The sequence below is a fragment of the Bacillus sp. SA1-12 genome, from assembly GCF_000981385.1.
Lineage (GTDB): Bacteria > Bacillota > Bacilli > Bacillales > Bacillaceae > Metabacillus.
Map to the genome: position 1 here is coordinate 230687 of NZ_LATZ01000002.1, position 57671 is coordinate 288357.

The 57671-nt window shown below is 35.7% G+C and carries 56 protein-coding genes, 1 pseudogene and 2 riboswitches (2 of these 59 running past the window's edge); of the genes and pseudogenes, 20 read left to right on the forward strand and 37 right to left on the reverse strand.

What is annotated here, in order from left to right; all coding sequences use genetic code 11:
- Positions 1-516: the 5' portion of a glucose PTS transporter transcription antiterminator GlcT gene (glcT, locus tag WQ54_RS02290; protein ID WP_046511494.1), read on the reverse strand. The gene continues 324 nt to the left of window position 1, outside the view; only the first 516 of its 840 coding nucleotides appear in the window; it begins with the start codon at positions 514-516; its stop codon lies off the left edge, out of view.
- A 226-nt stretch (positions 517-742) separates the two neighbouring features.
- Between glcT and WQ54_RS02295 the strand changes: the two genes are divergently transcribed.
- Positions 743-1168, forward strand: coding sequence for a hypothetical protein (locus WQ54_RS02295; protein ID WP_046511495.1), 426 nt, complete (start codon positions 743-745; stop codon positions 1166-1168).
- A gap of 374 nt (positions 1169-1542) precedes the next feature.
- Here WQ54_RS02295 and WQ54_RS35555 read toward each other — a convergent pair whose 3' ends face one another.
- The 4 genes from WQ54_RS35555 to WQ54_RS02310 all read right to left on the reverse strand — a co-directional run bounded on the left by WQ54_RS35555 (position 1543) and on the right by WQ54_RS02310 (position 4732).
- The gene (locus WQ54_RS35555) at positions 1543-1626 is read right to left on the reverse strand and encodes a putative holin-like toxin (protein ID WP_366945230.1); all 84 of its coding nucleotides are present in this window, start codon (positions 1624-1626) and stop codon (positions 1543-1545) included.
- A 156-nt stretch (positions 1627-1782) separates the two neighbouring features.
- The gene (locus WQ54_RS02300) at positions 1783-2061 is read right to left on the reverse strand and encodes a hypothetical protein (protein ID WP_046511496.1); all 279 of its coding nucleotides are present in this window, start codon (positions 2059-2061) and stop codon (positions 1783-1785) included.
- A gap of 809 nt (positions 2062-2870) precedes the next feature.
- A complete protein-coding gene (locus tag WQ54_RS02305) occupies positions 2871-3560 on the reverse strand; it encodes a thermonuclease family protein (RefSeq protein ID WP_231597432.1) in 690 nt (229 codons plus the stop codon).
- Positions 3561-3631: 71 nt separating this feature from the next.
- Positions 3632-4732 carry a Xaa-Pro peptidase family protein gene (locus WQ54_RS02310; protein WP_046511498.1) on the reverse strand — a complete coding sequence of 367 codons (1101 nt, stop codon included), beginning with the start codon at positions 4730-4732 and terminating at the stop codon, positions 3632-3634.
- Between the two features lie 269 nt (positions 4733-5001).
- Between WQ54_RS02310 and WQ54_RS02315 the strand changes: the two genes are divergently transcribed.
- Positions 5002-5217 (forward strand): hypothetical protein, encoded by a 216-nt coding sequence (locus WQ54_RS02315; RefSeq protein ID WP_046511501.1) that lies wholly within the window; start codon positions 5002-5004, stop codon positions 5215-5217.
- Positions 5218-5457: 240 nt separating this feature from the next.
- Here WQ54_RS02315 and WQ54_RS02320 read toward each other — a convergent pair whose 3' ends face one another.
- From WQ54_RS02320 to WQ54_RS02360, 9 genes are all read right to left on the reverse strand, one after another.
- Positions 5458-7347 (reverse strand): heavy metal translocating P-type ATPase, encoded by a 1890-nt coding sequence (locus tag WQ54_RS02320; protein ID WP_231597435.1) that lies wholly within the window; start codon positions 7345-7347, stop codon positions 5458-5460.
- A 362-nt stretch (positions 7348-7709) separates the two neighbouring features.
- Complete coding sequence (locus WQ54_RS02325) at positions 7710-8234, reverse strand: TlpA disulfide reductase family protein (protein WP_052737621.1); 525 nt, start codon at positions 8232-8234, stop codon at positions 7710-7712.
- Between the two features lie 126 nt (positions 8235-8360).
- Positions 8361-9686 (reverse strand): polysaccharide biosynthesis protein, encoded by a 1326-nt coding sequence (locus WQ54_RS02330; RefSeq protein ID WP_046511506.1) that lies wholly within the window; start codon positions 9684-9686, stop codon positions 8361-8363.
- Between the two features lie 101 nt (positions 9687-9787).
- Positions 9788-10855: a Ger(x)C family spore germination protein gene (locus WQ54_RS02335; protein WP_046511509.1), complete on the reverse strand. Its 1068-nt coding sequence runs from the start codon at positions 10853-10855 to the stop codon at positions 9788-9790.
- A 2-nt stretch (positions 10856-10857) separates the two neighbouring features.
- Positions 10858-11952: a GerAB/ArcD/ProY family transporter gene (locus WQ54_RS02340; protein ID WP_046511512.1), complete on the reverse strand. Its 1095-nt coding sequence runs from the start codon at positions 11950-11952 to the stop codon at positions 10858-10860.
- Positions 11953-11968: 16 nt separating this feature from the next.
- Positions 11969-13444: a spore germination protein gene (locus tag WQ54_RS02345; protein ID WP_046511718.1), complete on the reverse strand. Its 1476-nt coding sequence runs from the start codon at positions 13442-13444 to the stop codon at positions 11969-11971.
- Between the two features lie 234 nt (positions 13445-13678).
- Entirely contained in the window at positions 13679-14221 is a 543-nt protein-coding gene (locus WQ54_RS02350) for a cell wall hydrolase (RefSeq protein ID WP_046511721.1), read from the reverse strand.
- A gap of 286 nt (positions 14222-14507) precedes the next feature.
- Positions 14508-14702, reverse strand: a complete 195-nt coding sequence (locus WQ54_RS02355; RefSeq protein ID WP_046511516.1) for a hypothetical protein — start codon at positions 14700-14702, stop codon at positions 14508-14510.
- A gap of 108 nt (positions 14703-14810) precedes the next feature.
- Positions 14811-15662: a patatin family protein gene (locus WQ54_RS02360; RefSeq protein ID WP_046511519.1), complete on the reverse strand. Its 852-nt coding sequence runs from the start codon at positions 15660-15662 to the stop codon at positions 14811-14813.
- A gap of 299 nt (positions 15663-15961) precedes the next feature.
- Here WQ54_RS02360 and WQ54_RS02365 point away from each other — a divergent pair, with 299 nt between their 5' ends.
- Positions 15962-16150 (forward strand): DUF2187 family protein, encoded by a 189-nt coding sequence (locus WQ54_RS02365; protein WP_046511522.1) that lies wholly within the window; start codon positions 15962-15964, stop codon positions 16148-16150.
- Between the two features lie 115 nt (positions 16151-16265).
- Here the strand turns inward: WQ54_RS02365 and queF are convergent, their stop codons facing one another.
- From queF to WQ54_RS02400, 8 genes are all read right to left on the reverse strand, one after another.
- A complete protein-coding gene (gene queF / locus WQ54_RS02370) occupies positions 16266-16763 on the reverse strand; it encodes a preQ(1) synthase (protein ID WP_046511525.1) in 498 nt (165 codons plus the stop codon).
- Between the two features lie 21 nt (positions 16764-16784).
- Positions 16785-17513 carry a 7-carboxy-7-deazaguanine synthase QueE gene (gene queE, locus WQ54_RS02375; protein ID WP_046511528.1) on the reverse strand — a complete coding sequence of 243 codons (729 nt, stop codon included), beginning with the start codon at positions 17511-17513 and terminating at the stop codon, positions 16785-16787.
- Positions 17510-17953 (reverse strand): 6-carboxytetrahydropterin synthase QueD, encoded by a 444-nt coding sequence (gene queD / locus WQ54_RS02380; RefSeq protein ID WP_046511530.1) that lies wholly within the window; start codon positions 17951-17953, stop codon positions 17510-17512. The genes queE and queD overlap by 4 nt, the downstream gene beginning before the upstream one ends.
- Entirely contained in the window at positions 17950-18612 is a 663-nt protein-coding gene (gene queC, locus WQ54_RS02385; protein ID WP_046511533.1) for a 7-cyano-7-deazaguanine synthase QueC, read from the reverse strand. The genes queD and queC overlap by 4 nt, the downstream gene beginning before the upstream one ends.
- Before the next feature lie 574 nt (positions 18613-19186).
- Positions 19187-19312 carry a DUF6254 family protein gene (locus tag WQ54_RS34535; protein ID WP_231597433.1) on the reverse strand — a complete coding sequence of 42 codons (126 nt, stop codon included), beginning with the start codon at positions 19310-19312 and terminating at the stop codon, positions 19187-19189.
- Between the two features lie 202 nt (positions 19313-19514).
- A complete protein-coding gene (locus WQ54_RS02390; protein ID WP_046511536.1) occupies positions 19515-20861 on the reverse strand; it encodes a hemolysin family protein in 1347 nt (448 codons plus the stop codon).
- Positions 20862-21352: 491 nt separating this feature from the next.
- Complete coding sequence (locus WQ54_RS02395) at positions 21353-21922, reverse strand: HAD-IA family hydrolase (RefSeq protein WP_046511538.1); 570 nt, start codon at positions 21920-21922, stop codon at positions 21353-21355.
- Between the two features lie 78 nt (positions 21923-22000).
- Positions 22001-23035 (reverse strand): membrane protein, encoded by a 1035-nt coding sequence (locus WQ54_RS02400; RefSeq protein ID WP_046511541.1) that lies wholly within the window; start codon positions 23033-23035, stop codon positions 22001-22003.
- 273 nt (positions 23036-23308) lie between these two features.
- On the opposite strand from WQ54_RS02400, the gene WQ54_RS02410 reads away from it, so the two are divergent.
- The 6 genes and pseudogenes from WQ54_RS02410 (at position 23309) to motB (ending at position 29134) form a co-directional block, all read left to right on the forward strand.
- A complete protein-coding gene (locus WQ54_RS02410) occupies positions 23309-25435 on the forward strand; it encodes an ATP-dependent Clp protease ATP-binding subunit (protein WP_046511546.1) in 2127 nt (708 codons plus the stop codon).
- 127 nt (positions 25436-25562) lie between these two features.
- Entirely contained in the window at positions 25563-26585 is a 1023-nt protein-coding gene (locus WQ54_RS02415) for a potassium channel family protein (protein WP_046511549.1), read from the forward strand.
- An 82-nt stretch (positions 26586-26667) separates the two neighbouring features.
- Positions 26668-26943 (forward strand): hypothetical protein, encoded by a 276-nt coding sequence (locus WQ54_RS02420; RefSeq protein WP_046511553.1) that lies wholly within the window; start codon positions 26668-26670, stop codon positions 26941-26943.
- Positions 26944-27067: 124 nt separating this feature from the next.
- Positions 27068-27226: a hypothetical protein gene (locus WQ54_RS33325; protein WP_156177634.1), complete on the forward strand. Its 159-nt coding sequence runs from the start codon at positions 27068-27070 to the stop codon at positions 27224-27226.
- A gap of 352 nt (positions 27227-27578) precedes the next feature.
- Positions 27579-28380 (forward strand): annotated as a pseudogene (gene motA, locus WQ54_RS02425) (flagellar motor stator protein MotA).
- On the forward strand, positions 28373-29134 hold the full coding sequence (motB, locus tag WQ54_RS02430; protein ID WP_046511556.1) for a flagellar motor protein MotB: 762 nt from the start codon (positions 28373-28375) through the stop codon (positions 29132-29134). Before motA ends, motB begins: the two are co-directional and overlap by 8 nt.
- 109 nt (positions 29135-29243) lie before the next feature.
- On the opposite strand, the gene WQ54_RS02435 is transcribed toward motB, so the two are convergent.
- Positions 29244-29696, reverse strand: a complete 453-nt coding sequence (locus WQ54_RS02435; protein ID WP_046511561.1) for a MarR family winged helix-turn-helix transcriptional regulator — start codon at positions 29694-29696, stop codon at positions 29244-29246.
- Between the two features lie 413 nt (positions 29697-30109).
- Between WQ54_RS02435 and WQ54_RS02440 the strand changes: the two genes are divergently transcribed.
- Complete coding sequence (locus tag WQ54_RS02440) at positions 30110-30841, forward strand: ZIP family metal transporter (protein WP_046511563.1); 732 nt, start codon at positions 30110-30112, stop codon at positions 30839-30841.
- 477 nt (positions 30842-31318) lie between these two features.
- Here WQ54_RS02440 and WQ54_RS02445 read toward each other — a convergent pair whose 3' ends face one another.
- A complete protein-coding gene (locus tag WQ54_RS02445; RefSeq protein ID WP_046511566.1) occupies positions 31319-31582 on the reverse strand; it encodes an aspartyl-phosphate phosphatase Spo0E family protein in 264 nt (87 codons plus the stop codon).
- Positions 31583-31902: 320 nt separating this feature from the next.
- Between WQ54_RS02445 and WQ54_RS02450 the strand changes: the two genes are divergently transcribed.
- On the forward strand, positions 31903-32688 hold the full coding sequence (locus WQ54_RS02450) for a divergent polysaccharide deacetylase family protein (RefSeq protein WP_046511569.1): 786 nt from the start codon (positions 31903-31905) through the stop codon (positions 32686-32688).
- A 298-nt stretch (positions 32689-32986) separates the two neighbouring features.
- Entirely contained in the window at positions 32987-34690 is a 1704-nt protein-coding gene (gene abc-f, locus WQ54_RS02455; RefSeq protein ID WP_046511572.1) for a ribosomal protection-like ABC-F family protein, read from the forward strand.
- Between the two features lie 109 nt (positions 34691-34799).
- Here abc-f and WQ54_RS02460 read toward each other — a convergent pair whose 3' ends face one another.
- The 5 genes from WQ54_RS02460 to WQ54_RS02480 form a co-directional block, all read right to left on the reverse strand.
- Positions 34800-35339 (reverse strand): acireductone dioxygenase, encoded by a 540-nt coding sequence (locus WQ54_RS02460; RefSeq protein ID WP_046511576.1) that lies wholly within the window; start codon positions 35337-35339, stop codon positions 34800-34802.
- 59 nt (positions 35340-35398) lie between these two features.
- Positions 35399-36022: a methylthioribulose 1-phosphate dehydratase gene (locus WQ54_RS02465; protein ID WP_046511579.1), complete on the reverse strand. Its 624-nt coding sequence runs from the start codon at positions 36020-36022 to the stop codon at positions 35399-35401.
- Complete coding sequence (locus WQ54_RS02470) at positions 36019-36681, reverse strand: 2-hydroxy-3-keto-5-methylthiopentenyl-1-phosphate phosphatase (RefSeq protein WP_046511581.1); 663 nt, start codon at positions 36679-36681, stop codon at positions 36019-36021. Before WQ54_RS02470 ends, WQ54_RS02465 begins: the two co-directional genes overlap by 4 nt.
- Complete coding sequence (gene mtnW / locus WQ54_RS02475) at positions 36678-37919, reverse strand: 2,3-diketo-5-methylthiopentyl-1-phosphate enolase (RefSeq protein ID WP_046511584.1); 1242 nt, start codon at positions 37917-37919, stop codon at positions 36678-36680. Before mtnW ends, WQ54_RS02470 begins: the two co-directional genes overlap by 4 nt.
- Before the next feature lie 197 nt (positions 37920-38116).
- Positions 38117-38227, reverse strand: a riboswitch (SAM riboswitch).
- 83 nt (positions 38228-38310) lie between these two features.
- Positions 38311-39486: a pyridoxal phosphate-dependent aminotransferase gene (locus WQ54_RS02480; protein WP_046511587.1), complete on the reverse strand. Its 1176-nt coding sequence runs from the start codon at positions 39484-39486 to the stop codon at positions 38311-38313.
- A gap of 101 nt (positions 39487-39587) precedes the next feature.
- Here WQ54_RS02480 and WQ54_RS02485 point away from each other — a divergent pair, with 101 nt between their 5' ends.
- The 3 genes from WQ54_RS02485 to mtnA all read left to right on the forward strand — a co-directional run bounded on the left by WQ54_RS02485 (position 39588) and on the right by mtnA (position 43528).
- Positions 39588-40376 carry a carbon-nitrogen family hydrolase gene (locus WQ54_RS02485; RefSeq protein ID WP_046511589.1) on the forward strand — a complete coding sequence of 263 codons (789 nt, stop codon included), beginning with the start codon at positions 39588-39590 and terminating at the stop codon, positions 40374-40376.
- Positions 40377-40514: 138 nt separating this feature from the next.
- Positions 40515-40673, forward strand: a riboswitch (SAM riboswitch).
- Positions 40674-40771: 98 nt separating this feature from the next.
- Entirely contained in the window at positions 40772-41965 is a 1194-nt protein-coding gene (gene mtnK / locus WQ54_RS02490; protein WP_046511592.1) for an S-methyl-5-thioribose kinase, read from the forward strand.
- Positions 41966-42475: 510 nt separating this feature from the next.
- Positions 42476-43528, forward strand: coding sequence for an S-methyl-5-thioribose-1-phosphate isomerase (gene mtnA, locus WQ54_RS02495; RefSeq protein WP_046511594.1), 1053 nt, complete (start codon positions 42476-42478; stop codon positions 43526-43528).
- Between the two features lie 437 nt (positions 43529-43965).
- On the opposite strand, the gene WQ54_RS02500 is transcribed toward mtnA, so the two are convergent.
- Complete coding sequence (locus tag WQ54_RS02500) at positions 43966-46146, reverse strand: PAS domain S-box protein (RefSeq protein WP_156177643.1); 2181 nt, start codon at positions 46144-46146, stop codon at positions 43966-43968.
- A 593-nt stretch (positions 46147-46739) separates the two neighbouring features.
- Between WQ54_RS02500 and WQ54_RS02505 the strand changes: the two genes are divergently transcribed.
- The gene (locus WQ54_RS02505) at positions 46740-47765 is read left to right on the forward strand and encodes an acyltransferase family protein (protein ID WP_046511599.1); all 1026 of its coding nucleotides are present in this window, start codon (positions 46740-46742) and stop codon (positions 47763-47765) included.
- Positions 47766-47980: 215 nt separating this feature from the next.
- The gene (locus WQ54_RS02510; protein WP_046511602.1) at positions 47981-49747 is read left to right on the forward strand and encodes a B12-binding domain-containing radical SAM protein; all 1767 of its coding nucleotides are present in this window, start codon (positions 47981-47983) and stop codon (positions 49745-49747) included.
- 91 nt (positions 49748-49838) lie between these two features.
- On the opposite strand, the gene WQ54_RS02515 is transcribed toward WQ54_RS02510, so the two are convergent.
- The 3 genes from WQ54_RS02515 to WQ54_RS34180 form a co-directional block, all read right to left on the reverse strand.
- Complete coding sequence (locus WQ54_RS02515) at positions 49839-50018, reverse strand: hypothetical protein (protein ID WP_046511604.1); 180 nt, start codon at positions 50016-50018, stop codon at positions 49839-49841.
- A 3-nt stretch (positions 50019-50021) separates the two neighbouring features.
- A complete protein-coding gene (locus WQ54_RS34175; RefSeq protein ID WP_046511607.1) occupies positions 50022-50174 on the reverse strand; it encodes a hypothetical protein in 153 nt (50 codons plus the stop codon).
- Between the two features lie 91 nt (positions 50175-50265).
- Positions 50266-50403 carry a hypothetical protein gene (locus WQ54_RS34180; protein ID WP_197089522.1) on the reverse strand — a complete coding sequence of 46 codons (138 nt, stop codon included), beginning with the start codon at positions 50401-50403 and terminating at the stop codon, positions 50266-50268.
- 85 nt (positions 50404-50488) lie between these two features.
- Here WQ54_RS34180 and WQ54_RS02525 point away from each other — a divergent pair, with 85 nt between their 5' ends.
- A complete protein-coding gene (locus tag WQ54_RS02525) occupies positions 50489-50824 on the forward strand; it encodes a DUF3905 domain-containing protein (protein ID WP_046511611.1) in 336 nt (111 codons plus the stop codon).
- Between the two features lie 229 nt (positions 50825-51053).
- On the opposite strand, the gene WQ54_RS02530 is transcribed toward WQ54_RS02525, so the two are convergent.
- From WQ54_RS02530 to htpX, 3 genes are all read right to left on the reverse strand, one after another.
- Entirely contained in the window at positions 51054-53069 is a 2016-nt protein-coding gene (locus WQ54_RS02530) for a penicillin-binding transpeptidase domain-containing protein (RefSeq protein WP_046511614.1), read from the reverse strand.
- A gap of 121 nt (positions 53070-53190) precedes the next feature.
- Positions 53191-54540: a TrkH family potassium uptake protein gene (locus WQ54_RS02535; protein WP_046511616.1), complete on the reverse strand. Its 1350-nt coding sequence runs from the start codon at positions 54538-54540 to the stop codon at positions 53191-53193.
- 261 nt (positions 54541-54801) lie between these two features.
- A complete protein-coding gene (gene htpX / locus WQ54_RS02540; RefSeq protein WP_046511621.1) occupies positions 54802-55680 on the reverse strand; it encodes a protease HtpX in 879 nt (292 codons plus the stop codon).
- A 151-nt stretch (positions 55681-55831) separates the two neighbouring features.
- On the opposite strand from htpX, the gene WQ54_RS02545 reads away from it, so the two are divergent.
- Together WQ54_RS02545 and WQ54_RS02550 are read left to right on the forward strand one after the other, a co-directional pair.
- Positions 55832-56530, forward strand: coding sequence for a DUF1836 domain-containing protein (locus WQ54_RS02545; protein WP_156177638.1), 699 nt, complete (start codon positions 55832-55834; stop codon positions 56528-56530).
- A gap of 119 nt (positions 56531-56649) precedes the next feature.
- Positions 56650-56850: an alpha/beta-type small acid-soluble spore protein gene (locus WQ54_RS02550; RefSeq protein WP_046511627.1), complete on the forward strand. Its 201-nt coding sequence runs from the start codon at positions 56650-56652 to the stop codon at positions 56848-56850.
- Between the two features lie 71 nt (positions 56851-56921).
- On the opposite strand, the gene WQ54_RS31725 is transcribed toward WQ54_RS02550, so the two are convergent.
- Positions 56922-57671: the 3' portion of an anti-sigma factor domain-containing protein gene (locus tag WQ54_RS31725; protein ID WP_052737623.1), read on the reverse strand. It continues 426 nt past the right edge of the window; only the last 750 of its 1176 coding nucleotides appear in the window; the start codon falls outside the window, past its right edge — the gene reads right to left on this strand; the stop codon is at positions 56922-56924.

Sequence of the window (57671 nt, forward strand, 5' to 3'; positions counted from 1 at the left end):
AGGTTTATTTGTAACGGAACTATGAATGTGTAAAGCAATAAAACCAATTTCCCCCTCAGGCAACTTGACATTGAGCTTTTTATTTAGGCGATCAATGACATCTGTTGCTAGCTGAAATTCAAAGGGATAAAGAGATTTCGTTTCAATTAAAAATGGATTTTTCAAATCCATCCCTTGCTGTAAACGCTTTAATGCAAAAGTGATATGATCTGTTAAGGCAATATGAATATGTTCATTTAGCGGATGCTCAACACGATCAGATATATATTGGATCACATCCTGTACGACATCAAGCATCTCTTCATCAATATCAGTTAATAGCTTTTTGTATTGTTCCTGCTCCTTTTGATTAGTTAGCACAAACATTTTTTCAAACCGATCTTCCTCAATGATATCATCTTTCTTTTTTCCAAAGCCGATTCCTTTTCCAATTAAAACAACCTCACCAAATGAATGATGATTGGCAATTAATACATTATTATTTAATGCTTTTTTTATTTGAAAGGACTCCTTCACGAAATCCACAGCTCCTTTTCATTCAATCTTTCTCATCGTACAAGAGTTGACGAAGATCGTCAACGTAATTGTCGCTTTATGTAGAAAAAAATAACAAAAAAATATCTTGACATACATGTTTGTATACTCATTTGAATCACTTACCTTTTAGCTTTTTTTCTATAATAAAAAATGATACTCGTAAGGATGGAATAATTGGGAAAGATAAACCCGAGGTGAAAAATTCATGAAAAGGATAATAAAGATATTTCTGTTCCTTCTTTGCTTATTTGTTTTTCATACACAGCAAATATCTGCAGAAAACGGGACGGTAAAGGTTTTAGATATTGAAACAAGTAATATCATAAAGGAGATTAACAGCTCAGAGGCAATAGATGAAGATGTTCAAAAGGCAATAAAATCGATTAAAAGAGTGACCGTTCAAGCAAATCCAATTCCAAAAAAAGGATATTTAATTAAAATTCCTTTAACCAAATCGATTAAAATTAAAAACAAGTGGTTTGAAGATATTGTCAGCGAAGTTTTGCTTTTATATATCCCTGCAACGAAGAATGAGGGTAAAATCATTCTATATAATGATGAAAATACACCAATGTTCTTTGATATTGAGTATGATTTTTCTCCATTATTAAAAAAGTTAAGTGTTGAATAAGAAGTAAAACCTTAAGCCTAGGGGAATAGAAAGAATTTAAAAAGAATGCTTTTTAGCCGTTAAATCCTAATTTTTAAAATATCGATGATCAGGCGCTGACGGCAACCGGTAACCCAGCGTACTGTCGATGTTGGAAAAAACTTACCCTTTCTGTACTTTAGAGCTGAAAACGGAACACTTATAAACAAGTATAAGGAATTTTAAGTTTCTATCCATAAAAAACAAAAAACTACTTTCCTTCTGCCACAGAAGTTTACTGTATCATATTTGTCTTTATGCTATAATATATTTAGTAACGACCGTGGATGTTGCCGCATCCACAGTCTTCAGTCAAAATTGGATCGAACGATAAGTTTTATAGACCTGTTCAAGGTCTATTTTTTTTGTGAAAAAGCTAAAATAGCTACAATCAAAGAAGCAAAACTAAACATAGCGACTAAGCTTTCATATATGGTCAACAGGCATCACCCCCCTTCAAAAGGGGCTTGTTTGATCCATTTGACTGTAACCTTATTGTATCATAAACCGAAACAACTTTGGAACATATGTTCGTTTTTAGTTATATCATCCTATCCTTATGAACAATTCAGCCATTATTTCCAGTTACAATTTTTTTAATTTTGATTTACTCTTGTAAATTGAATCTTTGTTGCTTTGATACGCTCAAGAGTATTGTAAGAAATTTTTACTTTAGCAAGTGTCCCTTTAAGTGCTTCTTCATGGTTTGACTGTGGTGATAGGTACATAACCGAGAAATCGTATAAAGCCCTTGCCAATAATTCAACTGCTTTTTCCTGTTCACTTCTTCTTTTCTCTTTATGATCTTTAACAGAAAGGCGGATGATGTCCTCTGTAATTTGTTGAATTAATTTCACTTTTTCCTGCTCAGTCATTACCTTCTCTCCTTTCAAAATTGTCATTGAATAAAGGATTGCTCAAAAAGTCCATTTATATCATCATACGTTTATAATAAAGGAAATATGGCAATATTTAGTGAGGAAAGCAGAAAATATTTCTACCTTTATCGCCTTACAAAACGAACATATATTCGATTATTCATGTATAATAAATAAAAAATGTACATTTATTTCGTCCTTGAAGGTATGTCATTTTGAGGCAATATCTTGGATTAGCCTGGAAAAGCAACTCCCAATCGATATTATTCACATTTTAATTAGAAGGGGAGTTTTCACATCAAAAAATTTATGAAGATCACAGCTTTTCATTTAGAGAGTAAAAATTGCAAAGGTTTCATTAATACCACTCACTTTTAACCTCATTATTTCGAGCCTTTTTCGAATTCAATCAACCGTCATTCCTGTATATAACAAGCTGATATTTGTTAAGTGCCGCCAGTTCAACCGATCTTATAAACAGATTATTTTTAAAATCTAAAGGTTTTGCCATGTAAAAAAGGGGTATTAAAAAAGTAGCGCGCTTCTTGGTTGAATGGTAAACACAACATGACGCTTTTCATTTGGCGCGGCCTAGGAGCCGTATTGATATAAGAGAGGCAGGGCTTATATCGTTTTGCGTCAATTTGTTTTGTTCTCTTTATCTGCAGCTAAAGAAAACTCACAAAAAAATATACAAATTTTACATAGGTGTACAAATGATGGGATTGTCATATCAAGTATTTGTCGATTTCATCCCCATTAAGAAAAAAGAGCTGCTAATAAGGCAGCTCTTTGTCAATTTTCCACTATCTTTTCACAGCTCGAAACCCGTCGGCTATTGCTTCAGCTTCTGTACAAAACATTTTTTCAGGTTTTGTTACCTTATAGGAAGGTGAATCTACTGTATGATAAATCTTCTCTCCCTTTGAATTAATATTACCTTTGATCGTACAATCCTCTGTCCTATTTTCTTCTTGAACAACTGAAGATTCTTCTTTAAATCCTTGATCTGTGGCATAATTTTCAATACTCCAAATCCCGATCCCTTTTTGCTGAGCCCGTTTTTGAATCTCATAAAAATCATCCACATATTTTGTATTAGGCTCGAACACATAGGCTACTCTTGCTAATCCTTTTTCGAGAAGCAATTGATTGACCATTTCTCCATTAACATAAAGATAAACTAATAGCCTGCCATATTTGTCACGCTCACCTATATCCATCTCTAATTCTACATTCGCATCATGTAATAACTCTTTTACAAAACTGCTAGCCTCTGGACCGAATGGCTGGATTTGTTTAGTAGGATGAACTGTTTCTGGTGTATCTACTAATAATAGCCTGGCAGTTTCCTCTTTTCCATTAACCGTTACATGAACGGTGTCGCCATCAACAACCCTTGTGACATGAGCAGAAATTCGATCAGAACCATTTTCTTGTAATACACAGCCACTAGTTAAAAATAAAGCGATGATAGCTATCATCCAAATTCTCAAGCTTTCTTTTCTCCTTATCCTTTTGAATAAAATCAATTGTATATCAGAACGTTCGGATAAAACTTGACTTTTTAGTTGATCACAGTAAACTTTTTCGTAAACTTTGTTAAAACCTCAAAACCATCTTTAGTGATCATCACATCGTCTTCGATTCTGACGCCGCCAACACTTGGTACATAAATACCCGGTTCAATTGTAAAAACCATGCCTTCTTTCAATACTGCGTCATTCGTATGGCTCATAGAAGGATATTCATGAACGTTTATTCCTAAACCATGACCAAGACGATGCGGGAAGTTGTCACCATAACCTGCATTTGTAATGATTTCTCTTGCAATTAAATCCAGATCACCGATTCGTTTTCCTGGTTTACTGGCTTGTAAAGCTGCTACTTGTGCTTGCAAAACAGTATCATAAATTTGCTTTTGCTTTTCTTCATAAGATTTATACACAAAGGTTCTCGTAATATCTGAACAATAGCCATCTAGAACCACACCAAGATCAAATAATACAAAGTCACCCTCGCTTAAAGTTTTTAATCCTGGGTTCCCATGAGGCTGACCTGATTTCTCTCCGAACAATACCATTGTAGAAAAGGACATTTCACGAATACCCTTTTTCTTTAATTCATATTCGATCGTAGCGAGAACTTCCATTTCGGATATTCCTTGTTTCAGTGCATTAATACCAACTTGGACTCCATAATCCGCTAAATCTGCTGCTTGACGTAAAATTGCTGCTTCTTTTTCGTCTTTTATGACACGATGCTCGTTTAATATCTGTTCAACAGAAACGATTTTTTCCGGATTGATAATTTGCTGCAGATGTTCCACTCTGCTGAATGAAATTTCCTCTTTTTCAACCGCTAATTTTTGAATTGATTTAAGATCACGTTTATCAAGAGTCGCTCGTATTCGTTCCCAAGGACATTCATGATCTCCATAACCGACAACCTCGTAACTCCACCCAGCTTCCTTTACTTGCCCTGCTTCCATCTGCGGGCAAATAAAAAATGGTTCCTTTTCTTTAAAAAGAAATAAACCCATTAATCGTTCATGCGGATCTGTATAAAAGTTTGTTAAATAAAAAACATTTTCCTTTGAGTGGATAAAACACATCTCAATATCCTGCTCTTGCAGTGAATTCATTAGTTTCATTAAACGTTTTTCCATATATCTTTCACTCCTATGCTATATCACTATAATAACATCATAACAAACCTTAATGATTCTGTGGTACATCACCCATGATATTTGTAACATGTTTTTAATAATTATCGTGTACTCCAAATTATTATTTTCTTGTATAATAACTACATACAAATACAGGAACAATATTGAATAACAAACTTATTTGATAGTTAACGCTTTTACTCTGGTTCTAATTTTTTGTCATTCTTTTATTACTTCCTATTTTTCTTCCTGCTAAGGAGTTGTTTTTCGTGCTTCAATGGGTAAAACGTCACCTAGTTTCGATTCTTTGCATAATTGGCGTTCTCGCACCAATTATTGGTATGTTATTAATTGATATTTATTATTATAGTACAGTGTTCGGTTGGATTATAGGTTTTTGTTGCTTTGTTACTTCCTATTTTATAGTAAGCAAGAGACCTGATGATGATGAAAAAACATCTTCTCCTTCAGCTAGTGAAACTTGACTCAAAATAAAAGGGACCTTCTCAAATGAGAAGGTCCCTTTTCAATAGATGGAGAAAGTATAAATTTTGAACTTAGATTCAATTTCAACTCAAGACGCAGTCGACGAACAACGCGAAGTCAAGTGGAGTTATGGCGGTTGACTTCGCGTTAGTAACTTCCTCCAGTTATAATCAAATAGGAACAGCAGGTAAAGAACACCTGCTATTCCTATTTACTTAATGCCTAGTATCTTGTGCTTTTTATCCTTTTAATAAACGCAGACCATTCAAAATAACAAGAATTGTACTTCCTTCATGGCCGATTACACCTAAAGGGAGATCGAGTACTTGAATAAAATTCGAGCAGATTAATAGCGTTATAACAGACATCGAAAATACAATATTTTGTTTAACAATTTGATTCATTTTTTTCGATAACGAAACAGCCTTCATAAGCTTAGATAATTCATTCTTCATGAGAACAATATCTGCCGTTTCCAAAGCAACATCCGTTCCTTCGCCCATTGCAATTCCTACATTAGAAACAGCCAGCGCTGGAGCGTCGTTAATTCCATCTCCAATCATAGTTACAGTGCCATATTTTTCTTTTAAAGACTTAATTTCATTCACTTTATCTTCAGGAAGGCACTCTCCAATAAAATGATCGATTTGTAATTCTTTTGCAATAGCCTTTGCTGTAGATCGGCTGTCACCTGTAAGCATAACGGTTTTTATTCCATTTTTCTGCAAAGTTTGAATAGCTGTCTTCGCATCTTCTCTAACAGTATCTTTTAACGCTAAAAGACCGATAATTTGTTCCTCTCGAACTACATAAACAATTGTTTTACCTTCCCTAGCCAGTTTCAGACCTACCCCATCTTCAAAACTGTCCGCTTGATCTCTGCCAACAAAGTCAGCTTTTCCAATTTTCCATTTAACATCATGTAAAACTGCAGTAATTCCAAAGCCAGATCTTTCATCAACCGATGTCATTTTAGCGATTCGCATCGGAAATTCCTTTTGAATTTTCGCAACGATTGCACGAGCTAATGGATGATTTGATTGATTTTCGATTGATAAAACTGCTTCATAAAATGAATCCGGATCAAGGACATTTGAGATGATGATATCTGTTACAGTTGGTTCACCTCTAGTTAATGTACCTGTTTTATCAAATACTACAACATTTGTTTTACTTAATTGTTCTAAATGTACGCCTCCTTTAAATAACAGGCCACTTCTTGCTCCATTTGAAATAGCTGATAAAGTAGCTGGCATAATGGAAGCAACCAAAGCACAAGGGGAAGCAACCACCATCAACACAAGTGCACGGTAGATTGTTTCATTCCAACTCCAACCAAGAGCAAAATGCGGAAGTACCATCATGATTGCTACTAGGACTAACACTGCTTTTACATAGGTTCCTTCAAATTTTTCAATGAATTGCTGTGATGGGGATTTTTCAGATTGAGCTGATTGGACAAGATCCAGTATTTTCTGAAACATGGTTTCCGTGCTCTTTTTTGTTACCTTAATAGTAATGGAGCCGTTCCCATTGACAGTTCCAGCAAATACTTCGTCGTTTATCTCTCGTTCAACAGGCATTGATTCACCAGTAATTGCAGATTGATCAATATTTGTTTTACCAGTTAAAATAAGCCCATCAGTAGGAACTCGTTCACCAGGCTTTACGAGGATCGTATCACCAATTTGCAAAGAGGAAACGTGAACTCTACTTTCATTACCTTGTTGATCAACAAACCAAGCCTCTTCAGGCTGAAGACTCATCAAGGCCGATATCTCTCTTTGGCTTTTATTCATCGTGTAAGTCTCAAGTGCCCCGCTTAAGGCAAAAATAAAGATTAAAATGGCTCCTTCTGTCCAATAACCAATAATTGCAGAACCAACGGCCGCAAAAATCATTAACAGTTCAACATTAAGTGTTCTTTCTGAGATTGTTTCTTCAATACCTTCCTTCGCCTTCGCATAGCCGCCAATGACAAACGCTAAAATAAATAAAGAAACGGCAATGGATTGATTTTCATTGCTCTCAAAAAACCAACCAAAACCAATAAGTACACCAGCAATAAGGGCATTAATAAGTTCGATATGTTCAGTCCATTTTGGAAAAGTATTATGTTCGGATTGAATAGGACTTGCTAATTTACTTGCTGAATTTAGTTCCAATTCTCTCACTCCCTCTAGCCAAGATATTCAGTTAAATAAGGCTTAAGTATTCTATCTATTAAATTATGTCCGACACTCAAGCTATAACAACATTACTATATTAATTATTATAACTAATTAATTAATATTTTCAAGTAATAATTATTATAATTATTATTTAATAATTATTATTGATAACGATAACCTTTCTCATTCTCTTTTTCTTATGGCATTTATAGATGATTTTCTTTTCTTTTACCCTTTAGTATAACGTTTAAAGCTTGTAAAGGTTCAAACGCAAAAAGCCGGAGGTTTTAACACTTTGCACCTCCAGCTCATAAATGCCTCTAATTTTTCCTATGTAAAATGGCTTCTTTCAGAAGATTAGATGTTACTGGCCCTAAAATTTTTTTTCGAACAATTCCTTTTTCATCAATAATAAAAGTTGTTGGGATTCCAATAATATTGTACGATTTCGATACTTCACCGTTTACATCCATTCCGACTCTATACGGTATGTCCGCATGGTTTACAAATTGGATAACGGCTCTTTCATTCTCCTCTGATGAGGTTACATTGACACCTAAAAGCTCAACGTTCACTGACTGCATCTCTTCACTGAATTTATTTAGTTCTTCCATTTCTTCTTGGCAATAGGTACACCAAGTTGTCCAAAAATTCATAACCACTATTTTCCCTTTATATTCAGATAACGATACTGTTTTCCCTTCAACTGTTTTTAATGTGAAATCATTGGCTTGCTGTCCTTCTTGCACGACCTTTCTCTCTGCTGCATAGACACCGTTAGCTTCAGTAAAAACCAGGCAAATGATCAGACTTAATAGGAAACGGATGATTTTATTGTTATTCATGGCTATCACCTTTTTAATTCTTTTTTTCAAAACTGTATTAGCTTTAGCTTTTGCAAAATAAAGAGGTGAAATACAAAAAAATAAAAAGACGGTTTGCCCTTAAGCTAACCGTCTCACCGTCCTAATTTAATAAGTAAATTTTCTTTTCATAAAATAAACACTCAATCCTAATTTATTACAAATCGTAACATAATGCATGAGCATAAGCAGCACAGCCCCCATGTTCATACCTAGAATAATTCCTTTCATATGAAGAAAATCCAATGAACCTAAGACATACATCATCCCAAATGAAATGACATGTGACCAAATCGTATGAAACAAAGCATCCTTGACAAGACCTAATCCAATTAAATAGGCCTGCATCGGGATGATAAAGAAATGAAATAAAAAATATGGCCATAATATTTTTAGATAGAACGAGGCTGAGGTTGATTCGAAAAATAAGTGTGTTAAGGGCTCAGCAAATATATAGATGGCAATTACTGAAACCGTACCATATAAAATAGTGATCATCATTGACTGTTTAAGCAAGCGAATAAGCCTTGTCATATCATTATTTGCAAATGCTTCGGATACATTAGGAATTAGCATGATCATTAAGGAATGTCCGATAAATGCGGGGAAAAAGCCGATTGACATGGCCACTCCAGCTAGCATTCCATAATGCTCAGTTGCCATGACACTAGAAAACCCGGCACTCATCAGCGCCGCTTTTACTAAAAAGGGCTGAATAGCATGTGTAAAAGAATGAAAAAGCCTTAACCCGGTTGTTGGCAAAGAGACTGAAAACAGCGCCCTTCTTACATTCCTTCCATTTATATACTTATTTGATTCTTTTCGTAATAGTTGATATTGAATAAAGTATGCTGCCACTAAATATGTACATACAAAAAGTTCACTAGCAATTAGAGTCCCTAAAGCAATGAGCAGAGCCACCTCAAGGTCGAAATTAAAGGATTGATAGACCCAAAATAAGAAGACAAGTTGAACCGCTTTTTTCAAAAAATTCGAAAATGCAATCTTTCCCATATGTTGTACACCCATAAAGTACCCTCTTGCAAATGAGGAGAATGAAACAATAGGAATGATTAGAATGACCAACCATTTAACATGTGGGTGGTATTCCTGAAATACAGAAATTGCAGGCAAAATCAATGCTGTTGCCAACATAAAAACTATGGTTAAAATAAGTGTTAAGTGAAAGGAATGCCGGAGCATATGGTAATGTGTTTCACGATGCTTTTCTGCAATATACTTTGAAATTGAAATCGGCAGCTCTAAACTGGCAATAATCACAACGAAAAAAATAACCGGAAGGATTGTCATATACAATCCCATACCCTCTTCTCCAAGCTCTTTAGCTAAAATCATATTGACAAAAAATTCAAGACACTCTCCAAAAAACGCTGCTATGACAAGCAATAATGTTCCTTTAACAAATGTATTCATGATGTCGTCCCTTCGTTTTTTAACTAGTCCATTACTAAAGAATATGAGACAAGACATCAAATTATTATTGAATTAAGCAAGCAAGCAGAAGGCTTTTCAAGCTAATCGATGACACCTGTTTCGGAAATAAGAACATCTGCTTTGACTTCTACGTTTAAATCTTTAATTTTTTCTCTCCATTTTGAAATATCGAAATCCCTTGATTTTGATCTGATATCATCACCAATCCCAAGCGGGTCAATATCTAGCTCCTTAAATTTGCCTATAAGGGCCAATGATTCTTTTTCAATTTCATCCTTAAATGCTTTTTCAGATTTTCTTATTACATTTGGGGTAATTTTTTTCCCTGTGTACTCATTTATATATCCCTCAACATGAGCTGAAATTTCCACTTTAAGTGGATTAAGTGAGACTAATTTTAATTTTCTTGAAGATGATATACTTTTTATCCCTGCTTTCTCTTTCGAATCGGGGATATTTAATGTATACGATCCTTGTGAATATTGGTCTGCAAGAATTTTAAAGAAAAGCAATTTTTCATTGGGTATTTCTCCAACCAACTTAACATCATCAAATAATGCTAGCCCATCTATTAAAACATCCTTTTCTTCTTTTTTAAGAATCGGTAAATATGGGTCCTGTCCCTTTGAATAATATTGAAATAAAAACAAATGCAGATTAGACCTTGGCAAATCACGGTGCAGTTTATTATGAAGGATTAAACTTGATAAAAATCTGGAGGCTCCTTGTGTACCAAAATCCGCCTCCAGAACCTTTTTCGCTTCATCCCTTGTCACAGCCAACAAAAGCCGCTCACTGATCGTAGCATCACGTTGCAGGGTATCAACCAAATCGGTGATTCCAGATCTTGACAATTCCTCACCAAATAAAACAACTTGCAGCTTTCCCAGGACTAGAGGATCTGGTGATTTCTTTTGCATATCTGATAGTATATCCCTGCTTAATTCTGAAATTTCATCAAGTTGGTAATCCTGTACTGGCTGGTCCTTCAAATACGTATTAGCAATCGCAGTTCCCCTAATTCTATCTTCTTCAACCTTATCAAAGCCTGTTACGGTAACAAGGTTTACATCATCAATAATTTCCTGTTCGACACAACCTATTAAAAACAACTGAAGGAGAATGACGATCGGGAACATTTTTTTCATTTTTATTTCTCCTTTGCTTTACGAATTTTACGAATAATGAACGTTAGAAAGAAGATGATTGGAATATAAACAAAGATGATATAAAAACCAACCTGACCAACTATGTCGTTGACAAGACTTATTTCTCCACGAGTTTTTGATAAATTCACAAAGATATAAGCAATGATTAATACAAAGATAAGCGAGAATTTTTGCTTAATCGCAAAGGCATCTTTTAAACATCTGCTTGCACACCATATGGTTAAACAGACATTAGGCAATATTACAAGACTCCAATTCGCGATACCGATATATTCAAAACGCTCAACAAAAGGCAATTCGATAATTTTCCAAATGGTTAAGGTTGCCCAGACATTTTTCTCCAGCTGTTCCTCACTAAAATAGATAATGGTGACAATAGAGATAAATGTGTATATAAATGTACTAAAAGCAACAGCAATATGAGCCCACTTTTTTGAGGTATCTTTATTTTTTATAAAAGGATAATAAACTAGCAAAGCCTCAAAGCCGATAATTGTCAGCGACATTTTCTTTGTTGACATGGCAATGTCCTTAATTGAATGATCCATTATAGGAAATAGATTTTTTATCTCCGAAAACTGAAGAGGAAATAAAAATGTAAACAATAAATAGAGCGGAAGCACCACTCCAAAAAAACTTATCCCGGCTACAACACGAAACCCCCCGCTAATTACATAGAAAACCAAGAATAAAAAAACAAATGAAAACACCCATACATTTAAATCCGGAAACATCCATACTTCTACGATCTCGACATATGTTCTTAAAACGGTGATCGCCATTAAAATAAAGTATAAAGATAAAAAAAAACTTAGAGAACTGCCGATCCATTTTCCAAAAAGCTCCCTATGGACTGTAACAATATTGCCATTTGACTCCTGCAAGATACGATAAATCATCCATAATGAAATATGAACAAGGATTCCTGATATAATGACTGCAATCCAGGCATCCCGGCCAGAATCTTCCCCAATAATTCTCTGGTATCCTAATACACCTACTCCATATTGAACGGAGTGGATTAAATAAAACACTAAAAAGTGGGATACCTGGAATCGCTCTGCTATTTTTATCATGGAATCATCACCTCAGTTATTCATCGATGTCTCGGTTCTTTGTCGCATTTAATTTTGAGAAGCGATTTGGTTTATTGGTTCGCAATTGTTGTGGACGCTTAGACATCAATGAAAACGGAAGCCGTATTAGGGCATCCTTCATATCAATTGTTCTTGGTGGATAAATTGGTTCTAAAAAAGGCCTTCCTAACGAAGTCAGCCTCAAAAGATGTGCCGTCATAAAACTAAAACAGATAACAATTCCTACTAAACCAAACCATTGTGCAAAAATTAAGTATGGAAACCTAAGCATCCGGATTGTATTACCCATCGCATAAATCGGTGTAGTAAATGAAGCCAGTGCAGATAAAGCTACGATAATAAGCAAAATATTACTTGTTAAACCAGCTTCAACTGAGGCTGTTCCGATAACAATCCCTCCAACGATACCGATTGTCTGACCAACCTTAGTTGGCAATCTTGCTCCAGCCTCTCTTAATAATTCAATGGTTAATTCCAAAAATAACGCTTCTAAGATTGGCGGTAATGGAACATCCCTCCGAGAGGAAATCAATGTATTCAATAAATCACTTGGTATTAACTCATAATGATAAGTAAGTGCTGCTACATATACTGGTGTCACCAAAATAGAGAATGCTACGGCAAAAAGCCTGATCAACCTGAAAAAAGAGGCGGCAAGCCAATTATAAAAATAGTCATCAAAAGCTGAAAAAAACTCCACAAGAGTTGTCGGCCCAATTAATACGTGCGGCGACCCATCTACAATGATTCCTACTTTCCCCTCAGCTAAGATTGAAGCGACCCGGTCCGGCCGTTCAGTATCAAGCAGCTGAGGAAAAGGAGAATTATGATTATCTGAAATCATTTGGGTTATGAATGAGCTATCACTGATTTGGTCAAATTGAATATCTTTTATTCGCTGTAAAACTGTATGGACGTTCTCTTCATTACAAACACCTTCAACATATAATATAGCAAGCTTTGTATTTGATAGATCTCCAATTTTCATTTCAAAAATTCGAAGTTTATCATTTGTTACTCTTTTACGAATGAGATTTATATTTGACTCAATCGATTCTACGAATGCTTCTTTAGGACCGACAACACTAAATTCTACTTCTGGCAGAGAGACATCACGAGCCTTGTTAAGGGTCGCCTTCACAAGCGCGCTTGGAAGTCCATATTCGGATAGGCTAATCAATACATACCCATCGAGAAGCTTTTCTTTAATAACATCGGTATCAATCGTTATGACAATATTTTCAATCGGGATGCCTTTTTTTAATTCATCTAACGAATTCCAATTATCACTCTTTAACACGGGCATGATTGTTTGTTGAAGAGTTTGCATGTCTACCAATGTTCTTATATAAGAGACCCAGTATACGACCTGATTTGTTCGTTCTTCAAATTGAATAAAATCAGATGAAGTTCGAAACCGGGCAATCACTTTAGCTAAAGAAGGTTTGTTTTTCCCACTTTCATACTTCATTTTGTTCATGACGTCCACCACACGCTTTTCGTTTTCTCTGGAAATAGATCATAATTTTTCTTTCCAAGATTGGTTGTTTTTTATATAATGCCACCTATGGATGGAATTATGCACCATTAGAGGAAAAGCTAAATCATAATAACTAGAGCTAAAGGAAAAGAAGGATAAAGAAAAAAATAAGCCCAATGAACACAATATTAATAGTGTTCATAAGGCTTATTTAGATTCTGTCTATTATTTTGCAAAACGATGCTTTCCAATTGTAATCGTCATTTCACGTGAAGTGATCCACGTACTGGTTGATGTTTTAGGATTATAAAAATACAAAGAACCATTTCCCATCCCACGGAAGGCTAAAGCTTCCTGAACAGCCGCTTTTGCTTCCGCTCCAGCCGGTTGGTTAATTGTGCCATTTTGTACAGGACTAAATGCATAATGGCCTTGCTCTATTTGATAAATGACACTTTTAATATCATTTGGGAACAATGGGCTATCTACACGATTTAAAACAACAGATGCAACAGCAACCTTACCTGCATATGGCTCACCTTTTGCTTCAGCATGTACAAGACGTGCTAATAAATCTTTCTCCGCTGCAGTAATCGTATCAGGAATCGTTAATTTTTCACCTGCATATAATAGATCTGAAGATTTCTGGTTAACAGACTTTAACGATTTTACAGATACTCCATACTTCTTTCCAATTAACCACAACGTATCACCTGTTTGGACTTGATGTGTTGTTGCAGCATTAGCTTTTGATTCTGGCGCTGTCATCGCAGTAAGCGATAAAGCTAATGTTGAAACAGCAACAAGTTTTAAAATTGCCTTTTTCATAATTTCGTATCCTCCTACTAGTCTCTTCAAATTTGACATTTGGAATTTGCCACATGATTTAGACTAACAGGTTTTAAGATCTAAAACATCCCTCAATATCTGGAAACGATTCCAATAGTTTATATTACTTGCTACGGTCATAAAATGCACCTTCGATTAGCAGAATTTTATTATGCGATAGTTGGATTATAGAAAATAGAAAAAGAGCTTAAGAGGTTAGGAATGCCTAACTTCTTGGCTCTTGTAGATATTGGTAAATAACACTTCCTCCTTGTTGGGCAATTCCCCGAAAATGTTTAAAATCTTCACGATTAACAATAACATTTCGAAAAGACAAAAACTGCTCCTTTGTTACAAGGTATTCATGTAATTCACCTTCTTTAAGCTTATCTAATAGTTCGTGAATTGTTTGTTCATCCATAGAAATACCTCCACCTGTCTTACAAAAATTCCTCCTATAGTTTACTAAAAGATAGATCAATCTGTCTAATTCTTCGAATATTTATTAAGTTTGGCAGATTTCTATTCCCTAATCCTGAAGCCAGCTTTTCAAATGGGAAAAGTTTCGTTTTGCATCCTGGTATCCAAGTGAATATAATTGTTCTAGCTTCTTTTGATTCCGTTCAATTCTGCTAACTTGTATCTTTGTGGTTGGTCTTAAGACAAAGATACGGCCATTTTTCTCCTGCTCTTCAATATAGGAAAGTGTTTCATTATACATTTCATGGCGCTTCAATACCGTTTCTATAAGCTTTGGATAGTCACGATAAAAACGATTTAACAGCCAGCTAATATTTGACTTTTTCTTTATGTAAGAGCCCTCCTTTGTTAGGATCACTACATTCTTTTTGTTACCATCGCTCTCAGCTTTTTTAATAGGAATGGAATCTGCTATACCCCCATCTAATAAAAACTTCCCGCCATACTCCACAATGGGGGCAATAAAAGGTAAGGAACTGGATGCCCTAATAATCGTTAAAAGATCCTTACCATAGTCAGCCTTGCTAAAATATTGCGGCAAACCTGAATGACAGTCAGTTGTTGTTACAACAAATTCCTCTGGCCCCTTATAAAAAGAAGCAAAGTCAAAAGGAACAATTTTATTCGGAATCTCGTCAAAAAGAAAATCCATCCCAAATAATTGACGATGTTTTATGAAATTTTGCAAGGATAAATAATTAGGATGTGTCACATAATCAATGTTGACCTTGCGATTTCTGCCTTTTTGTCTTGACAGATAAGAGGCGCCAAAACATGCACCGGCTGATACTCCTATTACATATGGAAAATATAAGCCTTTATCCATAAAATACTCTAATACACCTGCCGTATAAATCCCCCTCATACCGCCGCCTTCAAGCACTAGCCCTGCTTCGGTCATGGAAACACCTCATTTTTCATATTCATTATTTAAATATAACATAACGACACCTTACTAAGTGTCAGATTAGCTCAACTAGTATCGATTCTTAAGATAACTTCCATGATATGTAAAGTTTTTTCAGTTAATTAGAGTGAAAGGCTTTACTTACAAGAAGAAATAGTGTTAAATAATGCTAATAGAAGTTTTCTAGCAATAGTAAGTGCCTATGGCTCAAGGCGCAGCAAATACTTAGATTGATTAGTGTAGGACTTATAGAGAGATTCTGATCGTCGAAGAATATGTAAAGGAGCGAGGCAATGAAGATCGCTAAAGTAGGAAGTATTATTGAATTTAAAGAAGGCTTAACAGGTGTTGTTGAAAAGGTAAATGAAAATTCCGTAATTGTTGACTTAACTTATATGGAAAATTTCAGAGAATTAGATCTTGATAGACGCACTGTTGTCAATCACAAAAACTATAAGATTATTAAAGATTCTTTCTCTTAATATAAGACTAAAAAGGGTCAGTCCCACACACAAACATCACTGATAAGGAAATACATTATTTAAGTTCCTTATCAGTGATGTTTGCGGGGGTCTGACCCTTTGATTTTAATGTCACTTAACGATTATCAATTTTTTCAGGATACAAATCATGGTTCATTAAGCGATATGCCGCCATTTCCTCGTATTTTGTTCCTGGTTTACCATAGTTAGTGTAAGGATCAATTGAAATTCCGCCGCGTGGAGTAAATTTCCCCCATACTTCAATATAGCGGGGTTCCATTAGCTCTATGAGATCATTCATAATGATGTTCATACAATCCTCATGAAAGTCTCCGTGATTTCGAAAGCTGAATAAATATAATTTTAATGATTTGCTTTCAACCATTTTGATATCTGGAATATAGCTGATATAAATTGTTGCAAAGTCTGGTTGATTTGTAATCGGGCACAAAGATGTAAATTCTGGACAATTAAATTTTACAAAATAATCACGATTAGGGTGTTTATTTTCAAAGGTTTCTAAAATCTGTGGTGAATATTCAAATAGGTAATTTACTCCTTGATTCCCGAGCAATGTTACATCCTTCATTTCTTCTTGTTTTCTTCCAGCCATGTCTTTCCCTCTTTTCATCAATTATACGCCGCGCTTATTGCCCCACACTAATGTATGCAATTGAGGCAGCACACGAACATCATTTAAATCAGAATCAGCAATCACTTGATCAATTAGCCATTCATATTTTTCTAATAACGACTGAACTAAACGATTTGTATCAAATGCATAAACATCTTCATTTCCCACTTGTAAATAAAATGAGATCTCTGGATAACGTATGTGAACGCTCTTTGCAAATCTTAAATCCTCTTGATCAAATACAACAACCTTGAGACTGATAGTTTGCTTTTTATTCGCATTTTTTAATGTATAAATGATTTCATCCAGCTTATGGAAATCAGTTCTCATACCAGAGCTTGGCGGCTTAGGAGAAATCGTTAAATCATCGATTTCCTTCAGCCACTCCTGATATTTACTGCCTTGTGTTTCAATCGCAACCTTTTTTCCATTTTCTTTAAGCAGAGTAATTAGCTCATGTAAATTTGTTAAAAGTGCAGGATTTCCACCAGAAATTGTGACATGTGAGAAACGCCCCCCTCCTAACATCTTTAACTCTGACCAAATTTCCTCCGCTGTCATCTGCCTAATTTCATCCTTCGCAGAACCATCCCAGGTAAAGGCAGAATCACACCAGCTGCATGAATAATCACAGCCTGCTGTGCGAACAAACATCGTTTTTTGCCCTATTACCATCCCCTCACCTTGAATGGTCGGACCGAATACTTCTAATACAGGGATTTTTTTCACTGCTGTTCCTCCTTCAGCTTAGGACGAAATACGACATAGCTTGTAGGTGTCTCCCTGACAAAAACTTGAACACATTTCGGTTTATTTGGTTTTGAATCCAACTCCTTTTGGATCTCTTCCCAAATCGCACGTGCTACCCCTTCGGTTGTCGGGAAATAATCCGGATTCTCTTCCGAGAATAAATCCGTATGATCATTTAATATAGAATGATCAAAGCGGTTATGAATCAACTTTTTGATGCTGGCAAAGTTCACTAAAAAACCAGATTCGTCAAGGTTATCACCAGCTATCGTTATATTTACAAAATAGGTATGACCGTGTACCTTTTGGCATTTTCCAGCATCTACATGCGGAATAAAATGAGCAGCAGCAATATGCATATCTTTATTTAATTCAAATTGATAAGGATGCTGTACTTGAGGATAAATTTGTTGAATCATCGGACATCCACACCTTTTTCAAGTAAATAATCATCCAGACCTTTTTTTCTTAATTGGCATGCCGGACATTCACCACAGCCATCAGCTATCACGCCGTTATAACAGGTCAATGTTTTCTCTCGAACAAAATCAAGTGCACCAAGTTCATCTGCTAACTTCCATGTTTCCGCCTTATTAATCCACATTAAAGGAGTATGAATAACAAAAGGCTTATCTAGTGCTAGATTCAAGGTTACATTACAAGATTTAACAAATGCGTCTCTGCAATCCGGATACCCGCTAAAATCTGTTTCACATACACCTGTTACAATATGTCTCGCACCAATTTGATCGGCCAAAATAGTCGCAAATGATAAAAATAAGAGGTTTCTTCCCGGTACGAAAGTGGATGGCAGCTCCCCATCCTTGTGTTCGATCTCAATATCTGCCCTTGTTAGTGCATTTGGCGCCAGCTGATTTAATAATGACATATCTAAAATATGATGCTTAACATTAAGTTCTTCTGCAATCGATTTGGCCACTTCAATTTCTAGGCTGTGACGCTGATTATAATTAAAGGTTACTGCGATAACCTCTTTAAATTCCTTTAAGGCCCAAAATAGACATGTTGTACTATCTTGTCCACCGCTAAATACAACAACTGCCTTTTCATTTTTCATGTAAAACGTTCCCTTCTGTGGAAAAATGTAGAAAGATGTATAGTTTTCATTTAATAACAGAAAATAAAAAAACACCTGCGAAATAAATTCGAGGTGTCTAGCACTTTTTTCTATAACAAAACTACAATAAGGATCTATTAGTTTTTTATAGAGGGTTTTGCTAGAACCTCTCCCGATTTTTTAAACAGACTAAATCGGATTTGCTCTTTAATTTTCAACTAAAAAAATATATCACGAAAGTAACATTTTTGCAATCTTATTATGAATGAGATCTGTTTGTTGACGTGTAATATGTTTAGGATGACTGGCGTTACACTTTTTTTATACCATTATTTTATTATTGTTTGTTGAAAAAAATGATTGGAGTATTTTGTGTTTTTTCTGACTTGTTCGCAATCTGTTTGTCCCTCATTTTTTGTATAGAGGTGTTTGTGTACTTCATTCACTTTATGTTATGAAATTAATTAGCCTGGCAGGTTTAACTATGCTGTAAAAAAAGAAAAGCATTCATACAAGAAGCTGTCTCAATACCTAAGGATAAGACCCTTCATGAGACAGCTCTTTCTATTTCACGTTATTTTTCTCCCTTTTTCCCAGCTTCATTTGCAAGCTCTTCAAAAGATTTGACTTTACCGTGAGGATTTTGCGATTGTTTCCGGACAGCCCATTGACGTTCTTGCTGTGATTTTGATTGTGTCATGTAAAAAACCCCTTTTTCATCTAAGTAAACTTATCAGAAGCCTCTATAAATAGCTTCCAGTTTATTTTTTCCCACAGGGGCATTTTCATTCGACATCCTTTTAACAACCCTTTTTGCTATTAAAAAACTGTCTAAAACAAAAAGGGTCAGACCACCAAATTAATGTAAATTGTTTGGTCTGGACCCTTTTTAGACAGCTTTTTTAAGAAGTAGCAATATTCTTTTCGAGCAAGGCAGGGTTTGGCAATGCTTCCTTTTGAATCTCTGTAATTTCAAGATAACGGATATGATGATTTTCCATCTCTTTTACCTTAAAATTATAAATACCAAATTGAACGAACCCTCCTGTTTGGATCTCATACTGATTGGTTAAGACCCAACCTCCAATCGTATCAACATCGGTATCATCAATATCGATGCCAAGCAGCTCGTTTACTTCACTAACAAGCACTTTACCGTCAATTATATATTTCGAATCACTTATTTTTTGAATAAGCGGAACCTCGTCGGCATCAAATTCATCGCGAATTTCACCAACTATTTCTTCTAAAATGTCTTCAACTGTAACAAGACCGGCAGTTCCGCCGTATTCATCAATAAGAATGGCCATATGAATTCTTTCTTTTTGCATTTTTAAAAGCAATTCTTGAATAGGAACCGATTCTGGAACCTGAATGATTGGCCGAATATACTTTTTAATGGAAAAGGTTTGCTCTGGATCGACATGGATGAGATCGGTAAATATTTCTTTAATATTGACCATACCAACAACATGATCCTTATCTCCATCTACAATAGGATATCGGGTATATTTTTCATCTTTTATAATGACTAATTGCTCTTGGATCGGTGCATCAATTGATAATGAAATAATTTCCGTGCGCGGCACCATTATTTCTTTTGCAATTCGATTATCAAATTCAAAGATTTTATTCACATATTTGAATTCCGATTGATTAATTTCTCCGCTCTTATAGCTTTCAGAAAGGATAATCCTCAGTTCTTCCTCACTGTGAGCCAGCTCATGCTCAGAGACAGGCTTTAGACCAAAAATTCCGGTAACAAAGCAAGCTGATCCGTTTAAAGCCCAAATAAACGGGTACATTATACGATAAAAGCCCATTAACGGTCGTGCAAACCATAAGCTGATTGCTTCTGCTTTTTGAATAGCAACCGTTTTCGGTGCTAATTCTCCAACTACAACATGTAAAAAGGTAATAGTTGAAAATGCAATGACGAAGGATAACACTGTTGCGATTGAGCTTGGAAGATCGAAACGTTCAAATAAAGGCTTTAACAAATGTTCAATTGTCGGTTCACCAAGCCACCCTAAGCCCAAAGCTGTCATCGTTATTCCTAATTGGCAGGCTGACAAATACTCATCAAGATTATCAATGACTTTCTTTGCAGCATTTGCCTGTTTGTTTCCTTCTGCAATTAATTGGTCAATACGAGAGCTCCTAATTTTAATGATCGCAAATTCAGAAGCTACAAAAAAACCCGTAAGAGCGATTAAAATTGCAACAAGCAACAAATTGACTATGTCCAAATAAGCTTCCTTACTCCGTCATAAACGGAAAAGGAGTCACCTCCTGAGAGTTAAATCAAAATCAAAAAACACAGGCGCCATATTTAGCCCCTTCAATTATTAAAAGTTCGCTTATAGAAATGTTTATACTTATCCATTCATGATAAAAATGTACTTACAAGACTAAACACAAGTGCCATGCCAATATCTAATTACTAAAATGAGCGTCCGCTTGGAGTACAATAAGGGATGCTGTTTGTTTATTTAATTTTAACACTGCCCCATATTATCACCCCACAATATCTATTGAATTAATCATAATACGATAAAACTATACAGTCAAACGTAACACTTAGCTGATTTCTTAAATAAATATGTGAAATACCGTTTAAAAATACCTTTTCTAATGAAAAACAGCTTATTATGACCATAAATGAGTGATAAAGCGATAATTGGCAGGTTTTAACTGAAATCGAATGATTTTTTTGAATTTTTCAACATTAAAATAGTTCTTATGTATTTAGTTTTACAATTTTAAAAAAATCCTCGTATGTATCCAAATAAAAATCCGCGCCCTTCTCATGGTTTTGAAACAAGCATGTATACAAGCCTGCTTCTTTAGCCGGAATAATATCTAAAAGCCGGTCACCAATTGCTATATCCAGACTGTATTTTTCATGTAAATACAAATAGGCTGTTGAATCAGGTTTTCTTGGAAAACCATCATCACCGGCAACAATTTCACGAAAATAATGACCCCAGCCAAAATAATCGAGAATAAATTGAACCTCTTCTCTCGGCTTATGCGTCATAATAACATTTATCTTGGCATATTTTAAGACCTCTTCAACAAAGGGAAATGGTTTCTTACGGGCCGGTGACAAGGATTTATCCTTCTCTTTAAATTCAAGTATACTTTCATTGGTAAGCCTAAAGTACTTAGCTGCATGTGAAAAAGAGACTTTAAGCTGTTTTAAAATGTCTTCCTGTGCTATTTCTCCATTTAATACCTCATACATAACTTCTGTAAATGCCGGGTATGTATCAAATAAAGTGCCATCAAAATCCCATAAAATATTCAACATGTTCTTCCTTTCAATGTCTAAAAATCTCTAGCGGTACAGCGATTATTTATATGTATCCATTTTATCATACTACCCTTATTTTCTTGGAACCTTCTTTACTATTAATAAGGCTAACACTCCTAAACAAATATAGCCGAAGATCGGATACAATAAGGATATTAAAGAACTATAACCAAATTTACTTATAAATGCAGCAGCACTCAAAATGGCAATTACAATAATCATCCGCGGAAGCTTAATATATGAGAGGATCTGTTTTTCAAGTCCAAATAAGTTGCCAATAACTGATGTAAAAACTTCCCCATAGATAACTGCAATGTATATAAAATAAATGGCATAAAACGTGGTTTTCATAACTTCGGCCATAGGTATTTCAAATTGATTTAAATTTGGTAATGTTGACAATGCCAGATGGCTGCTGATTAGAACAATTGTTAAGAGAAGACCGCCAAGAAATCCTCCTCTTTTCAACACTTTTTCATCCTGAATCTCTTTTGCTAAAGGCACAAGAACAGCTGCAGCCATTGTCAAGTTAAAGGCGGCATATGAAAAAGCTGACAACATCCACTTATAAGAGGAAGTTGGCTCACTCGGTATGTTATAAAAAGGCTCAAGTGAAAACGACCGAACAGCTAGTATGGTACTAAACAATATTAACATCGGAACAACAATGATATTTACGCTAAAAAGTCCGTTCACACCAAAATACATAACTCCAATTGTAAGCAGAATCGTTATGATTACACCTATCCTTACAGAAAGGTTAAGCTGCTCATAAAAAATTGCACCGGCACCAGATAGCATAATAGATGTTAAGCCGAGAAGGATAGTAAGCATAAAAAGATTAACAAATCCCCCGAACTTTCTGCCAAATAAAAAAGTCATTAAATCCTGATAGGACGCTGCATTTATTCTCTTTGAAAGGATAAGCATTTTGGTCCCAAGGGATATAAAAAGAAATCCGGCTAGCAAAATACCAGCAAGTCCAAAAACACCGTATTTCGTAAAAAATTCAACTATTTCCCTCCCTGTTGCAAACCCAGCTCCTACAACTGTACCGACATATACTGCTGCAACCTGAAAGGAAAAAATCCAAGATTTCTTCTTCATCCAACACACCTCACTAAAGTTAACCATAGCTTGTATCATTATATGAAAAAAAGTTGGGATGATTCTTTTCACTTTGAAACTATGTTTTTATAGTAAAAAATTCCCACTATTTTTTTCAGGCAAAATACTTGAAAGTCAAAAAAGGTCAAATTATACTATAGTCAAAGATGGTCAAAGAGATGATCATTTTCTTAACACTCATTGGTCAAAGAATGTCAAAGCATCTTATTTAGAGAACTATCCAAAAATACAAATAGAAATGAGGTTTTTTAAATGATATGTGAAAAATGCCATAAAAATAAAGCTACTATCAATTTAACTGTTCAATTTAATAAAGAAAGTGAACAAATAACATTGTGTCAGAATTGCTATTCAACATATAAACAGTCAATTCCTACAGGATTTACTGGTGGATTTTCAGCATTTCCATTTGATGAGTTCTTTAAAGGAATACAACCAAGTCAAGCATCTCAATTTACAAATCCTAACCCGCAAACCCAAGGCAGCGGTGGCGGAATATTAGATCAGCTTGGCCGCAACCTAACAAATGCAGCACGTGCGGGACTAATTGATCCAGTCATTGGTCGTGATGAGGAAGTTGACCGAGTCATTGAAATATTAAATCGCCGCAATAAAAACAACCCTGTTTTAATAGGTGAGCCAGGAGTTGGTAAAACAGCGGTTGTTGAAGGCCTTGCCTTAAAAATTGCAAATGGCACTGTACCATCTAAGCTTGCCAATAAAGAAGTATATCTTTTAGATGTTGCTTCCCTAGTTGCAAGTACAGGTATTAGAGGACAATTTGAAGAGCGCATGAAAAAACTTATTGAGGAGCTTCAACAGCGTAAAAACATCATTTTATTTATTGATGAAATTCATCAGCTTGTAGGTGCCGGTTCTGCAGAAGGCTCTATGGATGCAGGCAATATTTTAAAACCTGCGTTAGCCCGCGGTGAACTTCAAGTTGTTGGCGCAACAACACTTAAGGAATACCGAACAATTGAAAAGGATGCTGCTTTAGAACGCCGCTTTCAGCCAGTAATGGTTAACGAACCATCTCTCGAGCAAGCTGTAAACATTTTAAAAGGTCTTCAAGAGAAATATGAAAAGTATCACCATGTAACATACACAGAAGATGCAATCAATGCTTGTGTAGCATTATCACATCGCTATATTCAAGATCGCTTCTTACCAGATAAAGCAATTGACCTACTAGATGAAGCTGGTTCTAAAAAGAATTTAACGATTTTAAACGTTAATGAAGAAGAAATAAAAGAACATTTAGAACAGCTTTCTAAACAAAAGGAAGAAGCAACTAAAAATGAAAACTATGAATTAGCCGCTAAGTTAAGAGATGAAGAAAACCGTCTCGAAGCTCAATTAAGCCAAGAGGGAAATTCCGAAAAACCGACAGTTGATGTTGAGGATATTCAAGGAATTATTGAAAAGAAAACAGGCATACCTGTCGGAAAGCTTCAAGAAAATGAACAAGCAAAAATGAAACATTTAGAGAAGCGTCTATCGGAAAAAGTGATTGGTCAAGCTGAAGCAGTCAAAAAAGTCGCTAAAGCGATTAGAAGAAGCCGTGCCGGCTTAAAGCCTAAAACAAGACCAATAGGTTCCTTCCTATTTGTTGGACCAACAGGGGTAGGGAAAACGGAATTAACAAAAACACTTGCAGAAGAGTTATTCGGTTCCAAAGATGCAATGATTCGTCTAGACATGAGTGAATATATGGAGAAACATTCTGTTTCTAAAATTATCGGTTCACCACCAGGTTATGTCGGCCATGATGAAGCAGGTCAATTAACCGAAAAGGTTCGCCGAAACCCTTACAGTATCATCTTATTAGATGAAATTGAAAAAGCACACCCAGATGTTCAGCATATGTTCCTGCAAATTCTAGAGGACGGCCGTCTAACAGATAGCGGCGGACGCACGGTAAGCTTCAAAGATACAGTCATTATTATGACGAGTAATGCTGGGGTTGGAGAAAAACGTATCACTGTCGGTTTTGAAACGGCGTCAAATACTGCAGTTGAAGAAAGTCAGCTTTTACAATCACTGGGCTCTTTCTTTAAGCCTGAATTCTTAAACCGCTTTGATAATATTATTGAATTCTCTTCGCTTAAAAAGGACGACCTTAACAAGATTGTTACACTAATGCTTAATGAATTAGCTTCTGTTTTAGAAGAACAGGATATTACCTTAACCGTAACAGATAAGGCAAAAGAAAAACTTGCGATTTTAGGTTACCATCCATCATTTGGTGCAAGACCACTTCGTCGTATGATTCAAGAACATGTTGAAGATAAACTAACGGACCTTCTATTAGATGAAGAAGAAGTGACAAATGTAACAGTTGAAGTTGAAAATGATGAAATTGTCGTTAAAAAATAAAGAAATATGAGGCTGTCTCACACTGATGAGTCAGCCTCTTTTTTATATTTTATCAAACTAACAACCTGGAATATGGTAAAATTTCCTTATTACCAACGTACTTTAGCCTAAAGAGAGGAGAACTTACATGATTTTTTTTCGAAGATTCTTCACAAAAATCATTCAAATGAATAATTGGATTCTTATTCTTGCTACTTTGTCGTTAATTCTTAGCAGCAGTTATATCATTTATTTTATAGAACCAGGAACATTCAAGAATCCTTTTGAAGGCCTATGGTGGACGATGACAACCATTGCTACTGTAGGTTATGGTGATGTTTCCCCTGCATCTGTCAAAGGGAAGTTATTTGCGATGTTTTTGTATATTGTAGGAATTGGACTAATGACGATTTTCATCGGAAAAATAATTGATTTTTTTAGCATTCGAAAAAAGTTGAAGGAGGAGGGTAAATTGAAAATTACCGCGCGAGATCATATTATTTTAATTAACTGGACAAAAAAGGCTGAAATGACGTTGGAAGAACTCTTAAATACATTCCAAAATATACGAGTTGTTATTATTGATGAGAATCTTTCCAAAACTCCTATTTTCCATGAACAGGTTGATTTTGTTAATGGGAATCCAGCAAATATTGAAATTCTTCATCAAGCAAATTTACTTCAAAGTAAAACGGTCATGGTTTTTTCTCCAGATGGTCTAATGACAGCATCTCAAGCTGATGGTCATACACTGCTAATTGCCTCAATGATTGAAGGGGTTGGAAAACAGCATAAGCGAAACATATATACAATTTGTGAGGTATCAGATTCAAAACATATTAACGCATTTGTGCATGCAAATGTGGAAGAATTTATTACCCCTAATGACACGGCAGCAAATCTAGCAGCTCGGTCAATTCTTTTTAACGGAACTAGTGAAATTATTAGGCAGCTGACAAGTCTCCAAGGTTTTGACCTATATGCTATTCCAATAAAAGAAGAATGGAAGACATTTGCAGATGCAAGACTAGCCTTGGCAGATAAAGGAGCGCTCCTTATTTCCAATGGAAATGATTTATCAATAATTACTCAACTTAGTCGTCCCATCCCCCATGATGCAAAATTATTTATTGTTTGCAATCATTCTACTTATTTAGAGATCATTTCTTAAGCCTACATATAGAAGGCAATCGGATCTGCCTCTTGTCATGGTTGGCCCCTTTTGTACATAGATATGTAAAGAGGTGTTAACGATGATTAAATATTCAACTTTATTACTCTTTATCTCTTTCATTTTTCTCATTTTAAATGGATCTTCCATTGGATTTATCCTTTATCAAGAACGGCTCGGTGATCTGTTTGGGATCACCCTATTTTGTTGTACAAGTCTGCTAGGTGCTTTGCTTTCATCCATTGCTTTTGAAAACCAATCAACCTATTATTCCAATCTTTTTTTCTATTCTCATCTTGCTGTTACCCTTCTGCCCTTTTATTATTATGGAATCTCCGCCTTTTTAATGAAGTTGTAATATAACCCTAAGTCTTAAATGTCTAAGACACCTATATGAAATAAACTTCCTCCTTTCACCTGACGAAAAAGGGAAAATCCCCCTGTAGAATAATGGTAACAATAACAAGGATGGAGGAAGTAAGATGTATCCTAATGAATACGCTCTTAAAAAATTATATGATTTAAATAATGATGCTCTAGAAAAGAAATTTCATGAACAAAACAGTAGAAGATTTTATAAAAATAAACAAAAAGCTCCTTTAATAAAACGAATCATTACATTTATTTTTAAAGCACGGTAAAAGGCACCGTGTTTTCTTTTTGATCATATTTGTCTGTTAAGACTGTTATTTCAAATTTTTTTGCAATGAACAAATATGTGAATGATAAAGCTCATAATTATGAGATGCTATCGAAAGGTATGAGCAACTGGACATTGTAGTCTCCGCAGATGGAAAGCGGCTGCGGGGAAACCCAGAAGCCCCGCGGAAACCAAGCACCTGAGCGAAAATCCATATCCAAGCTTAAAACAACCATACTAAATACAACAATCTTTTGCAAAAGAGCTATAGCTAATAAGAAAATCCTAAAAAGTTACAAAAATTGACCGATATAAGTAATAAGAAAAATTTTTAGGAAAAATGGTGATTTACAATAGATAAAACTTCAATTATTGGACTGATTCTGGCCATCATTGCAGTTGGATTAGGAATGATAATGAAAGGTGTCAGCCCTGCTGTCTTAATTAATCCAGCTGCCTTATTAATTATTATTTTAGGAACAATTGCTGCTGTTACGATTGCTTTCCCTACTAACGTAATTAAAAAAGTTCCTAAGCTTTTCGGAATTATTTTCAAAGATCAAAAATCTCATTCCGTTGAAGAGTTAATCCCTATGTTTTCAGATTGGGCCCAAGTAGGTCGTAAAGAAGGATTACTTGCTTTAGAAGCAAAGCTTTCTGATATCGATGATCCATTTTTAAAAAATGGGTTGCTTATGGCTGTTGATGGCCAAAATGCAGAGTTTATTCGAGATGTAATGAGTGAAGAAATTGCAGCAATGGAGGAACGCCACCAAGCATCGGCAGCAATCTTTACACAAGCTGGTACATACGCTCCAACTCTTGGCGTACTTGGTGCTGTCCTTGGCTTAATTGCAGCCCTTTCACATATGGATAATACAGAAGAGTTGGGGAAGGCAATCGGTGCAGCGTTCGTTGCAACTATGATGGGTATTTTCACAGGATATGTCCTTTGGCATCCATTTGCTAATAAATTGAAACGGAAGTCTAAAGAAGAGGTAAAAGTTAAGGAAGTGATGATCAAAGGTGTCCTCTCCGTATTAGAAGGACAAGCGCCAAAAGCAATTTTAACAAAAGCTTTCTACTTACCTACCTGTTCATGAAAGAAAAAAATTAAACACTTCACTTATTAAGGGAGAGAGCGTAAATGGCTAGAAGGAAGAAACATAAGCACGATGAGGATCATGTGGATGAATCCTGGCTTGTTCCATATGCTGATTTATTAACGCTTGTTTTAGCCTTATTCATTGTTTTATTTGCGATGAGCTCTGTAGATGCTCAAAAATTCCAGCAAATTGCGAAAGTCTTTAATTCAACCTTTGCAGGCGGAACAGGTGTTTTGCATTACCCAAGTCCATCTCCCAGGGAGGAAATGAAGGAGCTGAATATCCAAGATGAACAAATGACAAAAGAAGCGGCTGTAGAAGCACAGGAACAATTAGAACAAGAAAAGCTTAAAGAAGTGCAAGATAAAATTAATACCTACATTAAAGAAAATAAACTTGAAACGAAATTAGAAACAACTCTTACCGATGAAGGGCTGCTTATTACCATATTGAATGATATCTTTTTTGACTCCGGTAAAGCTGAAATTCGTGAGAAGGACAAAAAGCTTGCGATCGAAATTTCTGAGCTCCTTGTCATGAATCCGCCCCGTAATATTATTGTGAGCGGACATACTGATAATGTTCCAATTAAAACATCCGATTTTGATTCTAATTGGCACTTAAGTGTCATGCGAGCCGTTAACTTTATGAAGCTGTTAGTTGAAAATGAAAAGCTGGATCCAAAGTCCTTTAGTGCTAAAGGCTTTGGCGAATACAAACCTGTTTCCACAAATGATTCAAAGGAAGGCAGACAAGAAAATAGACGTGTAGAAGTATTAATCCTTCCTTATGAGCAAAAGTAAGAACAAAAACGAACTCTAAAAAAGGGACTCCCTTTAAAAAACAAAATACGTAACCTCCTTGTCTCAGGTTCAATATCGTATGTTTTAGAAGGCAGACCCTTTTTCTTTCCTACTTGTTTAAAAGATCGTTTGCGTGATAACCTACTTTTTTAAGTAGCTCTGTGACCAAGTTTTTTTCCTCATCAGAAAGGACGCTTACAATTTCATTGATCCGCTCCTGATGCGGAGGGAAAATTTCTTCGATTAACTGCTTCCCTTTATCTGTAATTTGTGCATGTGTTACTCTTCGATCTTTTGGGCACGCTTTTCGAACAAGCAAGCCTTTTTGCTCTAACTTGTCCACTACGTAAGTAATACTCCCGCTTGCAAGTAAGATTTTCCCTCCTATTTGCTGCAAAGGTTGATCTCCTTTATGATAAAGAAGTTCTAATACTGCAAACTCTGTAGGGTTTAAATTAAATGTTGATATATGCTTATTTACGACATCATTTAATGCTCGATGTGCACGTGAAAGAACGATAAAGAACTTTAATGATTCTTCAATTTGATTTGATTTTTCCATTTAAACTCAATCCTTTTTAAATATCTTGAATTCAAAACAATTTTATTACTATAATAGAGGAACAATTGCCTTAAGTCAATGTTTTATATACATTGTTTACCAACTTTATGATGAATGGCAGATGCTATCTGTATAATTATTATCTTATACAATTACATAATTGACTATAATTTGAAGATAATTTGTGTGATTTAAACTAAAAAAGTATCCATTACAATTGCCTATTCATATACTATTGCCAACAACCATTACCCAATTCTAAGTAAGATTCCCATTTACCAGTCATGTCATCTTTATCAAAATATCTGCATAGAATTTTATACATTGTTTCAATTTTGAATATTTCCGCGCTATAATAATTCATGTGAATGAATTATTATTAAAGGTATTATCATTCAAAGGAGCAAACAAATATGTCTGGCGTTTTATTAGGTAGTATTTTATCCGCATTATCTACAGGGTTAGGAGCTCTCCCTATTTTATTTTTACAAGGCTCAATCACCCACCGCTGGCGTGATATCTTATTAGCGTTTACTGCTGGCATTATGATGACAGCTGCAATGCTTGGGTTAATACCAGAGTCATTAAAATATGGCGGTGTAATGGAAGTATCCATTGGTTTATTTTTAGGTGTGCTTATCTTAACAACATTGGAAAAGGCAATTCCACACATTGATTTAGAACATACCCGAAGCGGAATTAAATTTGACGAAAAAGCGATGCTGATAATCGCAGCGATTACTTTGCATAATTTACCTGAGGGGTTATCGGTTGGGGTTAGCTATGCTTCTGATATTAGCGATACTGGAAACTTAATCGCATTTGCGATTGGCTTACAAAATGCACCAGAAGGCTTTTTAGTAGCCTTGTTTTTAATAAATCAGAATATCAGAAAAGCGAAAGCCTTTTTAATTGCCACAGCTACCGGAGCCGTTGAAATTGTTGCATCCCTGCTTGGTTTTTACCTAACAAATATTGTAGGTTTTCTCGTCCCATATGGTCTTTCCTTCGCAGCAGGTGCTATGCTGTTTATTATCTATAAAGAACTTATCCCTGAAAGTCATGGTGATGGAAATGAACGAAATGCAACCTATTCATTTATCATCGGGATCTTATTTATGGTGATCTTAATTAATAGCTTTTAACAAAAGTCTATAAAATACTCACAAAGAATGAGGCTGTCTATAAGGGTCCCCCTTTTAGACAGCCTCTTTGCGGTGAAAATCAGATTTTACCCCAATGTTTAATGGCAGTAAAGCTCTAACTTCAAGATGTAAGTGAAACTATGATGAATGACGGGCTTAACTGCCCGTTATGAACCGATAAGTCTCGCTACACCATCAGCAGGAAAACTACCTGCTGATAGAAGGCTCGCTTTATCCCATCTTAACGGGCAGTAAAAATCATACTTAACGTTTTCAATTTGACTATGTAGATTAGTAAAGGAATACTATCCGTAATGATCCGATAAGGCTCGCTACACCATCAGCAGGAAAACCACCTGCTGATAGAAGGCTCGCTTTATCCCATCTTAACGGGCAGTAAAAATTATTCATGCTTTCATAAATTCTATGGTAGATAAGTGAAGGAAAACTTTCCGTAATGATCCGATAAGGCTCGCTTTATTTTTCAATAAACTGAAGTTTAAAATTGTCAGACAGCGTCCACATTTTCATTGTGTGAACAAATTCATAAAAAGGTCCTGTTGTGCTTGCTTTTTCTTCTAAAAGGATTTGTTGATATTTATTTATAAGCATGTCCAAATCTTGACTACACTTTATAGCTGAATCACTTGTATAGCCCTCTGTATTTGCAGTTTCTATCATTTCTTGTCTCTTATTGTTAATCGTTTCAAGAAGCTTTGCTTTTAATCGATCGCGATTCATCGAGAGCCCTCCTTGTATTTAGGTAAGCTTTATTTAAATATTCCTTTAGACAAAACTTACTTACTGAGTAGTATTACAGATTTTGCCAAGTTTGTAAATACTTTTGCAAATTTTGACAATCTTTCACCGCTATACATTGACATTTTTAACGATCCTCTTTTATTTTTCTTGATAATCTATTCCCATTAGATTCCATATTTAAACTCATTTTATAAATAATGTATTTTGAAAGAAAGCATGTTTTTTGTAACGCTGGTTAGACTATACAAAAATCAGTTTATCCGCTGGGTACAAGCAGGATATAGCAAGGAGACATGTGTATGAAAATGTTTCTATTACTCGGAGCCCTATTAACAACAACTTTACCGCCTGTAGAAGTAAATTTAGCAAACAAACAACAAGCTCCTGAGGAAAAACATGTTGCGATTGTTATTGATGACTTTGGAAATGGTATGAAAGGCTCTGAGGAAATATTGTCATTACCCATCCCCCTTACTATCGCTGTCATGCCTTTTCTTTCAACAACTGAAAAGGACGCAAACCTTGCCTTTGAAAAAGGGCATGAAGTGATTGTGCATCTTCCAATGGAGCCATTACATGGTAAGAAAAGCTGGCTGGGACCTGGTGCAATTACAACAGATTTATCAAATAACGAAGTGAAAGAACGAGTGAATACAGCAATTGATGCTGTTCCACATGCAGTAGGAATGAACAATCATATGGGATCAAAGGTGACAGCAGATCAACGTATCATGAGAATCATTTTGGAGGTTTGCAAAGAAAGAGGCTTATATTATTTAGACAGTAAAACAACTAGTAAAAGTGTAGCAGCAGATCTGGCAATGGAACTCAAGGTACCGTATTTAGAAAACGAGATGTTTTTTGATGAACAATATACCATCGCTCATATAACAAAACAAGCAAATCTTCTAATGAATAAAATAGCAAAGGATAACGAAATTATTGCCATTGGCCATGTTGGAATTGCAGGAGAAAAAACAGCTTCTGTGCTTAAGCAATATATCCCCATGGTCAAGCAAAAAGCCGAAGCTGTTACACTTTCAAAATTATTTATTGATCCTGAAGAAGTGACAGACTTAGATTAATGAAAAATTAGGGAATTTTTCATTACTGTTGCATTTTTGTTAATTTCTTCATATACTATTTTTATATTATTGATCGAAAGGGTGAATGTTGAAGCAATGAAGTTCTAATCTTTTTCTTAGGCCATTATATTCAATCATTTGAAATATAACGAAACCTAGAGAAATTGGATTAGTCTGCCATTCTTCAACATATACACTGGATTAACAAAAATTGATTACTATTAACTCAATTTTGTTTATATTCTTATGTATAATTTGGCATGTCAAATCTCTCTAGGCTTTATAGGGAGGTTTTTTTATGTTTATTTTGCAAGCAAGAAATGTGAAAAAGTATTTTGGAGAAAAAGTCGTTTTAGACAATCTTTCATTTGATCTAAATAAAGGTGAGCGAATCGGACTTGTTGGTCCCAACGGAGCCGGAAAAACAACCTTAGCAAACATCTTATACGGAAACTTAGCACCTGATGAAGGAAGTCTAAGAAGAGACCATAATCTAAGGATAGGATATCTGCTTCAATCAGTTGATTATTCCATAAATGACTTTAATCATTTATCCGCTGATTTTCTTGAACGTGCAAGTGAATTAGGTCTAAATAAAGTACATTATTGGCATCAGGAACGACTTAATCATTTAAGCGGCGGAGAAAAATTAAAAATTGCATTAGCGCAAATCTGGTCGTCAAATCCCGATATTCTTATTTTAGATGAACCAACCAATCATCTTGACTTTCAAGGAGTCAATTGGTTAATTAGCCAGCTTGAAAATTTCCGGGGTACCGTCATCATCATTTCACATGACCGATTTTTCTTAGATAAAACTGTTACCAAAATATTTGACTTAGACCATGGTAAATTAACGGAATACAATGGTAATTATTCCGCTTATCGTAAAGAAAAGAAGAAGCGTTATGAAGACCAATTACATCAATATGAAGTTCAACAAAAATATAAAGCAAATGTGGAAGGCCAAATCAACCAATTACAACAATGGTCTGGAAAAGCGCATCGAACTATGCGAGATCAAGAGGGCTTTAAAGAATATCATGGAGTAAAAGCAAAGAAGCTTGATAAAGCAATTAAATCAAAAATGAAGCGATTGAATAAAGAACTTGAAAAAAATAAAATTGAAAAACCTGAAGAAGAGAAAAAAGTTCGCTTTCAATTTGAATCGAACAGAAAACGAGGAAAGAGAATTGTTGAAGCTAAACATCTTTCTAAAATGTTCGAAGATAGGTACCTTTTTAAAGACAGTCATTTTTATGTAAATTATGGCGAGCGAATTGGGATTGTCGGGCCAAACGGATCTGGGAAAACGACCTTCCTAAACATGCTATTAGATAAAGAAACGATAACAGCTGGTGAATTAATAAAAAGTCCTTCATTAAAAATCGCCTACTTAAGCCAGGATGTTGCCGATATGCCACTGCCTCAAACTGGAATCGAGGCATTGCAGATTACTGAAAAAGAAAAGCTGTTTCAAGCGAGAACAATCCTTGCAAACATGGGGATGAAAGCAGATAAAATATCGCAACAAATCGGGACACTCAGCCTAGGTGAACGTACCAGGATTAAACTGACCAATATGTTATTGAGCGAGTATGACTTATTGATATTAGATGAACCGACCAATCATTTAGATTTAGCTAGCCGTGAGCAATTAGAGGATACCTTAAGCGAGTTTTCCGGAACGATCCTCATTGTTTCTCACGATTATTATTTTATAAATAAACTTTGTGATAAACTTCTCGTCATCAAAGATCAAAAAATGACACGAGTTGAAATGAATCTGGAGCAATACGAATTAAAAAAACAGCAAAAAACAACCCTAAGCAAACAGCAATTGGAAGAGGAATTAATGAGAATAAATACTGAAATTTCTGCTGTGCTTGGTGAATTAAGCATGCTAACGCCAGAAGCAAAAAAATATAGAGAGCTAGATGCTGCATTTAAAACTCTGACGAAAAGAAAACGTGAAGTAAATAAACAACTTGGTTATCGATAAAATGAGCTTCATTTCCCTTTACGATCCGAATTAATGGCTATTAAATGTTTAATGAACATTAAATAGAAAAAGCGTGGAGGTCAAGCATGATCTCTACGCTTTTTTTCTATTATTTATTATTTACTTCTTCTTGATAAGGTTGTGCAACCCATCCCTCTGTTTCAATGAATAACCGAACAGCTACAACTTGGCGATCGTCCATCAATGTGAAGAAATGAGGATTTCCTTCAGGTACAGAAATAACATCCCCAGCTTCAAGCTCTACATCAAAATAACCTGTTTCTTCATCACCTTTGATGATAAAAATCCCATGTCCCGCAGTAATTGCTCGAACTTCATCTTCTGTATGTGTATGTACTTGTTCAAATTTTTTTAGCAAGTCCTCTAAGTTTGGTGTAGCATCTGATAATGCAACAATATCCCAGGTTTTATAACCTCTTCTCTCAGCTAAATCTTCAATTTCTTCTTTGTAGGTTGTCAAAATTTCTTCTTTTTCTTGATCAGTCAATACAAATTTATCCTTTAAAGCCTCAGGAAGTTTTTTCATATCCCAATGTTCATATAATACACCTTGTTTTTCTAAAAAGCTTAAAACATTGTCATGACCTTCAATTACTTCTTTTGTATTTCGGACTTTAATAACTGCCATTTTCCTTCTCCTCCATTTTAATAAGTTTGTTTATTTAATAGACATATAGCTATTTGTCATTACGCCATAAGTTTTTTGTATGTAAGAAGCTTTAAATGATAGGAAATCAAAAATTCACTAGCTTCTAAATATTTTTTTGCTTCCAATGCATTTCTCCCCCATACAGTAATCCCGTGATTTCTTATTAAAACAGCGCCAGCATCTTCGTTTACAAATTGGGTGAATTCAGCTGCCAGGGTCGGAATATGGGCATGATTATAAATAATTGGGATTGTAAATTCTGCATCTTCTTCCCACAATCCATATGCCTTAATAATTTCCACCCCTTTAAACGTAATACTGCCTTTGTCACCATAGAGTTCAGAAATGACATTATTGTCAACAGTATGAACATGCAGGCTGCAGCCGGCATTTGTTTTGTTAAAAACCTCCACGTGCAGAAGCGTCTCCGCAGAAGGCTTTAAATGAGTGTTCTCAACTGGCAGACCTTGGCTATCTACAAGCAGGAAATCTTCTTTTGTTTCCTTCGTTTTATCCTTCCCGCTAGCCGTTACAAGAAAGCTGAGGGGTTGCTCATCAACCTTTATTGCTAAATTGCCGCTAGTGCCAGGAAACCAATCACGGTTAGCTAACTCTCTTTTTATATCAGCAAGCTCTTCCCATCTTTGTTCCAAAAGGCTCATGCTTTCACCTCCTCAAGAGAATCTAACACATCAATCACATCATAAAAGGTTGTAAACGGTCGATGCGGCAGCCGTAAGTCTTTCGATTTTTCCAATAATAAATCCCTGGCTATCACAAGATCTGCCAGCTTTGCAGCTTGTAAATCTGTTATTGAATCGCCAATGACTATTTTGCTTTGTTCACTGTCTGTTAACCGCTTAATAAGGGAAGGTTTACAGCAGCCGCAATCATTTTTACATGTTTCATCACAGCTATGCGGCCATTCAATATGGATCATTTCTTGTGAAAAATCGGCTCTGTTACAATAAATATGCTTCTCATCCACTAATCCGTTAAGGAGCGGATAAACGAAAAAATCGATTCCTCCGCTTACGATGTATAGTGGGAGATGGTTATCTTTCGTATATTGGACAAATTCTTTAAAACCTGAGCGAATTTTTGCATGGTTTAAAATAAATTCGATAATGTCATTTTTTAATGAAGAAGGCAGCAGCTTAAACATGCTGCCAACACCTTCTTTTACCGATATCCTTTGTGAGAGAACCCCATCTTTTAGCTCATTCCATTCAGGCGGAGCAAATCTTTTCATGATCGCAATAATATTATCCGTCTCCGTGATCGTTCCATCAAAATCACATATGATTGCTTTATTTATCATTTGCTCACCTCTTTAACACCCCAGAGGTCAATCGCAATTTTTAGATCAACACTTTCAGTTGCCGCTTCATGCAAGGAAGCACCAGAAAGCACAGCATCAATAGCCGCACGAAATGCCCTGCCGCCTCCGATTGCTCCGTTTGGATGACCGTGAACTCCGCCGCCTGCATTAATCACCGAATCCTTACCAAAATCATGGATCAAAAGCGGTACAAGTCCCGGATGAATGCCCGCGGAAGGCACAGGGAATGATTGACGATATGTTTCCTCTTTTAAACAATTAGCAGCAATCCCTAACGCTTCATCACGATCCAATGCAACACTTCCGTAAGGTGATGGGAATAAAGAAAAATCTGCTCCAGCAACACGCAAAAGTTTTCCTAGCAAAAGCGGGCTTGAAAAGCCGTAAAGACTTGAAGCTGTTGAGGCTCCGCTAACAGCTGGATGCGCCATAATTGGAATCGAAATATCCGGATCTTCAGCTAAGCTTTGAAGCACATCAAGACCATATGCAAAGACATTGAATAATAACACATTCGCCCCAAGCTCAACAGCACGCTTTGCTTTATCTTTTAAGTCGAATGTTTTTCCTGATAAATTGACCGCATATAATGCTTTGTGGCCTGTTTCTTCAAAAACATTTCGCAACACTTCTCTACCTGCGATAAGTCGATTTTCGAATGGTGTTAAAGGATTATCAAACAATATCTCATCATCTTTGACTAAGTCGACTCCGCCCATCACCTGCTGTTTTAGCTGATCCTTCAGATACGTAAGGTCTCTCCCAATCACGCCTTTAAAAATACTCATCAACAGTGGTCTGTCATAGACACCTAGTAAATCGCGAATCCCAGAAACACCAAATTTAGGTCCAGGAAAAGCCTTTTTGATTTCATCTGAAAATTCTAAATCTATTAACTTAACTTCTCCGTCCAGTGAAAGCTTTCCAAATACAGTTGTTAAAATGGCTGGAAGATCATGACTGTAATTCAAACTAGGATAAGCTATTTTCAGCTTCCCTATCGTCACTGGTTTTCCTAAATAGTGATTTGTTTTTTCACAATGATCTAGCTGGCTGATTTCTAATACTCGGCCTTTATGTGCTTTTAACTGTTCCTGTTCTAACAATGGTAGATCTGTCCAGGATCCGACTGTTAAACCTAATGCAATCCCTTCAGCCTTTTTATTTAAATCTCCTTTAGCATCATGAACAAGATAAGTAGCAATTACTTCACTCACTTAAAACCCTACTTTCCTAATACACTTCTATTTTTCTGAATTTTTTTATTTATCTTTCTAATAGTAACACTTTTTATAATGGCCTGCTTCTAAAACCAATCTTAGTTTTTGAATATTTATAGCAAAAAAACAAAAAAGCCTCCTCGATACTCATAGATATCGAAGAGGCTGTTACAAGCATGAATAACAAGCATATCTCCTTATCTATCAGCATAACTGCTGCAAGAATTAGCACCGTGCTTAAATTAAATCTTAAGTCGGTTGCCGGGCTTCATAGGGCTAGTCCCTCCACCTGCTCTTGATAAGAACGAAACGTTCATAATAATCATTAAATTTTGTGAAATTACTAAGGATTATGACAGAAGATTTTCCAACTGTCAATAATGATTTTTTAAAACAGGTTTAATGCCTTTATTCGCTCAGCAGCTTCCGCCAGTCTTTCTTTAGAAGTTAAAAGACCGACCCTTACGTAGCCTTCACCATGTTCACCAAAACCGATCCCTGGCGCAACAACAACATGCGCCCTCTCTAATAAATAATCAGCGAAAGCCTCTGATGATTCAAACTGACTTGGCACTCGCAGCCAAGCAAAGAAAGAACCTGCTGGAGCCGTTACATCCCAACCAATCTCTTTCAACGCATTTATAAAAACATTTCTCCGTGATTCATAAAGGGCATTTAACTCTTCAACACATGATTGCGAGCTTAATAAAGCCTGTGCAGCCGCCTCCTGGATCGCACTAAAAACACTAACATACAGATGATCCTGTAAAAGGTTGAGCGCCTCGATAACAGAAGGATTCCCGACTGCAAATGCAATCCGCCATCCTGCCATGTTAAAGGATTTCGAAAAGGTATAGATTTCAATACCTACATCTTTTGCCCCATTTGTTTGCAAAAAGCTCATTGGACGCTTACCGTCAAATCCTATAGCTCCATATGCAAAATCATGAACAACACAAATATCATTCTTTCCCGCAAATTTTACTGTCTCTTCAAAAAATTCCTTTGTAGCAGTAGCTCCTGTTGGATTGTTTGGATAATTTAAAAACATCAGTTTTGCTTGTTTTACCGCTTCTTTTGATAAGCTATGATAATCAGGCAAAAATTGATTTTCACTAATGAGCGGCATCATTTCCATTTTTGCCCGGGCAAGCTCCACGCCTGACCAATAATCAGGATAGCCTGGGTCTGGTACAAGTACAACATCACCAGGATTTAACAAACATTGCGGAACCTCAACAAGACCTGCCTTTCCTCCGAAGAGAATTGCCACCTCTGTTTCCGGCTCGATTTCCACTCCATACTCCCGTTTATAAAAGGCTGCAACTGCTTCTTTTAGGAACAATTGCCCCCGGAAAGGCGAATATTTATGATAAGCCGGATTTTCTACCGCTTTCTGCATCGCTTTAACAATATGATCTGGTGTGGGCTGATCGGGATTTCCTTGACCTAAATTGATAACATCATGTCCTTGTTCAACGATTTTGTTAACCTTTGCAACAAGACTAGCAAAAAATTGCTTTGGCAATGACTTTAATAGATGTGATTGTTCATAGTTTTTCATTTTAACACCTACTCAAAAAATTCTTGAAATTCTAGTCACAAATCATATATTGTTAGAATCAACTTGTAAAGTAAAATTTTTAAAATGAAGGTGTGATTTGAATGAAACCTATCATAACTTGCATACAATTAGATATTAAATATGGCAATCCATCATTTAATTATCGACAAGTAGAGGAAAAAGTGGCAGCGATTGTTGAAAAAGAGAAACCTTCAATTATTGTTCTTCCTGAATTATGGACAACAGGATATGATTTAACGCGTTTAAATGAAATTGCCGATGAAGAAGGGATACAAACAAGAAAATTTATTAGCGAACTGGCTAAAAAATTTCAAGTTAACATCGTTGGAGGCTCTGTAGCTAAAAAGGTGGACGATCAAATAACAAACACAATGTACATTTTCGATCACCAAGGGAAATTGGTTAACGAGTATAGTAAACTCCATTTATTTAAATTAATGGATGAACATCATTACTTATCAGCGGGATCTAAAACAGGTTTGTTTAACATCGCTGACATACCATGTGCTGGTGTAATCTGCTATGATATTCGTTTTCCTGAATGGATTCGCGCCCATACAACAAGAGGAGCCGAAATATTATTTGTTGTTGCAGAATGGCCGCTGCCGCGACTCCATCACTGGAGAACATTGTTATTAAGTCGCGCTATTGAAAACCAGTGCTATGTTGTAGCATGCAATCGAGCCGGCTCTGATCCAAATAATGAATTCGCCGGTCATTCTATGATTATTGATCCATGGGGAACGGTCATTGCAGAAGCAGACGAAAAAGCCGGATCTATCTCAGCAGTGATCGATGATGAAATGGTTAAAAAAGTTAGAAGCCAAATCCCAGTCTTTGATGACAGATTACCTGAATTTTATCATTGATTTTTTGAAAATAGTGTTGACAAATTTCATAAATCATTGGTAACATGCTAATCAAACGTTCTATTTTTCTTAAAATCTTAAATGTTCTGAATTAACATACTTTAAAACATTAATTTCATAATGTTTAACAAGATTGATCTCTTATCAAGAGTTGGCAGAGGGACTTGGCCCAATGAAGCCGCAGCAACCGACCATACTACCATTGCAAAATGGGGTGAAATGAGTTCACCTTGGATTTTATCCAGTAGGGCACGGTGCTAATTCCATCAGAAAGTATATCTTTCTGACAGATGAGAGGTGCGAAGCGTCGTCTTCAAGCCTCTTTCATAAGAAAGAGGCTTTTCTTATTTTTAGAGAAAAGCCTCCACAATCAAACTTATCTGGGGGTATATATTATGTGTGCTGTAAAATCATCCGGCTATGAACCATTAACAGAAAACGGGGCTATCGCCCTGGCAAAGCGTCTTCAATTATTTGAAGAAAAAAGCAACCTAACCTGCAATGAGATCGGTGATGGAAACTTAAATCTTGTTTTCAAGGTGAAAGACGCCGATACGAACGAAAGCATTATTATTAAACAAGCTCTGCCATATGCTAAAGTTGTGGGTGAAAGCTGGCCTTTAACTTTGGACCGAGCACGTATTGAAACCCATGCTCTTTTAAAGCAAGGTGAATTTGTTCCGCAATATGTACCTAAGGTTTTTTACTCTGATGAGAAGCTAGCTATTACCATCATGGAAGACTTGTCACATCTGCAAATTTCAAGAGCAGCGTTAATAGAAGGCAAGGATTTGCCGCTTCTTTCAAAGCATATTGGTGAATTTTTAGCAAAGACATTGTTTTACACATCAGACTATGGTTCAAATCAACATGTTAAAAAATCACTTGTTAAACAATTTATAAATCCAGACCTTTGTAAAATTACTGAGGATCTTGTTTTCACAGATCCATTTTTTAACCATGACACAAATGAGTATGAACCAGAACTGCAGAAGGATGTTGAACAGATTTGGCAGGATGAGTTACTTAAGTTAGAAGTAGCAAAACTGAAACAAAAATTCCTAACCAAGGCAGAAGCTCTTTTACATGGTGATTTACACACAGGCAGTATTTTCGCTGACGAAGAGGAAACGAAAGTGATTGATCCAGAATTTGCATACTTTGGGCCAATCGGTTTTGATGTTGGTCAAGTTTTTGGAAATTTTCTATTGAATGCAATTTCACGTAATGGCGAAAAACAGGATGTGCTTCTCCAACACATCGTTACAACATGGAATATTTTCGTTGAAGAGTTTACAACAGCTTGGAAAAAGGATGGGCTGGAAATTTTCACAAAAGTTGAAGGCTATCTAGAACATGTATTATCAGAAATTTTCGAAGAATCGGTTGGTTTTGCAGGCTGCGAAATTATTCGCCGTACAATTGGTCTTGCTCATGTTGCAGATCTTGATACCATTCAGCCATATGATAGAAGAATTGCAACAAAACAATTGGCCCTCTCACTCGGAAGTGAACTGATAAAAAATCAAAAAACAATTACAAGACCTGAACAATTTATTGATTACGTAAAAGAAACAGTCATTCAATAAAGCGAGACTTCCATCAGTAGGTGGTCTTCCTACTGATGGTTAGTAAGACTTATCGGATCTTTACGGGCAGTTTTCCTTCTCTTTAGTTTTTTTAAAAACTTGTAGGGTGATTATTACTGCCCGTTAAGATAGGATAAAGCGAGACTTCCATCAGCAGGTGGTCTTCCTACTGATGGGTGTGCTGAGACTTATCGAATTTCTTTACGGGCAGTTTTCCTTCTCTTTAGTTTTTTTAAAAACTTGTAGGGTGATTATTACTGCCCGTTAAGATAGGATAAAGCGAGACTTCCATCAGCAGGTGGTCTTCCTACTGATGGTTAGTGAGACTTATCGGATCTTTACGGGCAGTTTTCCTTCTCTTTAGTTTTTCTAAAAGCAGGATGATTATTACTGCCCGTTAAGATGGGATAAAGCGAGACTCCATCTGTAGGTGGTCTTCCTACTTCCTATAAAGGATATCTTTATCCAATTTGACTGGATCAATCTAGTTTATAAAGGAGTATATTACAAATGGCAATAAAAGAATTTACGATTCCTCGTTCAGTTATTTGGAAGGATTCTTCCATTTCTTTATTAAATCAGCAAAAAATCCCGCATGTTACAGAATACCTTGAACTCACAACTGTTGATGAAGTATGGGATGCTATTCAAACCTTAAAGGTAAGAGGTGCTCCTGCAATTGGGATCACTGCAGCATATGGGCTTGCATTAGCAGCTCTTCAAGATTCATCTAAAACAATCGAGGAATTTCAAGCTGCGATTAAGAAAAAACGAGACTATTTAGCAAGCTCTAGACCTACTGCTGTTAATTTATTTTGGGCATTGGACCGATTGGTGGCAACCGTTGCAAACGTAAAGTCAATTAATGAGGCTAAGACTCGAATAGTTCACGAAGCTATTCAAATTCAAATTGAGGATGAAGAGGTTTGCCGTTTAATTGGAGAACACGCACTCTCTGTTTTTAATAATGGTGATCGAATTATGACCATTTGTAACGCCGGCTCTATTGCTACAGCAAAATATGGAACTGCACTTGCCCCATTTTATTTAGCAAAAGAGCAAAACAAAGAGTTAAAGGTTTTTGCCTGTGAAACCCGACCGGTGCTCCAAGGGTCTCGCTTAACAACTTGGGAGCTGATGCAGGCAGGCGTTGATGTAACGTTAATAACAGATAATATGGCCGCTCACACAATCAAATCGAAAAATATCACTGCCATTATAGTAGGTGCTGATCGCATTGCAGCAAACGGTGACACAGCAAATAAAATTGGGACCTTCAATTTAGCCTTATTAGCAAAAGCATTTAACATCCCTTTTTATGTAGCCGCACCATTGTCAACATTTGACCCTTCTATAGCAAATGGTGAGCAAATTCCAATTGAGGAGCGAAATCCTAAAGAGGTAACAGAGCTTAATGGGGTGCAAATTGCACCTGAAGGCGTGAACGTATTTAATCCTGCATTTGATGTCACTCCTAATGAATTAATCGCAGGCATCATTACGGAAAAAGGCATTCTGGAAGGTAATTATCAAGAGGAAATTTTACAACTATTCAACAGTTAAGGAACAAAAGCGTATGCGTCTTAAACAGCCCTGGGGTAATAGCCGATTTGTAATGGACAAGATCCAAGAAGAGCTATATACAAGAGCGCGGTAATCACAGTTTAAAACATTTTATCATTTACTGGGTAGCAAAAAATAAAACCTTAGTCTGGTAACAGGCTAAGGTTTTTATATTTTAATCATGTTTTTTTCTTTGATCATACTTTTGCCTATTGCTTCCACTTTTCAAGTAATTGATTTTTCTCAGCCTCTGAAATGATTTGAAGTTTGGAAAATAAGGAAGCATAGAAATAAACTTTTTTTGAACGTTTAGATAACCACATAGAACTTGCCCCTTTCTTTACCGAATGCAACTTTTTTCTCTTACTCAAATAATATGTTGTCTGCTCCTAATTGTGACAAGTTCAATTTTTTTAGTGCTAACCTGCTATCATTGGCTATTGATTGATTGGAAGTGTAATATGAAAGGTTGTACCTTTCCCCTCTTCACTCTCCACATCCACTGATCCGCGATGCTCCTCAATAATTTTATAGCTGACCATCAATCCTAAGCCTGTCCCCCGTTCCTTTGTTGTATAGAACGGTTGGCCGAGTCTTTTTATTTTATCTTCAGAGATGCCTGATCCTCTATCTGTAATCGATACTATTACATGTTCATTATCTTTCCTTATAATCGTGGCATCAATTTGTCCGCCCATTGGCATAACCTCTATTGCATTCTTTAAAATATTAATAAATACCTGCTTTAATTGATTAGGCTCACAATAAATTAATGGCAAATCAGGATCTACGATCAACTTCATCTGTACATTTACAAGGATAGCTTGTGCATTCAGCAGATCGATCGTTTCCTTCATGATGATACCAATATCTTTCTTTAAATATTTTATTGCCTGCGGTCTTGCTAAAATTAAAAACTCTGTAATAATCGATTCAATTCGGCTTAATTCTGATGTTATCACGTTAAAATACATCGAAAAGTCGTCTTTCACACTTCCTTCTAGAAGCTGGATAAATCCTTTTAATGCTGTCATTGGATTTCTAATTTCATGTGCTATTCCAGCGGCAAGCTCTCCTACAACATTTAATGTATCTGATTTTCTTAGTTGCTCTTCTAACTCCCTTTTTTCCGTTACATCCCGGAATACTGCCAAATTCATATTTTCATTAATATTATTTTTCAACGTGAATTCAAGTATTTTTTCTTCCCCATTTGCGAATTTATACATAATTTCTTGCAGTGTTTCTTCCCAATCATTCGAATCCTTTTTAATGACTCCGGTTCTATTCATGTTGGAAAATAACAAATCATATAAATTAAAGGAAATTAAATCTTCAGAAGTTAAATTAAGTATTCGCATCGCAGTAGGATTTGCTTCAATAATTTCAAAGTCATTATTAAATAAGACAATTCCATCCATTGCCCCATCGAAAATTTTGCGGAATTTTTGTTCACTTTCTCTAAGTACCTTCACCATCCTTTTCCGTTCACTGACATTTCGAAAAATCGTTAAGTGATGACCTTCGGAAATATCCATTTTTGATGTGAATTCCAGTTCCTTATTTTGCCCATTCGGCATATGAAAAAGCAATTCCTCCCTAATTGCTCCTGTTTGAAAATATTCTTTTTTTACTCTAGCAAAATTTAAAGAGGTTTGGTCAATAAAGTCAAGAATATTCCTCGTGACCAGCTCCTCTTCCGGCAATTCAAACGTTCTGCTTGCGGCTTGATTAACTCTTAATATTTGACCATCCTTCCGCCAGATCATAATGGCATCGATGGCATTTTCAAAAATCTCTCTAAAGCGTTCTTCACTTTTATAAAGCTTCATTTCCATTGAACGCTTTTCAGTAATATCACGCATAATGGCCATATAGAAGCCATTAATAATATTAGAGGTTGTTGTAAATTCAAATATTTTCTTATCACCATTTTTTAATAATACCGGCAGCTCACCTTTTGCACTGCCATTTTCCTTTAATAGCTTCCATAATTTTTCTAATATATCGTTATCCTGCTTATCAATAAAATCATCAAGTACATATGAACTTAATTGAGTTTTGCATATTTCAAAACTTGTACAAAAAGATCCGTTTGCATCGATAAATGCCCCATTCTGGTCAAAAATGACAATCCCGTCTACCGCACGATGAAACAGATCTTTAAATAGTTGTTCATTTATTGTCCGTTCCCGTTCGAGCATTTTTTTAAAAGAAACATCCTTAAGCATGGCAAGGTCGTATCCGTTAATTGCATGCTTTCGTATAGAGATTTCTATAAACTTTACTTGTCCATTATCTAATTTTACGACAAGCTCCTTCCCAAGTGTATAGTCATTATATAGTTCATCAAACAGTTCCTTCTTTTCATTTTTGGGAATGAGTGAAAGAAAGTCATCTAGTTTTCGATTACATAGCTCAGTTTTTTCTAACTGAAACAAATGACAGGCAGAAGTATTTACATCAATAAATTTCAAGTGTTCATCAAAAATGGCTACAGCATCAAGCGCACCTTCTAAAATGCTTTCATACTGAAGAAGCTTCGATTTAAGTAATTCATTCTCAGCCGTTAGCTTTGCCACTTTTTCCTTCATCGTAACGATTTCGTTTTCCTCCATCGTCTGCTTCAATCTTTTCACCCCTAATTACCTGAATCTTCACTATTCAATTATTCTACAAGGACTATCATAGTCCTTCACATTCTGTCAAAATGCAAAAAAAATGTTTGCTTTTTTTTCGAAAAAAATTATGATAGATGTTGGTACAAGAGGGTCCATTTCATTCTATAACCAATCTTACATTCGGATTACACTTTCGTTACACCCCTAATAAAATATATTTCATTTTACGAATAATAGTTTAGTAACGGCTACAACTTGGGAATAAAGAAGAGGATGGCTTAGCGGATTGATTTTGTGTTTTTTGGGGCTTAAGCAAGGTGATCTAAGATATTATTCTCGGATAGGAATTAATATCATTCTTATATTGTGGATAAGCGCACGATATCCAGCTCCGAAGCACAGGATAGGCAAATACAGTTAATGCGATTGACGACCTAGTTATTGACTGCCAGCGCCTAGCCCTATATGGTCTTGTCACTCATAAATTGAAGGTAAAGGACATCCTCTATTCATGAGCGTCTTATTTACCCTGGGTTATAGGCTAATCAATGCGTTTCCGCTTTAATTCTTACTTCTAAAGAAAAGGTGAAATTATGAAAAATCGTGATAGTTACTTTGATAACGCTAAATTCTTTTTGATTATTTTAGTGGTCTTTGGACATATCATTCGCTCCTTTATAGATGACAGCCAAATGCTTATGAATGTATATAAATTTGTTTATACTTTTCATATGCCGGCATTTATCTTAATCTCTGGTTATTTTGCAAAGGGCTTTAGAAAAAAGGGATATATCGAGAAAATAACAAAGAAATTAATACTTCCATATCTCATTTTCCAAGGGATATATTCAGTGTATTATTATTTCATTGAAAAGAAAGATGCCCTTGTTCTTGACCCATTAGACCCTCATTGGTCTTTATGGTTCTTAATCAGTTTATTTTTCTGGAATGTTCTATTATTTGCTGTTACAAAGCTTCCAGCAAGTTGGGCACTGTTCCTGGCATTTTCGGTCGGCTTAGCTGTAGGATATATCGAGTTTATTAGTAATTATCTAAGCTTATCAAGGACATTTGTCTTTTTCCCTCTGTTTTTAACAGGCTTTTATTTAAAACGTGAACACTTTACTTTTATAACTAAGGTACCTGTAAGAGGACTTTCCAGCGTTTTATTAATTCTGACATTTATTGCATACTTTTATATAGATTTTGATTACGAGTGGCTATTTGGATCTAAATCCTATTCTCACTTTGGCGATCCATCCGTATTTAGCGCGATAATCCGCCTGGGCTTTTATAGTTTAACCTTAATTACTTCGTTGAGCTTTTTGTCACTAATCCCAAAAACACATGCATTTTTTACAGAATGGGGGACAAGAACCTTTTATGTCTACCTGCTGCACGGTTTTATCGTTCAATATATGAGGAACAGTGAATTATTAGATTGGATGAAAGATTATCAAAGCATTACATTGCTTATTTTCTTATCGATTCTTTTAACATCTACTCTATCGACAAAGATCGTGAAAGCCGTCACCCAGCCAATTATCGAATTGCGAACATCTACCATTAACTACTATTTAAAGAACTTTACAGCCATGAATTCAAAATCCAATTAAAGAAGAGCAAAGCATAGCTTTGCTCTTCTTCTTTTTTGGCAAAGTAAATATTAGTTTATATAAATTAAGGTATGATTCCTGTATATTTTTCCATACTATGGATACTCCTCCATTATCATAAGTACGTTTTTTCAGCTGAATATGATACAATAAGATTTTAATTGCATGATATATGCAGTCCTTAAAAATAAATGTTAGAAGTGGTGTTAATCGCAATGAAAACCGTTTTATCAACATTAAATGCAAAATATATCCATACAAGCCTATCAATTCGCTACTTAAAAGCATATGCATCACCAGAATATGACATTGAGCTTGCAGAATATACAATTAAGGATCCGTCCATGAATATCGTGACAGATCTGCATCGAAAAAAACCCGAATTATTAGGGTTTAGCTGCTATATTTGGAACATTGAAGAAACGATAAAAGTCATTAAAATGATGAAGAAAATTAATCCTTCATTACTAATTGCACTTGGCGGACCTGAGGTCACATATGATACAAGAGAATGGATGGAAAGAATTCCGGAGGTTGATTTCATTATTATTGGTGAAGGGGAACAATCGTTTAAACAATTATTGGATGAGCTTCACAGCGAACAAAATTTTGCTAATGTAAATGGAATTGCTTATCGTGAAAATGGCGTGATCCGAATTAAACCTCAACAAAATAAAGTCGACTTAAAGGAACTGCCATCCCCATTTCGCTTTGAAGAAGATCTATCCCATCTTTCGAAGCGGGTGACATATATTGAAACAAGCCGGGGATGCCCATTTAGCTGTCAGTTTTGTTTATCATCAATTGAAGTCGGTGTTAGATATTTTGACCGTGAAAAGATCAAGGATGATATTCGTTTCTTAATGGAGCATGGTGCCAAAACGATTAAGTTTGTCGACCGTACTTTCAACATCAGTCGCAGTTATGCAATGGAAATGTTTCAATTTCTTATTGACGAGCATAAACCTGGGACCGTGTTTCAATTTGAAATTACCGCAGATATTATGCGCCCTGAAGTCATCCAATTTTTAAATGACAATGCTCCAAAAGGATTGTTCCGTTTTGAAATTGGTGTGCAGTCTACGAATGATGCAACGAATGAACTTGTCATGAGAAAGCAAAATTTCAAAAAACTTACAAGAACCGTCACAATGGTAAAGGAAGGCAAAAAAATAGACCAGCATTTAGATTTAATTGCCGGACTTCCGGAAGAAGATTATCATTCGTTTAAGAAGACATTTAACGATGTGTTTGAAATGCGTCCAGAAGAACTTCAGCTTGGCTTCCTAAAAATGTTAAGAGGAACGGGATTACGTCTTCGCGCAGCTGACCATGGTTATGTTTACATGGATCATTCGCCATATGAAATCTTAAAGAACAATGTTCTTACATTTGAAGATATCATTAAAATTAAACAAGTTGAGGATGTTTTAGAAAAGTATTGGAATGATCATCGTATGGATGAAACCATTGAATATATAGTAACACACTTGTTTTCCACACCTTTTGATTTCTTTCAGGAATTTGGCACCTTCTGGGATGAAAAAGGTTGGTCAAGAATCGGTCATCAATTAGAGGATTTATATAAGCATCTCTATGATTTCCTGCAAAATAAGAAAATTAAGGAGCTGCACATTGCAAGCGGGTTTATGAAATATGATTACCTTAAAAATCAAAAATACAAACCCCGTAAACCGTGGTGGTCAGATACCCTATCAAAGCAAGAGCGGAGCAAGATTTATCATTCCATTTTGGATCAACCGCTTATTTTAGGTGAAGAATTTGCCAGTAAACAACTATCTGAAAAAGATTTATTTAAACATACAGTTCTTGAAACCATTCCATTTAATATGAATCATTATTTAAAAACAGGTAAGTTAATTGAGGAAGATTCATTCATTCTTGTTCATTATGATCCAATCCAATCATCAACCATTGTTTATGCAGCACCATCAAGTGAACTTGATTCAAAAGTAAGCTAAGGAAGTTTTTTTCCTTATATGGGGGGCTGTCTCTTTGTTTTTGAGACAGGCCCCTTTCTTATTGATTAAAACGAAAATGAATATTTGCAGTTTATTTATTCTTGCTTTTACCCTTGTTTTTATTCTTGTTTTTGTTTCCTTCAAGAACTCCATATATTTGCGATGCATTAACATCTCCAAGCTCATGGCCAAACTCTTCCTTCAACAGGTCCATTGGCATTGGTTTTTTATGATTTTCCATTTCTTTGCTTTTCTTATGTTTTTTAGTCATGTTTTACTTCCCTTGCTTTCCCTTTTTGGAATTACGGTTGGCACCCTTCATTTGATCCTGATCATCATTGATTTCTGCAACTTCTGAATCCGGAAGGCTTTCTGTAGGTGTAAAGTTATGTTTTATTGCTTGATTTCTTGCCGCTTTTCTTTTCATCACTAATCACCTCAAATCATTATTTAGGATGCTACATCTTTACTTTTACCTTGTTTCAATCAGGCTAACACAGGAAGTAAAAGGGAAAAGCTTAATGCTCATTATGCTCATATGCAATAAGGACAATCTCTTCTCCTGTTTCCTCTCGAAGCTTTGACTCCATTTGTTGTAAAGTCGCTAATTGTGTTTCGGATAAATTGGCAACGGGAAATTTCCTTTGTTTTTCCATAAGTAAAACTCACCTCTTTTCTTTTTTACTGTTTCAATTTCATATTCAAATTATGTAACGGAATACTAAGAACGAGGTGAGCACTATGTCAAAGCAAAAAAACATGTTGATCGATAAAACCATGCCACATCAAATAAACTCTCCATCTTGGAAAGATACTGGGATTGATATGAAGGAGCCTTTTGTCAATAAGTATGGGGTAACCATTGGAGATAGCTTTTATAACTCCGAGAAGTCTCCGTTAAACCATTGGAGTGACGAAATTGACCCAGAAATTATGTCAGGAGATCAATGGGTGCATCCAACAAATGATATTGGCTGGAACACACCAGAAAATCGTGCTTTAATTGAAGAAATGAAAAAGCCTAAAGGAGTCCCATTTATGCATCCTGATAAAGATGTAGGGTATGGTAGTGATTAAAAATAAATGTAAAAGCTCCTTGAACAGCTTGGGTAATAAGAGAAAAAAAATATAATTCATATTAACTAAAAAGAAGCATGGTGTTTGCAGTCAAAACTGCTACGTTAATTGCACTGTTTACCCTTTCACATCTCGTGCTTCCGAGCTGAATTTAACGCTTATCGCCAGTAAGAATGTTAAAATTTTCTAATGACAATAAAAGGTTGACAAAATTTTGTCAGCCTTTTATTCATTCATTTATAAATACATTAAATACTTCCTTAACTTTTGGAACAACATGATGGCTCCCGCCTTTAGCTTTAACGTCTTCCACCATCATGGCGATTAACAACTGCGGTTCATTGCTATTTACAGCTACAAACCAACCATTCTCATTCCCCTTTTGGTCATCCTTTGACTGCTTAAGCTCAGCTGTTCCCGTTTTACCGGCTAGTTTCTGACCTTGTAATCGCGGCTCATATGCCGTTCCATTTGGATTTTGAACGACCTGCTCTAAATGGTGAAACAGTATTTCGACATGTTCTGGGGACACTAGATGTTCCTTCCAAATTGTAGCTTTTGCTTCTGGTTTCTTTTCCAAATAAGGCTTGATCATATTCCCATTATTCACAAAGGTTGTATATACTGCAGCTAAATGAAGCGGGCTCATTTGAATTTGACCTTGGCCATAACCTGAATCTGCTAATAGCTGTTCATTTGACAGTCCATCATTGGCAATAGTGGATACATTTGTCGGAAAAGGAAAGTCGATTTCTTCTTCAAATCCAAACTTTTTAAGCCCATTTGCAAGTTCATCAGGCCCGATATCTAATGCTAATTGGGCAAAGAAGATATTATCAGAGTAAATAAGCGCCTTTTCCAAGTTCACCTTTTCTACTTTGCTTGAAACACGTTTCACAAAGTAATTTCCCCAGCTTTTATCCTTTTGCCAAGTTGTGCCTTTAATGGTTTTAGTATCGCTTTGCTTTAGTTTGCCTGTTTCAAGTCCAATTGCTGCGGTTAGCGGCTTTAACGACGAGCCAGGAGAAAATCCCTTATTAAATCTTGCCATTAACGGATTAAGCGGATTATTTGCTAAGTTAGCATATTTTTCCTGCGAAATACCATATATAAACTCGTTCGGATTATAAGATGGGCTGCTTACCATTGCTAATGTTTCACCTGTAGTTGGATGAAGCGCAACAGCTGTCCCAGCCTCACCTTTTAATTGCTCATAAAGCGCCTTTTGCAGATCATTATAAATTGTAAGCTTAATATCTTCTCCATTTACCGGTTGCTTTTCGGCTATTATTTTTTCAGTGCCATCAATGTAAATTTTATATCCATTCTCCCCTTTTAACCGATCCTCATATACTTGCTCTAATCCAGTTTTTCCTATCATCGAATTGCTGCTATAGCCATTATCTTTTAATTCATCAAGCTGTTCAGCCGTTATGTTTCCGATATAACCAGTTAAATGCGCTGCTGCTTCACCTAAAGGATAAAGTCTTGACTCGACATTTTTCTTTTGAACCGAAGGGATTGCAAGCAGTTGATCAAACAGCTTCACATTTGCTGGATCGATCTTTTTTAATGGCACAAATAGGTCTGGCTTCACCCATGCCTGATTCAGCTTGTCTTCAATTTCAACTATACTGAGATCGAGCAATTTTGAAACGTTTGCAAGAACCTCATTACGATTATCCAGAATCTCCCCTGGAACAATACCAATTTCATATGCGATCCCATTCACAGCAAGTCCTTTATCATTTTGATCAAAAATTTGTCCTCTTACAGCTGGAGTACTTGAAACTCTTATTTTTTCTCCTTCTTCCAACTGTGGAAAAATCATTGCAGGAGTCCATGAAATAAACCAGTTTTCTCCTTTTTCTCCCTTTTCCTTCTGCAGTTGAACATCTTGCTCAAATGTAATGTTTCCAGCAAGTGTGTCCATTGATAATGCAAATGGATATACCATCTCTCTTTGATCATCTTTCATTTCTTCTTCAGAAGGCGGGCTAAAAGTAACCTTTATATTTTTTGCTGATATCCCATCATAAATATCTTTATAGCGGGTAACAAAGTCTTCTTTTGAGATCTTCTCTTTTGTGTTTGTAGTTAACATTTCGTACATCTCTGAAAATTTTTGATCATTCCATAGTTTTATGTATGCAGAAAAACGTTCACTTGCTGTTGGAGCTTCTGTACAAGCATTTACGATGAAAATCGTAAAAAGTAGTGTCAACATGACACATATTTTTTTCATACCCAACCTCCTTACATATTGTCCCAATAAAGTATAGCATAGTAACATATGGTGATTAGTGATTCTGCTAAAAAAAGATTGATAACCACAGAAAAACAATGGTCATCAATCTTCTTAATGGTTACCCTATAATGATTCTTTCCTTTGGATAATGGTAATTGTCTTTTTTTCTTTCCTTTGTCCCTAATAAATAGAGAAAGGTAAGAATGCCAACCCTTCCTATAAACATTAATATCATAATAACGACTTTCCCCGCTGTGCTTAGATCTGCAGTAATTCCCATTGAAAGTCCTGTTGTACCAAAAGCTGAACAAACTTCAAATAAAATTTTAGTGAATGGAAAAGGTTCCGTAATTGATAAAATGAAAACGGCCAAAAAACATATTAAAAAAGCAAACATTGTCACAACGACCGATTTCATTAAATCCTCCTCATGCAGCTCTCGTTTAAAAATTTTAATTGATTTATTCCCTCTTGCAAAATGAAAAAGAAACAAGAGATTTAATGCAAAGGTTGTTGTTCGGATTCCTCCGCCAACTGAACTTGGTGAAGCGCCAATAAACATTAATGCACACATTAAAAGAATCGTCGTTTCTTTGAACACACTAACATCCATTGTTGCTAACCCCGCACTTCTTGTCGCGGTTGATTGGAACAATGCATAGAAGAATGTTTCATGCCAAATCATTCCTTTGAAAAAATAGGCATATTCCAAACATGCTATAGCAATTGTTCCACCGATAACTAAAGAAAAGAAAGTAATTGACGTTATTTTGGTGAATAATGAAAATCTGAAGCGCTTATGTTTATTAAACAAGAAATCTTTAACTTCAATTAACACTGGAAAACCAATTGCCCCAAGGATAATTAAAATGATGACGATAAATTGAATAAAGTAATCGTCAGCAAAAGGAACCATTGATTGCCCTGTAATGTCGAAACCCGCATTTGTTGTTGCACTGACAGAAGTAAAAATACCGTGTAAAAATGCATCCTGCCATGTATCATAATAATTCAGAAAATAGACTCCTAATATCAGTCCGCCAGTTAATTCTATCAAAAGGATTAAGATGATAACTTCTTTAATTAATTTAACAATTCCGGACAAATTTTGCTGATTTTGGTCTGCCATGATCAATTGCCGTTCTTTCAAACCAATTTTTTTCCCCATAATTAACCATACAAACGTTCCAAGGGACATAACCCCGATACCGCCGAACTGGAGAACAAAAATGAGAATAAAAATGCCTGTTACACTAAATGTTTCAGCTGGTGAAATGGAGGTTAGTCCTGTTACACTTACAGCACTTACCGCAGTGAACAGCCCATCAATAAAAGTCCATTCAACCCCAGGCTTATGTGTAACTGGCAAGCTTAATAATATAACTGAGACTGTCACAGCTAAGAAATAATAAGAAACAATTAATTGTACCGGTGTCATTGCCTGCAGCCGAAGCTTCCATTTGTTCATTCTTCATTCATTCCTTACTATCCATACTTTCTATGGCTAATGCTGCCACATAATTTAACCATTCCCTTTATCTTAAAGAAAAAACAGATAAATTTAAAGAGGTTTTTTCTATGGTGACATAGAAGATAGGATTGGATAAATAAGGGGATAACTACAAAACAAAAGGGTCAGGCCTCTCTAACACAATATATAGGAACCAAGCAGCCGAAAGATCCACATATTGGTGTTTATAAGAAAGGTCAGACCCCTTTAAAAATCTATTTATTTTGCCTCTAACCGACTAATACGATCATCTAAATCAGGATGTGTAGAAAATAAGGACATCCCCTTTTTGCTATTAATTTTCAAGGTGGATAATGAGGCTTGCTCATCTCTTACACGTGAAGAATAGTGTTTTAATGAGCGCAATGCATGAATCATTTTATCTTTACCAGCTAAATCTGCTCCTCCCCGGTCTGCATGAAATTCTCTGTACCTTGAAAAGGCGAAGATAACAAGACTTCCTAGAATCGAGAAAACTAGTTGGAAAATGATCACGGCAATAAAATGAACAATTGGTGCAAGATCCTCTTTCACTACCCTCGATACTGCCCAAGCAGCTATACGGGCAAGGAAGACAACAAATGTATTCACAATCCCTTGAAGCAACGTCATTGTCACCATATCTCCATTTGCAATATGTGCAACCTCATGGGCTACAACCCCCTCAATAGCAGCATCATCCATTTCATTTAATAGGCCGGTTGATACAGCAACAAGGGAACGACGTTTAGAAGGTCCTGTAGCAAATGCATTTACCTCAGGAGATTGATAAATTCCTACCTGCGGCATTTTTGTTAATCCCGCTGCTCTAGATAAACGGTGAACTCTTTCCACTAAATCCCTTTCAACAGGTGAAAGGGATGCTTTGGGATCTAACACCTTTACTCCCATCATCATTTTTGCCATCCAACGAGACATGGCTAATGACATAAAGGAACCTGTAAACCCTATGACTGCACTAAAAAGAAGTAAATTAACTAAGTCAATTTGACCTGTTAAAGACTGATAAGGTGAAACATTTAATAATGATAATACAATCCCAATCGTTGTTAACACGAGAATATTTGATAACAGAAAAAGAAAAATACGTTTGGCCATGCTAACCTCCAGGTTTCAAGTTCTCTTGAACTTGTATTATAATAAAATTATAGAAACTCTTTCATTAAATTTCAAGGAATATTCCGGATGTTCACAAAATGCTTCCATTTTGGAAGCTTCACGATAATAATTAAGAATTAATCGGGGTGTCATAATGACCATTCAATTAACGCGTAAACAAATGACAAAGTTATTATATTCATTAAAAGGAGTGTCAAACCACCTTCCTTCAGAAATAGTAAAACAAGCATTTGGATCCACACCAATAAATGAGCTGGAAATTCCTCCGTTTTTAATTAAAACGAATAAAAAACGCAGCATTAATCAAGAATATGGTCTATCAACAAATGAGATAGTCGCACTGGCGAATTTATGTGAGCTTACTTCACTTAAATCAACATCGATTCAAAACTGGATTAAACGTGATGTTAAAGAATTAATTGGAGTACCTGAGCTTGGTAAAAAATATTCAATTGACCAAGCAGCTATGCTATTAATTGTCAAAGATTTAAAAACAGTTTTCGAATTTGAGAAAATACGGAAGCTATTAATCGTTGTCTTTAACACTTTATCTGATCGTAGCGATGACTTAATTAGTCCTATTACCTTTTATGAAATATATGCTGATGTGCTTGATTCTTTCGAAGCCTTGCCTTCAATGAGCTTGAACAATCAAACATTAGAAAAGAGAATTGTGGATAAAATAAATGCTATGTCAAGGCGGTTTTCGGAGCTTTCAGATCATCAATGGCTCCAAATAAGAAGTGTACTGGTCATTACGGTTTTATCTGTTTTAGCTTCCCATTTACAAACCAGGGCACAGGTTTATTTAAATGATCATTTTTGTTGAGCTAAACATTACCAGTATAGAAAAACCTCGCAGATGAAACCTTATGATTAAAGCTGATAAATAAACGCAACGTTTACAGGTATCAGCTTTTTAAAAACTATTAAGGGGTGAGTTTTTTTATGGCTAGAAGCAGTAATAAGCTACTTGTTCCAGGGATTGAACAAGCTCTGGATCAAATTAAATATGAAATTGCTAATGAATTTGGTGTTCAATTAGGTTCAGATACCGTCTCACGGGCAAATGGGTCTGTTGGCGGAGAAATTACAAAACGTTTAGTTGCTCAGGCTCAATCACAATTAAACGGACAAAGAACAGAATAAAAAATGGCAAAAAAGGCTGATTACTCAATCAGCCTTTTTACTATATCAAGTCCGGACTTATTCTTACGAAGTTAATCATCGTTATCTTCTTCATCGTCCCGGTCTTTATTATTATTTTTCTTGTGCTTTTTATCTCTATTTTCTTCTTTTTTCTTATTATTATTTTTCCCATTCTTCTCTTTTACATCGTCACTGTATTCTTGCTCACGATTTTCGCTCCGATCGTCATCATGGTCCCAGTTATCGTATTCGTCTTCACGGTCATCAATTGCTTTTTTTTTATCTTTTTTGTCATCCTTGTTTTGATTGTTCCAGTTGTTACGATTTATGTTACCATTTTTCAACGAAGGGTTCTCTTTTTTAATATTTTTTTGATCCTGTGTGTTGTTAAGATTATTTTCTTTATTTGATTCCACCGTTGAATCTTTGGTATTAGGTGCTTGACTGTTGACAGGTGTATCTTTTTGTTGTGTTTCACTTATCTCTTGCTCTGCTGCTTTCTTTTCAGCTTGATTCAGTTTCCTTGCCTGCTCATCACTTGGAGCTTTCTCTTTCTCGATCAGCTCTAAGTATTTCCCTGTTGATATCCCCTGTTGATGAGCCTTTTCTCTCGTATCAATGTCAGATTCGATTGCTTTTACTTCAATTTCGTCATGTTCAAAAGAGGTGCGGATATCATCGATATTTTCTGATAGTTTTGTATTTCTTTTACTATCATCATTATTTATTACTGTAGTAATAATAATTTCCTTGCCTGGATAAACGTAACCCTTTTCTTTTGATTTTGCTACGATTAAATCAACGACTACCTGAAAATGTTT

What these genes read in the sequence shown, in the direction of transcription:
- WQ54_RS34180 (WP_197089522.1), bottom strand. Translation starts at nt 50,403, where the DNA reads ATGGAAAAACAAAGGAAATTTCCCGTTGCCAATTTATCCGAAACACAA.
- WQ54_RS34175 (WP_046511607.1), bottom strand. Translation starts at nt 50,174, where the DNA reads ATGAAAAGAAAAGCGGCAAGAAATCAAGCAATAAAACATAACTTTACA.
- WQ54_RS02450 (WP_046511569.1), top strand. Translation starts at nt 31,903, where the DNA reads ATGAAAATGTTTCTATTACTCGGAGCCCTATTAACAACAACTTTACCG.
- WQ54_RS02410 (WP_046511546.1), top strand. Translation starts at nt 23,309, where the DNA reads ATGATATGTGAAAAATGCCATAAAAATAAAGCTACTATCAATTTAACT.
- WQ54_RS02415 (WP_046511549.1), top strand. Translation starts at nt 25,563, where the DNA reads ATGATTTTTTTTCGAAGATTCTTCACAAAAATCATTCAAATGAATAAT.
- WQ54_RS34535 (WP_231597433.1), bottom strand. Translation starts at nt 19,312, where the DNA reads ATGACACAATCAAAATCACAGCAAGAACGTCAATGGGCTGTCCGGAAA.
- queC (WP_046511533.1), bottom strand. Translation starts at nt 18,612, where the DNA reads ATGAAAAATGAAAAGGCAGTTGTTGTATTTAGCGGTGGACAAGATAGT.
- WQ54_RS02325 (WP_052737621.1), bottom strand. Translation starts at nt 8,234, where the DNA reads ATGAATAACAATAAAATCATCCGTTTCCTATTAAGTCTGATCATTTGC.
- WQ54_RS02335 (WP_046511509.1), bottom strand. Translation starts at nt 10,855, where the DNA reads ATGAAAAAAATGTTCCCGATCGTCATTCTCCTTCAGTTGTTTTTAATA.
- mtnA (WP_046511594.1), top strand. Translation starts at nt 42,476, where the DNA reads ATGGCAATAAAAGAATTTACGATTCCTCGTTCAGTTATTTGGAAGGAT.
- WQ54_RS02445 (WP_046511566.1), bottom strand. Translation starts at nt 31,582, where the DNA reads ATGAATCGCGATCGATTAAAAGCAAAGCTTCTTGAAACGATTAACAAT.
- WQ54_RS02345 (WP_046511718.1), bottom strand. Translation starts at nt 13,444, where the DNA reads ATGAAGTATGAAAGTGGGAAAAACAAACCTTCTTTAGCTAAAGTGATT.
- WQ54_RS02365 (WP_046511522.1), top strand. Translation starts at nt 15,962, where the DNA reads ATGAAGATCGCTAAAGTAGGAAGTATTATTGAATTTAAAGAAGGCTTA.
- WQ54_RS02480 (WP_046511587.1), bottom strand. Translation starts at nt 39,486, where the DNA reads ATGAAAAACTATGAACAATCACATCTATTAAAGTCATTGCCAAAGCAA.
- WQ54_RS02355 (WP_046511516.1), bottom strand. Translation starts at nt 14,702, where the DNA reads ATGGATGAACAAACAATTCACGAACTATTAGATAAGCTTAAAGAAGGT.
- WQ54_RS02510 (WP_046511602.1), top strand. Translation starts at nt 47,981, where the DNA reads ATGAAAACCGTTTTATCAACATTAAATGCAAAATATATCCATACAAGC.
- WQ54_RS02295 (WP_046511495.1), top strand. Translation starts at nt 743, where the DNA reads ATGAAAAGGATAATAAAGATATTTCTGTTCCTTCTTTGCTTATTTGTT.
- WQ54_RS02500 (WP_156177643.1), bottom strand. Translation starts at nt 46,146, where the DNA reads ATGGAGGAAAACGAAATCGTTACGATGAAGGAAAAAGTGGCAAAGCTA.
- queD (WP_046511530.1), bottom strand. Translation starts at nt 17,953, where the DNA reads ATGATTCAACAAATTTATCCTCAAGTACAGCATCCTTATCAATTTGAA.
- WQ54_RS02515 (WP_046511604.1), bottom strand. Translation starts at nt 50,018, where the DNA reads ATGACTAAAAAACATAAGAAAAGCAAAGAAATGGAAAATCATAAAAAA.
- WQ54_RS02530 (WP_046511614.1), bottom strand. Translation starts at nt 53,069, where the DNA reads ATGAAAAAAATATGTGTCATGTTGACACTACTTTTTACGATTTTCATC.
- WQ54_RS02340 (WP_046511512.1), bottom strand. Translation starts at nt 11,952, where the DNA reads ATGATAAAAATAGCAGAGCGATTCCAGGTATCCCACTTTTTAGTGTTT.
- WQ54_RS02460 (WP_046511576.1), bottom strand. Translation starts at nt 35,339, where the DNA reads ATGGCAGTTATTAAAGTCCGAAATACAAAAGAAGTAATTGAAGGTCAT.
- WQ54_RS02440 (WP_046511563.1), top strand. Translation starts at nt 30,110, where the DNA reads ATGTCTGGCGTTTTATTAGGTAGTATTTTATCCGCATTATCTACAGGG.
- WQ54_RS02310 (WP_046511498.1), bottom strand. Translation starts at nt 4,732, where the DNA reads ATGGAAAAACGTTTAATGAAACTAATGAATTCACTGCAAGAGCAGGAT.
- WQ54_RS02435 (WP_046511561.1), bottom strand. Translation starts at nt 29,696, where the DNA reads ATGGAAAAATCAAATCAAATTGAAGAATCATTAAAGTTCTTTATCGTT.
- abc-f (WP_046511572.1), top strand. Translation starts at nt 32,987, where the DNA reads ATGTTTATTTTGCAAGCAAGAAATGTGAAAAAGTATTTTGGAGAAAAA.
- WQ54_RS02300 (WP_046511496.1), bottom strand. Translation starts at nt 2,061, where the DNA reads ATGACTGAGCAGGAAAAAGTGAAATTAATTCAACAAATTACAGAGGAC.
- WQ54_RS02465 (WP_046511579.1), bottom strand. Translation starts at nt 36,022, where the DNA reads ATGAGCCTTTTGGAACAAAGATGGGAAGAGCTTGCTGATATAAAAAGA.
- queF (WP_046511525.1), bottom strand. Translation starts at nt 16,763, where the DNA reads ATGGCTGGAAGAAAACAAGAAGAAATGAAGGATGTAACATTGCTCGGG.
- mtnK (WP_046511592.1), top strand. Translation starts at nt 40,772, where the DNA reads ATGTGTGCTGTAAAATCATCCGGCTATGAACCATTAACAGAAAACGGG.
- WQ54_RS02535 (WP_046511616.1), bottom strand. Translation starts at nt 54,540, where the DNA reads ATGAACAAATGGAAGCTTCGGCTGCAGGCAATGACACCGGTACAATTA.
- WQ54_RS02360 (WP_046511519.1), bottom strand. Translation starts at nt 15,662, where the DNA reads ATGACCGAAGCAGGGCTAGTGCTTGAAGGCGGCGGTATGAGGGGGATT.
- WQ54_RS02470 (WP_046511581.1), bottom strand. Translation starts at nt 36,681, where the DNA reads ATGATAAATAAAGCAATCATATGTGATTTTGATGGAACGATCACGGAG.
- WQ54_RS02350 (WP_046511721.1), bottom strand. Translation starts at nt 14,221, where the DNA reads ATGACAGCGCCAGAATCAAAAGCTAATGCTGCAACAACACATCAAGTC.
- WQ54_RS02485 (WP_046511589.1), top strand. Translation starts at nt 39,588, where the DNA reads ATGAAACCTATCATAACTTGCATACAATTAGATATTAAATATGGCAAT.
- WQ54_RS33325 (WP_156177634.1), top strand. Translation starts at nt 27,068, where the DNA reads ATGTATCCTAATGAATACGCTCTTAAAAAATTATATGATTTAAATAAT.
- htpX (WP_046511621.1), bottom strand. Translation starts at nt 55,680, where the DNA reads ATGGCCAAACGTATTTTTCTTTTTCTGTTATCAAATATTCTCGTGTTA.
- WQ54_RS02330 (WP_046511506.1), bottom strand. Translation starts at nt 9,686, where the DNA reads ATGAATACATTTGTTAAAGGAACATTATTGCTTGTCATAGCAGCGTTT.
- WQ54_RS02525 (WP_046511611.1), top strand. Translation starts at nt 50,489, where the DNA reads ATGTCAAAGCAAAAAAACATGTTGATCGATAAAACCATGCCACATCAA.
- WQ54_RS02550 (WP_046511627.1), top strand. Translation starts at nt 56,650, where the DNA reads ATGGCTAGAAGCAGTAATAAGCTACTTGTTCCAGGGATTGAACAAGCT.
- WQ54_RS02400 (WP_046511541.1), bottom strand. Translation starts at nt 23,035, where the DNA reads ATGAAGAAGAAATCTTGGATTTTTTCCTTTCAGGTTGCAGCAGTATAT.
- motB (WP_046511556.1), top strand. Translation starts at nt 28,373, where the DNA reads ATGGCTAGAAGGAAGAAACATAAGCACGATGAGGATCATGTGGATGAA.
- WQ54_RS02420 (WP_046511553.1), top strand. Translation starts at nt 26,668, where the DNA reads ATGATTAAATATTCAACTTTATTACTCTTTATCTCTTTCATTTTTCTC.